This window comes from Adlercreutzia mucosicola DSM 19490 (assembly GCF_000422625.1).
Taxonomy (GTDB): domain Bacteria; phylum Actinomycetota; class Coriobacteriia; order Coriobacteriales; family Eggerthellaceae; genus Adlercreutzia; species Adlercreutzia mucosicola.
This window is the reverse complement of the sequence record NZ_AUGK01000012.1, coordinates 1-57671: the sequence shown is the minus strand read 5'-3', so window position 1 is coordinate 57671 and position 57671 is coordinate 1. Positions and strand designations below refer to the sequence as shown.

The following is a 57671-nucleotide window of genomic DNA, read 5'->3' as shown; positions in this document are numbered from 1 at the left end:
GTATGTGCGTCAGTTCACGAAAATCCTCCAAGGCGGCATTTGGTGCATCATGCGCATTCAGTACACCCATCCGGTAGACGACGGCTTCGCCGACATCTTCGACGAGCCGACGCCCAAAAAGAAAGAGAAGAGCCGCGGGTCGCAGGATTCGCCCTTCAGCGTCATCAGCCTGAACCCCATCCAAATGCCCAATCTCGATCTGAATTCGATGATAGACCAACGGCGCCACTTCACTACCGAGCAATGGCAGGGGCTGCTGCTGCGTTCGGCGGGCTATGAGCCTACGGCCCTTACCGAGAAAGAGCGCATGCACTTTCTCGAGCGCATGGTGCCCCTGATCGAGCGCAACTACAACCTCTGCGAGCTGGGGCCGCGCGGCACGGGCAAATCACATATCTACAAGGAGATTTCCCCCTATGCCATTCTGCTGTCCGGCGGCCAGACCACTACGGCGAACCTGTTCGGGCGCATGAACGCCCGCGGCGAGAGCCGGCTGGGGCTTGTAGGGCTCTGGGACTGCGTCACCTTCGACGAGGTGGCGGGTATGAACTTCAAGGACGCCAATGCCGTCCAGATCATGAAGGATTACATGGCCTCGGGCAGCTACGCCCGCGGGCGCGATACGCTCAACGCCGATGCCTCCATCGTCATGGAGGGCAACATCAACGATTCGGTGCAGAACGTGCTGAAGACCACGCATCTGTTCGATCCCTTTCCCCCGGAGTTCAACGACGACAGCGCCTTTTTCGATCGGATCCACTACTACCTGCCCGGCTGGGAGATTCCCAAGATGCGCTCGAACCTGCTGACGGAACATTACGGGCTGATCACCGACTGCCTAAGCGAGTTCTGCAAGGAGATGCGCCGCAAGGACTTCACGCATCTCATTGACCGCTACTTCCGGTTGAACTCCGACTTCAACAAGCGCGATGAGATAGCCGTGCGCAAGACCTTCAGCGGGCTGGCGAAGCTGCTGTTTCCCGACGGCGAGATGGCCAAAGACGACGTGCGCTGGATACTCGAGTACGCCATTGAGGGGCGGCGGCGCGTGAAGGAACAGCTGAAGATCATGGCCGGCGTGGAATTCATCGACGTGGCCCTGGGCTACTACGATGCGGACGATCCCACCGACGTGCGCGTGGTGCCGGTTCCCGAGCAGTCCGACGGCTCGCTCGTTCCCGACGCGCCCCTTCTGCCGGGCCATGTGTTCGCCATCGGCCATTCGGCGGTCACGGGAGAGTGCGCCGTCTACAAATTGGAGAACCGGGCGGTGGCCGGCGAGTTCAAACTGCAGACCGAGGGGTTGGGCCGCTCCAGGGCGGTGCAGGAGGCCTTCAAGGCGGCGTTCAACTACTTCGAAAACAATGCGCCTCGCGTGGCGCCGGGCATGCATATCGGTGTCAAGGACTATCTGCTGTTCTTCAACGATCTGCAAGGGAAGGGGCCTTCCGACGAGGTATCCCTGGCCGAGTTCGTCGGGCTGTGCTCGGCGGCGGCGAACCGACCTGTGGCGCCGGCACTTGTGATTCCGGGCGTGCTGCGCATGTCGGGCACCATGGGCGAGCTGCGCGATCTGGAGGACATTCTGCGCGTGGCCCGCAACGCCGGAGCGCGGCGCATCCTTCTGCCCATGAGCGCCATACGCGACCTGCAGGACATTTCCTCGGAGCTGATCGGCGCCGTGAGCCCCGATTTCTATCCAGATGGGGATGCGGTGTCCGCAGCCAAGAAGGCCTTGGAGCTTTAAGGAGACATTATGGCTGAGAACGAGCATATGGAGCGTGCGGTGGAGCCGGAGACGCTGGTGGAGGCCCTGGTCGAGCGTGATGCGGCGGCCCGGGAGGCCCGCGCGAGGCAAGACCTTCGGCAGCAGAGGGCCCGCGAGCTGATGACGGTGCTCGATGCGGTGAAGTCGCGGGCCCAGAATGAGCGGGAGCGGCGCGCTCGGCGGGCCGCTCGGGCTGTTGAATGCATGTGCCAAGATGTCGAGCAGGATGCCCTGGGGCGGCTCGCGCGCGACCCTCGAACGCCCCAGACCATCAACTATCGTCAGCGTTACCGGGCGTTTTTGCACATGGAAGATCGCGGCCAGCTATTCGCGCGCCTTGAGCAGACGCTTGATTTGGCCGATCGCATCCTCGGCCTTGTCCCGAAGCTTGATGTGGACGCGGCCTTCCGGGAGACCGCTCGGGCCATTGCTGCCTGCATCGAGCTGCGGGTGGGGAAGGCGCCCGTGCCGTCCTTGGAGGAAGAGCGGCCAGCTGCTTCGGAAGAGGGAGCCTTGGGCGGTATTTCGGAAGGTGGTGAAGATAGGGCGGCATTCCCGTCGGGTTGCGCCGCCGGAAGCGCGGGAGAGGGGTGCGGCTTGGATCGTCTGCTCGATCGGGCCTTCGCCGCCGCGTCCATCGCCGAGGACGGGGCGGCCGGGCTGCTCGCATCTGAGAGCGAGTTCGAAGATGCGAAGCGCGCCCTTGAGGAGGAGCTTGACGGAGTTGCCGCCGATGAGGAGATGCGCGGCGCTCAGCAGGCGGTGGGCGCTGTCATCGACGTGTCCGGGTTTCCTGCCTTCAACGGCTCCGCAACGCTGGAAGTCAAATACTCGCCGGATGAGTTATCCGCGCTCTCTTCGCTGGTGCGCGTCTCCTTCGAGACGTTCAAGCGCGTGGTGCAGGACCACGGCCTGTTTGCCGCCTTTGCCGCTGACGGTGCCTTCGGGAGCTGTTCCTACGACCCATGGTGGTCCACGGGCTGGCTCGACGACCAGCGTGTCGATCTGCTCTCCGTCCTGGGTAGAGACGAGGATGCCGGGCGGGATATTCCGGTGACCTTCGAGGAGGACAAGGGCGGTGACGCTCCGGCCCGCGCCATCGAGCGCATGAAAGAGTTCAACGCGAAGCCCTTCTACGGCATGCTCGACGACAATTTCGCCTTCCATACCGAGGCCTTCTGGTACGGCTTCCGCAAGCTCATGGAATACATCAACGATCTTTGCAAGGTGGATACGGGCGACTTCTGCGAGTACCTGGAGGACTTGAACGCGTTCATTGCCGGCGAGGCTGAGCAGCTGGGCCTGCGCATGAGCGATAAACAACTCGCCGAATGGTGTGAAGCTCTTCAAGATGCGTCTTAGGGATGGTGCGGAGTTTTTTCAAGGGGGCGTCTATGGCAACGATCGACGTTGACGCGTTGCGCGGATATTTGTGCGACTACTACGGCACGGCCATGATGGGCGGCCTGTGGCCTGCCGCGGCCGACTTGGGCGAGGTTGATGCGCTGGATGGCTACGAGCTGTGCGAGCTTGCCGAGGCGCTGGGTGTTGACTTGCGGCAGTTCGTTGTAGGGGATCGGGAGGGCTCGTAGGCGCCGTCTCGCGTCGTTCGCGGGGATTTGGCGAATCGCGGGGTGGGGCTTGCGTGCCCTCATAATGCCTTCGACTTGAACTGTACGGAAAAATTACGTACAATATAGAAGTTCCATTGGCGTTAGAAAACGGAGGCAAGCTATGGCGACGGCGACGAAGGCTAGCCGATTCGATATGAGGCTAACGAGCGAACAGCGCAGCGAGATTGAGCGGGCGGCCGCCATCCAGGGTAAGACACTGACCCAATGGGCGCTCGATCACCTGCTTGAGGCGGCTCGCCACGACGTCGAGCGCGAGACTACGACGCGCCTTGCGTCGGAGGCCTTCGATCAGTTTGCCGCTGCCCTCGACCAGCCGATGCCCGCTGCGGCCCAGGCACTTATGGAGCACAAGGCGGTTTGGGAGTAATGGGCGCGTTCGAAGCGCCCCGCAAGTTGACTGCCGATGACGATCTGGGTAATTTCTGCTGTGGCGTGGCCGTCGTGGACGAGTGGGCGCGCAACAGGGCCCACGGTGCCGAAAGAAACGGAACGGCGGTGGTGTACGTCGTGGGCTGCGACGGTGCAGTGGCGGGACTGTACTCCCTGTGCACCCATTCTGTTGTGCGCGATGACGTGGGCGGCGGATGGCTCCGGCGCAATACCCCCGAGGCCATTCCGGCGATCCTGCTGGGCATGCTCGGGGTCGACAAACGCTTCCAAGGCGAACGCCTAGGGGTCTCGCTGCTCGGCGATGCGCTGCGTCGCTCCCTGATGGTGGCCGACCAAGTTGGAGCGAAGGCGCTGCTGGTGGATCCGGTTGATGAGCAGGCGCGGGCCTTCTACGGGAAATATGGCTTCAAGGACATTCCGGGTATGGGTCGCATGTTCGTGCCTTTGAAGAGGTAGGCGCCGTCGAGACGTGTCGTACGTGCTGCTGCCGTGCGGAAAATGCGGCGCTGGCGGGTGCGCGAACTCGGGGGGTGGCGCGTTCGTATACAATAGGAAATGATTCGTACCTGATCGATTGAGGACACAAGTATTTCCATGACTAAATCTTCCGAATTGAACGAAGCCGCACCTGAAGCGGCGTGCGCGGCCGGTGCCCCTGCGGCTGCCGCGGCCCCCTTCGCCTCGGTGGCCGTTATCGGCCTCGGGCTCATCGGGGCCTCGCTGGCGGCCACGTTGGCGGCCAAGATGCCGGGCGTGCGCGTCTTCGGCGTGGACACCGACGCGGCCACTTGCGCCACGGCGGTGGAGCGCGGCTGGTGCGCCGAGGCGGCCGGCCCTAATGACGCGGCCTTCCGCGCCTTCATCGAGGGCGACTGCGAGCTGGTGGTCATCGCCACCCCCGTGGCGGCCGTGGACGACTACCTGGGCCGCCTGCGCGACTGGGGCTATACGGGGCTCGTCACCGACACCATCTCCACCAAGGGCCACATCCTGGCTGCCGCCGAAGAGCTCCTGCCCGCGCCTGCACGGTACGTGCCGGGACATCCCATGGCCGGCTCCGAGCAGAACGGCATCGCCGGGGCCCGGGCCGATCTGTTCGAGGGCGCGAACTGGATCCTCTGCCCCGACGAGCGCACGGCCCCCGAGGACTTCCAGCGCATGCACGAGCTCATCACGGGTCTCGATGCCCGCGTGGTGTCCCTGCGCCGCGAGGAGCACGATTCCGCCATCGCCATCGTGAGCCACGTGCCCCACATGGTGGCCTCGTCCCTCATGCAGCTGGCCAGCGCCCACGCCGACGATTCCCGATCGCTCATGCGCCTGGCCGCCGGCGGCTTCAAGGATTCCACGCGCATCGCCGCCGGGTCTCCGAAGCTGTGGTGCGGCATCGCCTTTGACAACGCGGCGGCCCTGCGCGACGGCCTGGCCGAGATGGCCGCCATCATCGGCTCGTTCGCCCAGGCCCTGGAAGAGGGCGACCGAGAGACCTTCACGCGGCTTCTGGCCGAGGCCGCCGAGGCCCGCCGCGCCCTGCCGGCCGCCTGGGTGCCCTCCACCGAGAAGCTCCTGGAGGTGCGCATCCCCATGGTGAACCGCACCGGCGTGGTGGCCGAGGTGTGCACCATCGCCTCGTCGGTGGGCTGCAATATACAATCCATCGACATCGACCACATCAGCGAGGGCAACGCCGTGCTCTCCCTCATCCTGACCGATGAGGGCGATATCGGCCAGCTGTCGCTGCAGCTGATCAATGCCGGTTTCTCCGTATCGTTCAGTCCCCTTATGCCGAAGGAGTACGCCCATGTCGACTGAGAACCTGCCTCCCTACACCACCATCGAGCCCTTGGGCGGCCCGCTTACGGGCGCCTGCCATGTGCCCGGTGACAAGTCCATCTCGCATCGGGCCGTGCTCTTCGCCGCCATGGCAGAAGGCACCTCGCACCTGACCGGCGTGTTGGATTCGGAAGACGTGCGCGCTTCCATCCGCGCCGTGGAGGCTCTGGGAGCTGTGGTGGCGCTCGACCGGCAGGCCGACGGGAAGCTGGCCGGCACGGTGACCGGCTGGGGCGCGGAAGGGCCGCAGCAGCCCGATGCCCCCATCGACTGCGGCAACTCCGGCACCACCGCCCGTCTGCTCATGGGCATCGTGGCGCCGTGGGACATCGCCGTTACCATCACCGGCGACGCCAGCCTGCAGAAGCGCCCCATGCGCCGCATTGTGGCCCCGCTCGCGAAGATGGGCGCTACCTTCGAGCCGGAATCCCCCGAGCACCTGCCCATCACGGTGCACGGCACCCGCCGTCTGCGGGCCATCGAGTACGCGAGCCCCATGGCCTCGGCCCAGCTGAAGACCGCCGTGCTTCTGGCCGGCACCTTCGCCGAGGGAGCCACCACGGTGACCGAGCCCGCGCCCTCGCGCAACCACACCGAGCTCATGCTGCCCGAGTTCAACGTGCCCACCACCGCCGGCACTCGCGTGGCCGGCGTGGAGGGCCCCGCCGAGATGCTCGCCTCCGACGTGGTGGTGCCCGGCGACCCCTCCTCGGCCGCCTTCATCGCCGCCGCGGCCCTGCTCACGCCCGGCAGCTCCGTCGCCATCGAGAACGTGTCGCTGAACCCGGCCCGCATCGGATTTGTGCGCACCCTGGAGCGCATGGGCGCCGACATCGAAGAGACCTACGGCGGCGCCGAGGGCAAGGAGCCCCGCGGCACTCTGCGCGTGCGATTCACCCCGACCCTGCGCGGCTGCGAGGTGCCCTCCCAGCACATCGCCTCGGTCATCGACGAGATTCCCGTGCTGGCCCTGGTGGCGGCCCATGCCCGGGGCATCACGGTGTTCCACGAGGTGGGCGAGTTGCGCGTGAAGGAATCCGACCGCTTGGCCGCCATCATCGAGGGCCTGGCCCAGCTGGGCGTGGACGCCTGGGAGGAGGGGGATGACCTGCTCATCGAGGGCAACCCCGACCTCACCGTGCCCGAGGGCCTCGTGTTCAACTCCCATGGCGACCACCGCCTGGCCATGACCTGGGCGCTTGTGGGCGCCTGCGGGTCGGTGCCCGTGGATGTGACCGATTTCACCTGCGTGGCCGTAAGCTACCCCGATTTCCTCGCCGACCTGAAGGAGCTGGTGCGTTAATGATCGTCGCCATCGATGGGCCCTCCGGGGCCGGCAAGTCCACCGTGGCCAAGGCCGTGGCCAAAGAGCTCGGCTTCTCCTGCCTGGATACGGGCGCGATGTACCGCGCCATCGCCTGGCAGGCGCTGCAGAACGGCGTCTCCCTCGACGACGAGGCGGCCCTGGGCGAGATCGCCCGCACCTACGAGATCGCCTTCGGCCACGTGGAGGGCGACCCCGTGCCCAAGCGCGTGTTCATCGGGGATGCGGAAGTGACCGACGCCATCCGCACGGCCGAGATCGACCGCGCCGTGAGCCCCACCTCGGCCGCCCCCTCCGTGCGCGCCGCCCTGCTCGACCAGCAGCGCCGCATCGGCAACGCCGGCGACTATGTGGTGGAGGGCCGCGACATCGGCACTGTGGTGTTCCCCGATGCGGCCGTGAAGGTGTTCCTCACCGCATCGGACGAGGAGCGGGCCCATCGCCGCGTGCGCCAGAACGTGGATCGCGGCATCGGCTCCATCGACTACGAGGAGGTGCTGGCCGACCTGCGCCGCCGTGATGCGGCCGACTCCTCCCGGGCCACCGCGCCTCTGCGCCCTGCCGAAGATGCCGTGCAGATCGACTCCACGAGCCACTACATCGAGGAAGTCATCGACCAGATCTGCGCCCTGGCACGGGAGGCCCGCTAGCGGCTCTGCCTGGTCGGGGCCACGGGGCATTCCGATTCGCTCTGCAGTCCTCGCTTTGGAGAACAGGACATGTAGTCCTGTTCTCGTCGCTGCGGAACTCGCTCGGTCGGAACGCTCCGTGTCCCCTCTACGCTTGTACTTTGCTGAGAAACGGAATGGAACCCTATGAGTCTCTTTCTGAAATACTCCGACATGTGGGACATGGACCTCGGTGGTCGCGACCGCGAGCGTGGGGAGATTCCCCATTGGTTCGGCAACCTGGCCTGGATCGTCATCGGGGGTCTGTGCAAGCTGCTGTTCCGCTACCGCGTGGACAACCGCCAAAAGCTGCGGGCGTTCCAAGGGGCCTCCGGAGCGCTCGTCATCTGCAACCACACGTCGTTCTTTGATGTGGTGTTCATGTACCTGGCCGCGCGGCCGAAGCAGTGGGTGCGCCTCATGGGCCGCGATACGCTGTTCGGCAACGCCGGCGGTCTGCTCGGCCAGATTCTCTCGCGGGTGGGCGCCTTCCCCGTGAAGCGCGATACGGCTGACATGGCTTCCATCAAGCGGGCCGTGCGCATGCTGAAGAACGACGAGCTCGTGGGCATTCTGCCCGAGGGCACCCGTCGCGGCAAGACCGATCGGGTGGCCTCCATCCACGCTGGGGTCTCAGTTATCGCCCGCATGGCGAAGGTGCCCATCTTGCCCATGACCGTGCGCGGCGTGGAGAAGATCAAGAACAAGGGCGAGCGCGTGCGCTTCCCGAAGGTGACCGTGGACTACGGCGACCCCATCCTGGTGTCGGACTTCGACTTCCTGCCCAAGGAGGAGCGCGTGGAGGCCTGCACCTGGTACGCCATGCGCGAGAGCTTCGCCCTGTTCTACCGCGTGCCTGCCGAAGACGTGGACATGGTGGCCCTGTTCCCTGAGACCCGCGACTACGCCCCGGTATTCGCCGAGCATCCCATCCCGCACCACACGAGCGACGAGCTGGCCTGCGCCGCCCGCGCTGCCCGCGCCGAGAAAGAGGCCAAGGCTGCTGCCAAGGCCGTGGGGTCCGCCGCTAAGGCCGAGGGTGTCGAGAAAGAGTAGATTTCTGGCTTGGAATCGACGGTTTCGGGGGAATTTCCTCTGGTTTTCTGTCGAAAAAGCAACATTTACCGTGCTGATGGCTTGAAAAGAACGGTTTGGTGGACAGAGAATACCCCAAACCGTCGATTCCAAGCCAATTTTGCCCAAGAAGGTCGGGCGGGGGCGGAAGCTCGCATCCGAGAAGGAGTAGCCATGGAAGTGATTCGCGCGAAACGGGCTGGGGCCTGCTACGGCGTGCAACGGGCCCTGGACATGGCCGCCGAGGTGATCGAGGCGGGCGGCCGCGCCTACACCCTGGGGCCGCTCATCCACAACCCCCAGGTGGTGGACGAGTTGGCGGCCCGGGGCGCTGCGGCCGTGGCGTCGGTGGAGGACATTCCCGCCGCGGCCAGAACCGACGCCGCAGCCGCTGACGAGGCACCGGCCGTGGTCATTCGCTCCCATGGGGTGACGCCCGAGGTACTGGGAGCCGTGGTGGAGCGCGGCTTTTCCGTGGTGGACGCCACCTGCCCCCATGTGTCCCGCGCCCAGGCCGCCGCGGCCGAGCTGGCCCGGGAGGGCTGCCGCGTGGTGGTGCTCGGCGAGGCGGGGCACCCCGAGGTGGAGGGGCTCACCGCCTGGGCCCGCCAGGCCGGCGGCAAGGTGGATGTGGTGGCCGGCCCCGGCGAGATTCCCGCGGGGCTCTACGATCCGGTGGGCGTGGTGGCCCAGACCACCCAGCGCAAGGAGAACCTGGAAGCGGTGGTGGCCGCCCTGCGCGAGCAGGGGCTCGATCCCATCGTGAAGAACACCATCTGCTCGGCCACGCGCCAGCGCCAGGAGGCCGCCGCCGATCTGGCCTCGGCGGTGGACGCCATGGTGGTCATCGGCGGCCGCAACTCGTCGAATACCACGCGCCTGGCCGAGGTCTGCGCCCTTACCTGCCCGCGCACCTTCCATATCGAGTCGGTCGACGAGTTGGAAGCGACGGCCTTCGCCGGCTGCCGCCGCATCGGCGTCACGGCCGGCGCCTCCACGCCCGAGAACCAGATCGCCTCCGTGGAGGCCTTCTTGAAGACTCTGTAGGCAGCCAATGGCCACCTATCCCGGCAAGGACATCGAGCGGGCAGCGCAGGCTGCTTGCGGCTCTGCCTCCGACGCAGGTGCCGGCGCCCCCGGTCCCAGCGCGTCCTGCGCCGGTTGCGGCGCTGCCGCCTTGACACCTGCCCAGGCGGCGGCCGCAGCCTGGGACGGTCCCGTGGCGCCCATCGCCGCCGTGGAGCCGGAGAGCCCCGCCGACGACGCGGGCTTTACGGCCGGCTGCTACCTCACGACCGTGGACGGCCATCCCCTGCGCGACATCATCGATTGGCGGTGGCTCGCGGCCGAGGATGCCATAGCGGTCGGCTACATCGACCAAGATGGCGAAGCGGGCGAAGTGGAACTGGAGCGCGAGGCGGGGGAGCGCTGGGGCTTCGAGTTCGACGGCGTGCTCTTCGATAAGGTGAAGCTCTGCCGCAACGCCTGCGTGTTCTGCTTCATGCGCCAGCTGCCCGAGGGCGTGCGCCCCTCGCTCGTGCTGCGCGACGACGACTTCCGCCTGAGCTTTTTGTCGGGCACCTTCGTCACGCTCACGAACCTGAGGCCCGAAGACGAGGCCCGCATCATCGAGCAGCACATCAGCCCCTTGCGGGTGAGCCTGCACGCGAGCAACCCCGAGCTGCGCCGCTCCATGATCGGCCGGCACGCCCAGCACGGGCTCGACGCCCTCGATCGCCTGCTCGCCGCCGGCATTAAGGCCCACGCGCAGATCGTGCTCATGCCGGGGGTGAACGACGGCGATGCCCTGCGCGAAACTTTGGAATGGGCCTGGGCGCGGCCGAACATCCAGAACGTGGGCATCGTGCCTTTGGGCTTCACGAAGCACCAGACGGCCCTGCACGAGAGCTTCACGGGTCCCGAGGCGGCCCTGAACGTCATCCGCACCATCGAGCCCTTCCAGGCCCGCGCCCGCACCGAGCGGGGCGGCCCGTGGGTATTCGCCGCCGACGAGTTCTACGTGAACGCCTTCGGTGCGGAAACCCCCGCCCATATTCCCCCGGCCAGCGATTACGGCGACTACGAGATGTTCGAGGACGGCATCGGCATCGTCCGCTCCTACGTGGACGAGTTCGCCGCCGCCTGCGAAAGCGGCCTGGCGGCCCGCGCCGCTGCCGTGCTGGACGGGAGCGGCGTGCGGGCCCGCTATATCGTCGGCGAGGCCATGCAGCCCTTCCTGGACGCCATGATCGCGGACAGCCCGCTGTCCGGCCGCCTCGTTCCCCTCACGGTAGAGAACGACTACTTCGGCGGCAACGTGAACGTCACCGGCCTTCTGTGCGGCTGCGACATCGCCGCCGCTATCAAGGCCGAGATAGGGAAAGAGCCCGCCCCCAGCGAGGAGGAGGACAACTTGCCCGAGGTTGAGCAGGGGACAGGTTCGGGGTGCTCCGACCGAGCGAGTTCCGCAGCGTCTGAAACAGCCCAGTGGGCTGTTTCACCAAGCGAGGACTGTCTGAGCGAATCGGGGTACCCCGAACCTGTCCCCGGACAAGTCCCTGCAGGCGAGCTGTTCCTCATCCCCAAGGTCATTTTGAACGACGACGGCGTCACGCTTGATGACATGACCGTGCAGGATATCGAAAACGCGGCGGGGGCGGCCGTTTGCGTGGTATCCTGTAATCCGCTCGACTACCTGCCGGAGATCATCGCCCTGGCTGACGGTCGTTTGTAGGAGCCAGTCGTCCGGCGCAGCCCCGCGCCCGGCCCAACCATAGATAAGAGGAACATCATGGCACTTCCCATCGTCGCCATCGTCGGCCGCCCCAACGTGGGCAAGTCGACGCTGGTCAACCGCATCGCCCAAACCGGCGAGGCCATCGTTCACGAGATGCGCGGCGTCACCCGCGACCGCAGCTACCACAAGGCCGACTGGAACGGCGTGGAGTTCATGCTCATCGACACCGGCGGCATCGAGATGGGCGGCGACGACGCCTTCCAAGGCTCCATCCGCTCCCAGGCCTTCGAGGGCGCCCGCGAGGCCGATGTCATCATCTTCCTCGTGGACGGCAAGACCGGCATCAACACCGACGACGAGGAGGTGGCCCGCATCCTGCAGAAGGCCAAAAAGCCCGTGTTTCTGGCCGTGAACAAGATGGACAACCCCGCCCGCATGGACGAGGTGTGGGAGTTCTACGCGCTCGGCCTGGGCGACCCGTGGCCCGTGAGCGCCCAGCACGGCAACGGCACGGGCGACTTGCTCGACGAGGTGGTGGCCGAGCTGCGCAAATGCGACCTCACCCCTGAGGAAGAGGTGGAGGCCATCAATGTGGCCATCATCGGTCGGCCGAACGCGGGGAAGAGCTCGCTGACCAACAAGCTCACCAACAACGACCGCTCCATCGTGAGCGACGTGGCTGGCACCACCCGCGACGCCATCGACACGCTGGTGGAACACGACGGCCAGATGTACCGTATCGTGGACACGGCGGGCCTGCGCCGCAAGAGCCAGATTGACGAGGACGTGGAGTACTACGGCTTCGTGCGGGCCATGCGCGCCATCGACCGGGCCGACGTGGCCCTGCTCGTCATCGACGGCACCCTGGGACTTACCAATGAGGACCAGCGCGTGGCGGGCTATGCCGCCGAGCGCGGCTGCGCCATGGTGATCGTGCTGAACAAGTGGGACATCGTGGAGGGCCCCGAGGCCAAGGAGAAGATCCGCGAGCGCATCGAGGACCGCATGACCTTTGTCGGCTACGCGCCCGTGGTGGCCATCTCGGCGCTCACGGGCAAGCGCGTCGACCGCATCTGGGACGCCATCGACACCGTGTACGCGAACTTCAGCCGCACCATTCCCACCAACCAGCTGAACAGCTGGCTCGCCGGCATCCGCGAGACGGGCCACACCGTGTCGAAGGGCAAGGCCGTGCTGCGCATGAAGTACCTCACCCAGACCGGTATCTGCCCGCCGTATTTCACCTTCTTCGTGAACCGCCCCGACGTGGTGGACGACAACTACGAGCGCTACCTGGAGAACCGCATGCGCGAGGCCTTCGACCTCACCGGCACCCCCATCCGCTTCAAGTTCAAGAAGAAGGACTAGGTCGTGGACACCGTCATCACCTACTTGACCCTGTCGTTTATCGTCTCGTTCCTGCTGGGGTCTATCCCCTGGGGCGTCATCGTCTCGAAGCTGGCCTTCCACAAGGACATCCGGGAGGAGGGAAGCGGCAACATCGGCACCACCAACGCCTTTCGCTCCATGGGGAAGACAGGCGGTGCGGTTGTGTTCCTGCTGGACTTCGGCAAGGGCGTGCTGTCGGGTTGGTTGGCGGCTTGGGTGTTCGCCCCGGCTATTGCCGGCGTGGCGGTCGATGGCACCGCGGCTGAGGGTCAGGCTCTGCTTGCCGTCTTCGGCCCAACGGGCGTGAACCCCGTCTCGCTGTGCCTGGCCCTGGCCTTCGCCGGCTGCACGCTCGGGCACATCTTCAGCCCGTGGCTCAAGTTCAAGGGCGGCAAGGGCATTGCCGTGGCCGCCGCCTGCCTGCTGTTCGTCTACGGTCCCGTGGGCTTCTTCATCGAGATCGCAGTGTTCGCCGGCGGCATTCTCATCACCCGCTGCGTGTCGGTGGGCTCCATCGCCGCGGCGGTGGTCTGCCCGCTTTTGGGCCTCTACTTCTACTGGGGCCATTGGGTGTCGTGGGCCATCATCGCCGCTACGGCGCTCGTGGTCATCTGGGCCCATCGCGCCAATATCCAGCGCTTGCGCGCCGGCACCGAGAACAAGATCGGCAGCAAGAAGAAGGAGCGTCCATGCGCGTAGCCGTTATCGGAGCGGGTAGTTGGGGAACGGCGCTGGCGCTCGTTTTGGCCGAGGCCGGGCACGAGGTGATGCTCTGGGCCCGCACGGCCGAGGTGGCCCGGGCCATCAACGCCGAGCATCGCAACCCGCGCTATCTGTCCGACTACCGCCTACCCTCGGCCATCTGCGCTACAGCCGACTACGCCGAGGCCGCAGACGGTGCCGAGGCCATGGTCATCGTGACCCCGTCGGCGGCCCTGCGCTCTGTGGCCCGCGATCTGGCTGCGCTGATCGCGCCCGATACGCCCATCGTCATCTGCTCGAAGGGCGTGGAGGAGCAGACGGGGCTGTTGCCCATCGACACCTTCGCCGCCGAGTTGGGAAACGCTGACCGGCTGGCGGTGCTGTCGGGCCCCACCCATGCCGAGGAGGTCATCTGCCGCAAGCCCTCGGCCGCTGTCGTGGCCTCGTCTTCGGAGGCCACGGCGCTGTTCTTCCGCGACTTGTTCGCCACCCGTTTCTTCCGCACCTACACCTCCGACGATCCCGTGGGCGTGGAGCTGTGCGCCGCCTTCAAGAACGTCATCGCCATTGCCGTGGGCATCAGCTACGGCATGGGTTTTGGCGACAACACGGCGGCCCTGCTCATTACCCGCGGCCTGGCCGAAATGAGCCGCATGGTGGTGGCCGCCGGCGGCGAGGCCCTCACCTGCATGGGTTTGGGGGGTGCTGGCGACATGGTGGTCACCTGCATGTCCCAGCACTCGCGCAACCGCCGCTTTGGCGAGCAGTACGTGGCCCGGGGCCTTACCCTGGACGACTTCACGGCCCAGACCCACATGGTGGTGGAAGGGGCCATCGCCTGCAAGACCCTGCGCACCTTAGAGGAGCGCTACGGGGTGGAGCTGCCCCTGACCGATACGGTGCGCAGCGTGGTGTGGGAGGGCGTGAATCCCCGCGAGGCCGCCGCCGTCCTCATCGACCGGCCCCTCAAGTCTGAGTTCTACTAGGTCGTTCGGGCCGTCCGGCTCTGGGTTCGGGGTAGGGGCGCCGTGCTCGGGCAGTCCTCGCTTGGGAGAACAGGACATTTAGTCCTGTTCTCGTCGCTGCGGAATCTGCGCGCGGACCCCCACCCCGAACCCAGAGCCTGCTTTGCCAACGCTGAATTGTTCACCTGCATTATCAGGTTTCGCCTGGTAAACGATGCGCATACGGAGGCGCAACCGACGGGCCTTCTCGCTGTCGTGGGAGCGAGAAGGCCTTATTGTTGTCATCAGCCGAGCGGGGAAGGCGCGAAAGCGAGCCCGATCCGCGCGGACCTTGACAACATTTCCAGAGCTTCCGTCGCACCGTCTCCTGCGTGAACCCTCCTCTCTCCTCTCTCTCAAAACCCTCGCGGCGGAAACCAAGTCCATGCGCACGTTTCCCCTTCTCCTCCGTGCGTACTGAGATGGCGGCCCTCCGGTTCCCCTGCCGGAGGGTCGTTTTTTATAGGGGAAAATAACCCATCACCAGGGGAGCGTCGGTTTGCCCTTGCAGTTTTCCCTCCGATACCGTACCGTTATCAGATGGTCAGATAAGGAGGAGACTGTGGTGCAAGGCGAAGCGAAGCACGGCGAGAAGAGAGCCTATGGGCGCTGGGTCATCGTCGTCCTCGTGATCTTTGCGGCCATGGGGACGTCCATCTACGGGGTGGCGCGGCAGACCTACGACGATATGTCCGACGCCGCCATCCGCAACCTCAACGAGAATCTGAATCTCATCGAGAACACCGTCGAGGCCATCATGCGCAGCGAGGCGGAGTTCCAAGAGCTCATCGCCGAAGAGATCGCCGCGGCGCCCGATCCCGAGGCCTATATTCTCAATTTGCGCAACAACGACACTACGGCCAAGCTGTCGGTGGTACTGGAAGGGCAAAGCGAGGGCATCTCCAACGACGGTGCGCCCTTCAGCCCCGCCGATCTGGACTTCACCGCCGGGGGCACGGTCATGGGGCTGCCCATTTCGCAGTCCTACGTGAACTACATGGGCACCTGGGCCTACACCATCGCGTGTCCCATCGAGCGCGACGGCCGCGCTATCGGCACGCTGTACGCCGAGTACGTCTACGATGCCATCGATCAATCGATGCCCGAGGGCTTTTACGACAAGCAGGCCGTGCTGTACCTCATGGATGCCGCGAGCGAGCGCTTCGTGCTGAAGCCCGAGGGCATGGGCGAGCGCAATGCGGGGCATTTGAACCTGGAGGACTTCTATCGTGCCAACAACGTGGTGGACGAGCAGACGCTGGCCATGGTGAGCCAGGGCATCGCCGATAAGGCCTCGGTGATGTTCGCCCACCAGGTAAAGGGGCGCGAATCGCTGTGCTATCTGTGGTCCATCAACGGGGGCACCACCTATCTGGTGGGATACGTGCCCATGGCCGCTATCCAGCAGGAGGCCCAGGCGGTCAATGTTGCCATCGCGCTCGTCATCGCCATCGCGGCGGCGGCCTTCGTCCTGTGCGTGGCCATCTACGCCTACAACCGCCGCAAGCAGCTGCAGATCCAGCGGGCGCGGGAGGCCGAGCGCGCCCGGCACAACGAGCAGCTGGCCCAGGCGCTGCGGGCGGCCGAGGTGGCCAACGAGTCGAAGTCGGCCTTCCTGGCCAACATGTCCCACGACATCCGCACGCCCATGAACGCCGTGCTCGGCTTCACGGCCATCATCGCGAAAGAGGCCGACGATCCGGCCAAGGTGCGCGACTGCGCCGGCAAGATCATGGCCTCGGGGCGCCACCTGCTCGATCTTATCAACGACGTGCTGGATATCTCGAAGATCGAGAGCGGTAAGGCCACCATGACGCTGGAGGAGTTCGACCTGGGCGATTCGCTCGTGGCCGTCGAGTCCATCATCGCCCCCATGGCCCGCCAGAAGCACCAGGTCTTCCGCACCGAGATCACGGGGGTGAACCACGAGCACGTGATCGGAGACGAGACCCATCTGAACCAGATCCTCATCAACCTCTTGTCCAACGCCGTGAAGTACACGCCGGAGGGCGGCCATATCCGGCTGCGCTTCATTGGCTTGCCGCAGCATTCGAGCCAGTTCGAGCGCATTCGCATCGAGGTGGAGGACGACGGCTACGGCATGACTCCCGAGTTTCTGGCCACCATCTTCGACTCGTTCACGCGGGCCGAGAACAGCACCACCAACAAGGTGCAGGGCACGGGTTTGGGTATGTCCATCACCAAGAGCCTCGTGGAGCTTATGGGCGGTACCATCGAAGCCGAGAGCACCGAGGGGGTCGGCTCGCTGTTCCGAGTCGATCTGGAGTTGCGCATTCCCGATGAGCAGGCCCAGGGCTTCTTCTGGCGACAGCAGGGCATTCAGTCCATGCTCGTAGTGGATCCCACGGCGGCCGGCCGCGAGATCGCCCAGGCCCAGATGGAGGGCACGGGCGTGCGCGTGGATGTTACGGCAGGGGTGCGGGAAGCCTTCGCTCTCGCCGAGACCGCGGCGGGGACGGGCGGCTACCAGGTGCTGCTGCTCTGCTGCGATCGACTGGACGAGGGCGCTGCGGCCACGGCCGAGGCCCTGCGGGCGGCGGCAGCCCCCGGCGCGGAGGTGCCGCTTCCGGTGGTATTCGTGGTGGACCACCACTTCGATATCGAGGAAGACGTGACGCTGCCGGCGCGCACAGGCGTGCTGGCGCGGCCCTTTTTCCTGTCCACTTTGAAGCGCAAGATCGAGGAAGTCGCCGGGGTCGGGGAGGCGGCCGAGGCCGCGGCCTACGATGCGGTACTGCAGGGCAAGCGCTTCCTGGCCGCCGAGGATAACTTCCTGAACGCCGGCATCCTAACCGAGCTGCTGGAGCTGGAAGGCGCCACGGTGGAGATCGTGGAGAACGGACAGCTCGCCGTAGAGCGTTTCGAGGCCTGCGAGCCCGGGGAGTTCGACGCCATCCTCATGGATGTGCAGATGCCGGTGATGAACGGCCATGCCGCGACCCGCGCCATCCGCGCCCTTGAGCGCCCCGATGCCCTTACCATCCCCATCATCGCCATGACCGCCGATGCCTTTGTAGAGGACGAGAAGGCGGCCCTTGCCGCCGGCATGAACGCCCATGTGGCGAAACCCCTGGAGATCGCCGACCTGAAGCGGGCCGTCGATCGCCTTGTCGAGAAAGGACGCCCATGAGCGCGCGTTTCCCCGTTCGCCTCCGTCGCACGGCTGCTCTGGCCGCCGTGGCCCTGCTGTGCGCGGCCCTGACGGCCTGCGCCTCCGGCGAGGGGGCTCGGAACTTGGCTGTGCAGGACAGCGACGCGGCCGCGGCCGTGGTCAATTTCTTCAGCCCCATGGAGAAGGCCAGCCCCGATGCCGACAACACGGCCCGCACTGCCAGCGATCTGACCATGGCTATGGCCGAGGAGCAGCTGGGCTTGACCATGGCCTACCGCACCTACACGGCCGAGGACTACCAGGATAAGACCTACGACGAGGTCTGCTTGGAACGGGTGCGCAGCGCCAAGGACGATCTGTACCTGCTGAATGCCGACGTCATCGTGGCCTTAGGGGCAGAGGGCAAGCTGGCCGACCTGTCGGAGCTCGCCTGCGCCCAGAACCTGCGCGAGGAGGTGCGTGCCGCCAACACCGTGGACGGCAAGTTGGTGGCCATTCCTCAGGAGGTGGTGGCCTACGGCCTGTTCGTGAACAAGGACATCTTCAAGGAGTGCGGCCTCGCCGTGCCGAGCACCCCCGAGGAATTCCTTGAGGCATGCCGCGTGCTGAAGGAGAAGGGCTACGACACTCCGGTGGGCGCCAACCGCTGGTGGCTGGAGACCTTCGTGTTCGCCCAGGCCTACGCCGATTTGTACAACGGGGGCGACATCGAGGCTGAGGTGGCGGCCCTGAACGCCGGCGAGGCGCGCTACAGCGACTACATGCGCCCGGGCTTCGAGTTCTTGAAGGCGTTGATAGATCGCGGCTATATCGATGCGGAGGACGCGCTTAAGAGCGAGGCCTTCGAAGGGGCCGGCGAGGGCGACGACTTCATGGCGGGGAAGTGCCCCATGGTCGTGGCCTACTGGGGCGCGGCGAACACCGACACTGCCTACGGTAATCCCTCCTTCACCATGGAGGTGGTCGGCTTTCCGAGCGAGCGCGGGCCGATGCCCGTGCTGTCCATGACCGGTTACGGGGTGAGCGCGGAGGCCGAGCATCGCGATGACGCGCTGGCGGTGATGGATGTGATCTTGTCCGATGAGGCGCTGCAGCTGTACGCCGAGACCAACCGCGTCATCTCGCCGTCGAAGAACGTGGCCGTAGATTGCGTGGAGCCGCTGCGGCCCCTGAACGATCTGGTGCAGGCCGACACCTACGTGCTGGCCTCCAACGCCGGCATGGACGTGGAGCAGTGGGGCAGCGTGTGCCTCATCGTGCGCGACCTTTTGGCCGGCGCATCGGTGGACGAGTGCATGGCGAAGCTGGACGCGCTGCAGGATGAGGCGACGGGGAAGTAGGGCGCTACCGCGTGTTTTGCTGCTCCAAGTTCAGCAGGGCGCTCTCCACGGGGCCGGCGGCCTTGCCCGTGGCGCTGACGATACGGTGAGCGGGGATGAGGATGGCCAGCGGGCTCTTCCTCACGGCGGCGCCCACGGCGCGGTAGGCGTCTGCCGCGCCGATGGTCGCGGCGATCTCGCGGGTGGTGCGCGTCTGACCGTAGGGGATGTTCGCCAGGGCCTTCCATACCTCGTGCTGGAAATCGGTGCCCGCTGGGGAGATGGCCACGGTGAAGGCGGTGCGCTTGCCGGCGAGGTACTCCATGACCTGGTTGGCCGCCTCGGTGGTGGTCGCGGTGGCACGGCCCGTGCCGGGCAGTGCGGCCTCGCCGAGAACGACAGCGGTGACGGCCTGCCCGTCGGCGCCGATGGTCACCGGGCCGAAGGCGGTAGGATAGGTGAAGAAGGTGCGCTCATCGCGGGCCAAGGGTGCTCCTCGCTCTTGGGATGCAGGTTTGCCGCTGGAGGCCATTATACGCTGCCGCGCGGGGCCCCGTGCGCTAAAATAGCGTCACTGGAACTTCGCGAGATGAGGATGCGCATCATGTACCAACCAGTGAAAATCGCCCCGTCCATCTTGTCGGCCGACTTCATGCACTTGGCCGACGACATCGCCATGATCGAGCAGGCCGGCGCGGCCTTCGTCCATATCGACGTCATGGACGGCCACTTCGTTCCCAACCTGACCATGGGGGTGCCGCTGCTGAAGCAGCTCAAGGCCGCCACCTCGCTCGTCTGCGACGTGCATCTCATGATCGACAACCCCCTGACCGAGATCCCCTGGTTCATCGAGGCCGGGGCCGATCTGGTGAACGTGCACGCCGAAGTGCTCACCGAAGAGGAGCTCGTGCGCGCCGTGGCCATGATCCACGAGGCCGGATGCAAGGCCGCCGTGGCCCTTAAGCCCAAGACCCCGGTGTCTGCCTTGGCGCCGGTCGTCGCCGACTTGGATATGGCGCTCGTCATGTCCGTGGAGCCGGGCTTCTCGGGACAGAGCTATATCGCCGGCAGCGACCGGAAGGTGGCCGAGGCGGCCGCGCTCGCGCGGGCGGCGGGCAACGAGGCCATGCTCATCCAGGTGGACGGCGGCATCGGCGAGGTTACCGCCCCGCTCGTGGCCGCCGCCGGGGCCGATGTGCTCGTCTGCGGCAACGCCGTGTTCAAGGCCGCCGACCCGGCTGCCGCCCTGCAAACGGTGCAGGCGGCGGCCGATGTTGCGCGCCTGACCGCCCTGGCCGGCGGCGCGGAGGCGTAGGGCCATGGACAACGCCACCGAGTTCCCCGTCTATCTGGATTACGCCGCCACGGCCCCTCTCTGCGAGGAGGCGGCCCGGGCCATGGAACCCTTCGGGGTGCCCGGCCCCGCCAACCTGGCCGTGAACGCCAACGCCAACGGGCTCTACGGCCTGGGCCGGGCGGCCTTCGACGAGCTGGAGGGAGCCCGACGCCGCGTAGCCCGCGCCCTGGGCGCGCGGCGGCCCGACGAGATCGTGTTCACCTCCGGGGCCACCGAGGCCGACGACGCGGCCGTGATCGGCCTGGCGGCCGCAGCCCGGGAGCGCCGCCGCCTGGCAGGCCAGGGCGGTCGCCCCGTCCACGTGATCACCACCGCCATCGAGCACGACGCTGTGCTGGCGCCCTGTCGGCGCCTGGAGGCCGAGGGGGTTTCAGTCACTTACCTGCGCCCCGACCGCCAGGGCTTCATCGAGGCCCGCGTCCTGGAAGAGGCTCTCACTCCCGACACCGTGCTCGTGTCGGTGCAGGCCGCCAACTCCGAGGTGGGCTCCATCCAGCCCGTCGCCGAGCTGGCGGCTCTGGCCCACGGGGCCGGGGCGCTCTTCCACACCGATGCCGTGCAGGCAGTGGGAAAGATGCCCGTGAACCTGGAGGCGCTGGGGGTCGACGCCGCTTCGGTATCGGCCCACAAGGTGGGCGGCCCGAAGGGGGTCGGCGCCCTGTACCTGCGCTCCCGCACCCCCTTTGCCCCCTTCCTGCTCGGGGGCGGTCAGGAGGGCGGCCGGCGCAGCGGCACCCAGAACGTCGCCGGGGTCGTGGGCTTCGCCGCGGCCTTGGAGGCGGCCGTGGCTCGCGAGGAGGACGAGTCCGAGCGCTTGCGCCGCCTGCGCGATCGGCTGTACGCGGCCCTGGCCACGGCGTCGGGCGTGCAGGCTACCGTGGAGGTGGACGCCGGCAGCCGCGACTTCCTGCCCAACATCGTGCACCTGCTTGCCGATGACTGGGAGAGCGAGACTATGGTGCTGCGCTTCGATCAGCTCGGCTTCTGCGTGGCCGGGGGCAGCGCCTGCTCGTCCCATTCCCTCGAGCCGAGCCATGTGCTCAAGGCCATGGGCATCGGCGGCGACATCGCTTTCAACGCCCTGCGCGTGTCCATGGGCCGCTACACCACCGAGACGGATGTCGACGGGTTCCTGGCGGCCTTGGGATCCGTGCTGAACTGGTAGGAGGTTACTATGGAGTTGGTGAACACTCATTGTCACTGCGTCTATTCCGGCCACGGGGCGGGCTCGGTTGCGGAATATGCCGATGCCGCAGCTGCTGCCGGCCTGACCACGCTGGCCTTCACCGAGCACTTTCCGCTGTCGGCGGCCTTCGATCCCGACGAGTACCTGTCGATGGCGGCGGCGAACTTGCCGCGCTACCTGGAAGAGATCGAGGCGGCCCGCGCCGCCCACCCCTCCATCGAGTTCGTCACGGGCACTGAGATGGATTACCTGGGAGATTTGGAGGACCGCGCCATCGACGAGGCGGCCCTGGCCCCCTTCGCCTTCAGGCTGGGCAGCGTGCACTTCATCGATGGCTGGGCCTTCGACGATCCGGCCCAGCGCGCCCGTTGGGAAGAGCCCGGCGCCCCCGATGCCATCTGGAGGCGCTACGGCGAGCTGTGGTGCGAGGCGGCCGCGAACCGAGCGAACCCCTACGATGCCATGAGCCACCCGGACTTGGCGAAGAAGTTCGGCTACTACCCGACCTTCGACCTGGCGCCCTTCTACGAGGCCATGGCCGAGGCGGCCCGGGCCGGCGAGCGCATGGTGGAGGTGAACACGTCGGGGGCCTACTACGCCTGCGCCGAGATGTTCCCGGCCCCGGCCCTGCTGGCGGCGTTTCGCCGGGCGGGGGTGCCCTGTACCGTGGGATGCGATTCCCACGACCCGGCCAACGTGGCCCGCGACATCCGCCGGGCCTACGACCTCATGTACGAGGCGGGCTATAGAAGCGTTACCGTTCCGACAGCCACAGGGGACCGTCGAAGCATTACCATCGAGTAGGTGCCTGCGGCCCGCTGCACGGCCGTGCCCGTGCCGGGCCAGAGGGTCCGGGGCACCGAAATGAAGACCACAGGCCGGCCGAGGCGGCCGGCGAACGTAATCGAAGGAAGCTGATCGCTATGGGTCTGTTCAACAAGCAAGAGCGCGCCGGCGCTCCGACGAAGCGGGACGCGCTGTCGCGGCGCGGTTCGGCCGAGCTGGCGACGAAGACGTTTTCGGTGACCATCGGTGCTCTGGAGACGGCGCTGCTCAAGGAGTTTCCCGCCGCCGACGCCGAGCCCTGGGACCGCACGGGGCTTTTGGTGGGCGAGCGCGCGCTGCCGGTGACCAAGGTGGCCGTGGCCCTGGATGCCACGGTGGAGGCCATCGCCGAGGCTCACGCCATCGGCGCCAACCTGCTGGTGACGCATCATCCCGCCTATCTGGACGCGCCCGGCACCTTCGCTCCCGAGGCCTCTGCGGCGGCATGCCCCGGCGCCGAGGTGTGGGCCGCCATCCGCCATCAGGTGGCGCTCATGGACTTCCACACGGCCCTGGACGTGAGCCCGCGGGCCGCCCGCGTGCTGCCCGGCATGCTGGGGCTGAAGTTCACGGGGAAGTTCGCCGAGCCGCTGGCCACGTCGCGCCGCAAGGGCTACGGCCAGCTGTGCGAGGTGCCCGCCAACGGCGAGGCCCCCGAGACCTTGAGCCGCCTGGCGGCCCGGGCGACGGCCGTGTTCGGCCGCGCCCCGCGGGTGTGGGGCGACCCTGAGGCCCCGGTGCGCCGCGCGGTCACCTGCACCGGGTCGGCCGGTGATACCGGCAAAGCGGCTCTGGCGGCCGGCGCCGACGTCATCATCTGCGGCGAGATGAAGTACCACAGCGCGCTGGAGCTGTCCCAGGCAGGACTTGCCGTCATCGAGCTGGGCCACGATGTGAGCGAGCTGCCGCTGGCGGCGGTTCTCGCCGAGGCCCTCATGGGCGCCGGGGTTCCCGATGAGCGCATCGTCATGATCGACCAGTCCGAGAACTGGTGGTATCCCGAGGCCGTGCGCGTGTAGGTGTCTCTGCCTTTTGCGCGCATCTTAGAAAGCCGCCAGCGCCTCTTGCAGGCAATCCCGCCAACGCCCCCGCTTCCGGGGGCGTTTTCCTGTGCGCCCCTTTCCCCGCGGCAAAAAAGTTTTTTTCCGACCCGCTGTTTCAGCGGCGGTGTTTTCGCCTATCATGGGGACGAGGAAATCTCAGAGCAAAAGGAGAGGTGCCCATGGACGCAACGCGCGAAGATATCGAGAGCCTGTTCGAGATGCAGGGCATCGACCTGGAGATCAAGCGCCTTGCCAAGGAACTCGACGAGCTGCCCCAGCGCGGCATCATCATGGCGGCCCGCGAGAAGAAGGCCGCCATCGCCGCTCAGCAGGAGAAGGTGGTCGAGGTGAAGCGCGCCACCACGCGCAAGCTGACCCGCATCGACGATGAGGACGCCTCGCTGGCCAAGAAGGAAGCCGGGGTGCAGGCGGCCATCGATGCGGCCCACGGCGACTTCCGCAACGTGGAGGCCCGCACCAAGGAGCTGGCCGGCATCGTGCGCCGCCGCGGCACCATCGCCGAGGACCGTGCCGTGGTCGCCGCCGAGCTGGACAAGGTGGCCGCCATCGAGGCCCAGATCAGCCAGGCCCTCGACGAGATCGCCGCGAAAGAGCAGCAGGCCATCGACTCCTTCCAGAAGCAGGGGGGCGATCTGAAGCTGGCCATCGCCAAGCTGGAGGCCCAGCGCGGCCAGGTGGAAGCCCGGGTGGATGCCGATCTGGCCCGTGCCTACGACCGCATCGTCGAGCGCGCCGGCGGCGTGGCCATCGGCGTTCTGGACGGCAGCCGCTGCGGCGTGTGCCGCGCGCCCATCGACGGTGGCCGCCTTATCGACCTGCGCAGCCAGGCACCGCTCGGCACCTGCCCCGCATGCAAGCGCCTTCTGGTAATCGCGTAAATTCTTCTTGTAAGGTACAGGGGTCCTGTGCTATAGTAGGCAGGCTTTTGTCATAGACAGTGGTAATTGGTATTAATGGAGTGATAAGAAATGTCCAAGGTTTGCGAAGTTTGCGGTAAGCACCCCGTCGCTGGTCGTAGCATCAGCCACTCTCATCGTGTGAGCAACCGTATGTTCCGTCCCAACATCCAGAAGGTCACCATCCGCGACGCGAAGGGCCATGTCCGCCGCGCCAACGTGTGCACCTCCTGCATGAAGGCCGGGAAGGTGGAAAGGGCCTAGCTCCTTTCCTTTGGTGCTGAAGCTCAAAAGCCCGCGTTGCGGGCTTTTCTGCGTTTCGCGGCAGGACGCGAGGTTTGTGGAATATGACCGACGGTCAACCGCGGGTAACCTTGCCGCCACCTTCCTTGCGCTATACTTTCCCCTATACGTACGCTATAACTCAGAGGAAAGGACGCCTCCCATGAGTTCTACGATTTCCGGCAATCTGCACGTTGCCAACGACGTGCTGGCCGACTTGGTCGGCAATGCGGCCATGGAGTGCTACGGCGTGGTGGGCGTGTGCGCCCCCAACGCCGCCGACGGCATCGCGAAGATCCTGCCCGCCAGCCGCCTGCGCCGCGGCGTGGTGGTGAACAGCCTCGACGAGGGGGTCCATGTGGACCTCTACATCATCGTGGAGTACGGCACCAACATCGCCACGGTCTCGCGCAACCTGATCGACCAGGTCAGCTTCGCGCTGAAGGAGTACGCACGGGTGCCGCTGGCCGGCGTGGACGTGCACGTCATGGATGTCAAGGTGCGCCGCTAGGCTCCCGTGAGTCGGGCGCCGGCGGATTCTCCCCGCGCCCTTGAAGGAGAAACAATCCCTCATGTCTACTACCTATTCTTCCAACAACATCTTGAACGCCGTGGCTGCCGCCGCCAAGTCCCTCGACGAGCGCAAAGAGGAGGTCAACCGCCTCAACGTGTTCCCCGTGCCCGACGGCGACACCGGCACCAATATGTCGCTTACCATCCAGAGTGTGGTGGGCAACGTGGCCGGTCTGCCCATCGGGGCCACGGCCGCCGAGGTGCGCAAGGCCGTCACCACCGGTGCGCTCATGGGCGCCCGCGGCAATTCCGGCGTCATCACCTCCCAGATCCTGCGCGGTCTGTGCGAGGGCAGCCAGCCCTTCGACACCTTCGACACCGAATCGGTGACCGCCGCCTTCGCCAAGGCCGTGGAGGTGGCCTTCCAGGCCGTGCGCAAGCCGGTGGAGGGCACTATCCTCACGGTGCTGCGCGACGCGGCCGCCGCGGCGAAGAACGCCGCCGAGGCCGGGCTGGACACGCCCGAGGCCCTGGACGCCATCGTGGCTGAGGCCTACGCCTCGGTGCAGCGCACCCCCGACCTTCTGCCGGTGCTGAAGGAGCACGGCGTGGTGGATGCCGGCGGCTTCGGCCTCGCCATCATCTTCGACGCCTTCACCGCTGCCCTGCTGGGGCGGGCGGGCACCATGGTCGATGAGCTGTCCTTCGCCCGCGGGGCGCACCCGAAGGTGGAGATCGAGCAGGTGAACGACTGGGAGGGCTCCCAGTTCCGCTACTGCAACGAGTTCCTCGTGGATTCCGACAGCCTCGACCGCGAGGAGGCGCTGAACTTCCTGTCCACCATGGGCGACTGCGAGCTGTGCGTGGGCGAGGTGCCGAAGTTCAAGGTGCACGTGCACTCCGACCACCCCGACAAGGTGCTGGCCTACTTCCTCGATCACGGCCAGGTGTCCGAGGTGTTCATCCACAACATGCAGATCCAGTCCGCCGAGCGCACCGAGAAGCTGGCCGCCGAGGAAGCGGCCGAGCGCAAGCCCCTGGGCTTTGTGGCCGTGGCCGCGGGCGAGGGCAACGCCGCCATCCTGAAGAGCCTCGGGGTGGATGTGGTCGTCTCCGGCGGCCAGACCATGAACCCCTCCACGAAGGATTTGCTGGATGCCGTCGGCTCGGTGAACGCCGATGCCGTCATCATCCTGCCGAACAACTCGAACATCATCATGGCCGCCAATTCCGCCGCCGAGCTGTCCGAGACTCCGTGCGCCGTGGTGCCCACCAAATCGGTGCCCCAGGCGTTTTCGGCCCTGTTCTGCATCGATGAGGACGCGTCTCTTCAGACCAACGTGGAGGAGATGACCGAGGCGGCCCGCGCGGTGAAGACCGGCGAGGTCACCTGGGCCACCCGCGATTCCAAGGACGCCGCGGGCAACCCCATTGCCGAAGGCGACGTCATCGGCATCGCCGACGGCTCCATCGAGGCGGTGGATGCCACCATCGAGGGCGCAGTGCTCACGCTGCTGGAAAAGATGGAGGCCGATGAGGCCGATACCTGCACCATCCTGGCCGGCGAGGGCTATTCCGATGATGACTTGGAGGCCCTGGTCGCGTCGGTGGAGGAGGCCTTCGAGGACCTGGAGGTGGACGCCCAGCGCGGCGAGCAGCCGCTCTACCCGATCATTTTCTCGGTCGAGTAGTGGCCATCGATCGCGAAAAGGCAACTTTGGCATTGGACGGACCCGTTTCACGGGTCCGTTTGGTTAGTCCCGCCCGCGCGCGGGCCCTCGAGAAGCTCGGCGTGCGCACGGTGCGCGATTTGGTGACCCACTTCCCGCGCTCCTACATCGACCTGTCGCAGGTGGAGACCTGCGCCACGGCCCGTATCGGCGAGATGTGCACCATCCGCGGCACGGTGCACGAGATCAAGCTGAAGAAGCCCCGCTACAACCTGAAGCTCGTGGAGATCGCTCTGGTGGACGAGACGGGCATCCTCATGGTGACGGCCTTTCGCCAGCCCTGGCTCATGGATCAGATCAAGGCGGGGGACGGCGTGGCAGTGTCGGGCAAGGTGACCTTCGACTACGGCTACAAGCGCATGACCAACCCCTTCATCGAGGTGATCGGGGAAGGGGAGGGGCCGGCCCTGGCCGGCTCGGTGGTGCCGGTGCACCCGGCCACCGAGAAGCTGACGGCCGCTTGGGTGCGCCGCATCGTGGCCAACGGCTTGGAAGAGGTGGAGGGCGCCTTCGACCCGCTGCCCTTGGGGCTGCGCCTGCGCTACCGCCTGATGAGCCGCAGCGCCGCCCTGCGCGCCATCCACTTTCCCACTACCATGGCCGAGGCGGCCGAGGCACGGCGCCGGCTCGTCTACGAGGAGCTGCTGTACCTGGAGCTGTTCCTCATGCAGGAGGGGGCCGAGCGTGCCGCCGGCGCGGCCCCGTGCGAGCACGTGACCGATGGCGAGCGCGTGGGCGCCTTCGCCGGGGCGCTGCCCTTCGCGCTCACCGGCGAGCAGGAGCGGGCCCGCGATGACATCTTGGAGGCCATGGCGGCCCCCGCGGTGATGAACCACATGCTGCTCGGGGATGTGGGCACGGGCAAGACCGTCGTGGCCGGCTTCGCCCTGGCCGCTGCCGCCGACAGCGGTTGCCAGGCCCTGCTTTTGGCCCCCACCGAGGTGTTGGCCCGTCAGCACGCCGAGGGCCTGGGGTCCCTCTTGGAGGCCGCCGGGGTGCGCAGCGCCCTGCTGACCGGATCTACGGCCGCTGCCGAGCGCGCCCAGATCACCGAGGCCTTCGCCGCCGGGGATATCGACGTGCTCATCGGCACCCATGCCCTGCTCTCCGACGACGTGCGCCCGGCGCGGCTGTCGCTAGCCATCATAGACGAGCAGCAGCGCTTCGGCGTGGACCAGCGCGCCAAGCTGCTGGCCAAAGGCGAGGCCCCCGACGCGCTCTACCTCACGGCCACGCCCATTCCCCGCACCCTGGCCCTGGCCCTGTACGGGAACCTCACGCTGTCCTACATCAAGCACCGCCCCCACGACGCCGTGCCGCGCACCACGCGCGTGCTGCCCAAGGAGCGCCAGGGCGAGGCCTTCGACGGCGCGCGGGCGGCCCTGGCCCGCGGCGAGCAGGTGTACGTGGTCTGCCCGCTCGTGGGCAAGGGCGCCGAGGAGCGCGACGCCAAGGCCGCGGGCAGGGCCGGCGCGGCCGACGCGGCGGGGGAGGAGTACCATCCCGCCGTGGCCATCGAGGACGCGGACGACTTCGACGACGACGTGACCGCCGCCACCAAGGAAGCGGAGATATTGCGCTCCACCACCTTCGCCGATTACACCGTGGAGCTGTTGCACGGCGGCATGGGCACCGAGGCCAAGCGCGCCGTGATGGAACGCTTCAGCACGGGCGAGGCCCAGGTGCTCGTGGCCACCACGGTCATCGAGGTGGGCGTGGACGTGCCCAACGCCACGGTGATGATCGTGCAGGACGCCGACCGCTTCGGCCTGGCCCAGCTGCACCAGCTGCGGGGCCGCGTGGGCCGCGGCACGAAGGCAGCCGAGGTGTATTTGGTGTCGGCGTCGCACCGCGAGGAGTCCCTGGCGCGCCTGGCGGCCATGGAGACCACCGACGACGGCTTCGAGCTGGCTGCCTTCGACCTGTCGCTGCGCCGCGAGGGCGACATCCTCGGCAACCGCCAGCACGGGGCGAGCGGATTGAAATTGGTGAACATCATGCGGGACGGGGCGGTCATCGAGGCCGCCCACGGCGACGCCCAGGCGCTGCTGGACGTGGACCCGCTTCTGCAAGAGCCCGATCATCGGGCCATGGCCCGCGAAGTGCGCCTCGCCTTCGCCGGCGAGGGAATCGTAGGAGGTTAGCCATGCGCATCATTGCGGGAGAATACCGCGGGCGCCGTTTGGACGCCCCCAAGGGCCAGGGCACTCGGCCCACGACCGATCGGGTGCGCGAGTCGCTCATGAGCGCCCTGCACTCGGCCCGCGGCGGCTTTGCGGGAGCCGTGGTGCTGGACGCTTTCGCCGGGTCGGGGGCGCTGGCGCTGGAGGCGCTCTCGCGCGGGGCGGACCGCGCGGTGCTCTGCGAGCGCGACCGCGAGGCCGTCGGTGCCATCGAGCGCAACCTGCGCACATTGGGGCTTTCCTCCGATCGGGCGCGCCTTATGCGCACCGATGTGGTGAAGCGGCCCCCGGCGGCCGGGGGCGCCCCCTTCGATCTGGTGTTCCTCGATCCGCCCTACGCCCTGGGGGCGACCGAGGTCTTCGATCTCATCGGGCGCCTCGATAGGGCCGGTTCTCTGGCCGCCGACGTGATCATCAGTTACGAGCACGACGGTGCCGACAACGACGCTGTGGACGCCCGGGCCGCGGCCGACGGGTGGGCCCTCGCATCGCGGCGCGCCTTCGGCGACACGGTGATCGACCTGTTGGCGCGGGCGGCCGAGCCCGAGGCGTCCGCCGCCGAGGGAGGGGCGCAGGAGTGCTTCCCGGTCATCATGGAGCGTTTGTGCATGGGGTAACCGTCGTATTACATAGCTTCTCCATCATGGTAGAATAGTAAAGCTCATCATGGATGCATTGCGTGCTGAGGCTTGCGGAGTCAATCAGCGCAGCGCGATAGTCAGGAAGGAACATCAATGGACGAAACCGGAGTGTTGGGGCTGCTCGAAGAGCTCTCGATCCTGCTCGAGGACTCGAAGCCCGTCTTCGGCAAGAGCAACCTGCGCCAGGTGGATATCGCCGCTGCCTTCGACATCATGGACGAGATTCGCGACCTGTTCCCCGCTGAGTTCTCCCAGGCCCGCCAGATCGTGCGCGAGCGCCAGAGCCTTCTGGACGACGCCGAGGTGGAGGCCAACCGCATGATCGAGGATGCCCGCAGCCAGGCCATCACCATCGCCAGCGAGCAGGAGATCGTGCGCATCTCCCAGCAGCAGGCCGATACCATCCTGGCCGACGCCCGCGAGCTGGAGCGCCAGACTCGCGCCGGCGCGGAAGACTACGCCGACGAGGTGTTCGGCCACATCGAGCAGAGCCTCGACACGCTGCTGAACAACACGCGCCGCTGCCGCGACCGCCTGAACGCCACGTCCATCAACGTGCGCTAGGCCCGCGCAACAACCAACCTGTCGGCGCGCCCCATTAAGAGGCGCGCCTTTTTATTTGAGAGGAAGATTGCCATGGTCAAGAACGACCCGAACCTGATCCACGTTCCCGAAGAGCTCTTCGAGACCGCCGAGAGCCGTCGCTTCGAGGGAGAGACCGTCTTGGGCGAGCTGGCGGCCGGCCCCGACACCTACCGCTTCGCCGCACCCGTGGCCTGGTCGGTGGACATCACGAATACCGGCGACGCCCTGTTGGTGATGGGCACGGCCCGGGCCCGTGCCGCCTGCGGCTGCGCCCGCTGCCTGGAGGAGGTGACCTACGACCTGGAGGGCGACATCGAGGGCTACTTCATCATCGGCGGCGCCGATGCGGTCACCCCCGATGATCTGGAGGGCGACGAGTTCTCCCGCCTGCCCGACAACCACGTCATCGACATGGTGCCCCTTATCGTGAGCGCCCTGCTGCTGGAGCTGCCCCTGGTGCCTCTGTGCGACGACGCGTGCCAGGGCCTGTGCCCCCAATGCGGCGCGAACCTGAACGAGGGCCCCTGCGCCTGCGCGTCGGACGGCGGCGCGGCGGCGGGCGGCCCCTTTGCGGCGTTGAAGGACTTCGACTTCGGGGTCTAGGGCGCGCCTGTTCTGCGATCGGTGATTTCATTTCCCTTTCACTTGGCAATGTCGCGCCGCACCGGCCCAAGGTGGGCTATGATGGACGCTGCGCCCTCCGCGGCGCCTTAGCGAGCTCCAACGGAAAGAGAGGCCCATGGAACAGTTCTTCGAGCGCACCTTCAAGCTGAAGGAGCACGGGACCACCGTGAAAACGGAGGTCATGGCCGGTACCATCACGTTTCTGGCCATGGTGTACATCCTGGCGGTGAACCCGTCCATCCTGTCCGCCTCGGGTATGGAGCCGGGCGCCGTGTTCACGGCCACGGCCATCTCCGCGGCCTTTGGCACCTTGTTCATGGCCTTCTACGCGAACTACCCCATCGCGCTGGCCAGCGGCATGGGCCTCAACGCCTACTTCGCCTACTCGGTCTGCGTGCCCATGGCCCAGCAGGGCATCCAGGATCCCTGGACCATCGCCCTTGCGGCGGTGCTCGTGGAGGGCGTCATCTTCATCCTGCTCACGCTGTGCAAGTTCCGCGAGGCCCTCGTGAACGACGTGCCGCAGAACCTGAAGCTGGGCATCGCCGCGGGCATCGGCCTGTTCATCGCCCTGGTGGGCCTGGCGAATGCCGGGGTCGTGGTGGACAACCCCTCCACGCTCATCGATCTCGGGTCGTTTGCAACGCCCCAGGTGGCGCTGTCGGTCATCGGCCTTGTCGCCGTGGCCGTGATGTACCACTACAACGTGCCCGGCTATATTTTGTGGGGCATCCTGGGCACCTGGCTGCTCGGCATCGGCGCCGAGCTTCTCGGCTGGTACCAGGTCGATCCGGAGGCCGGCGTCTACTCGCTCATTCCCAGCCTGGCCGCGGGCATCAACCTGCAGGCGCCCTATCTGTTCGCCTTCAACTTCGACTTCGCCCTGAACCACCTGGTGGACTTCGCGGTCATCGTGTTCGCCTTCCTATTCGTCGATCTGTTCGACACCGCCGGCACGCTCATCGGCGTGGCCAGCAAGGGCGGCCTGCTGGACAAGCAGGGCCGCCTGCCTCGGGCCAAGGAGGCGCTCATGGCCGACGCCGTGGGCACCGTGGTGGGCGCCTGCGTGGGCACCTCCACCACGACGAGCTACGTGGAGAGCAGCGCGGGTGTGGCCGCGGGCGGCCGCACGGGACTGACGGCCCTGACCACGGGCCTGCTGTTCGTGATGGCGCTGGTGTTCTCGCCCATCTTCTTGGCCATCCCCAGCTTCGCCACCATGCCGGCGCTCGTGTGGGTGGGCCTGCTCATGATGTCCTCGGTGACCAAGATGGACTTCTCCGAGGATGCCGCCGGCGCCGTGGGCGGTTTTCTGGCCATCATCATGATGCCGTTTACCTACTCCATCGCCAACGGCATCATGTTCGGCATCCTGGCCTTCGTGATCGTGCGCATCTGCCAGGGCCGCGCCAAGGACATTCATTGGGTCATGTGGATCGCCGCCGCCCTGTTCCTTTTGCGCATCGCGACCTTGGTGATGTAGCGCTTCGCAGAGAGGAAGGGGAGGAAGGGGCGGCGTGCCCTGCGCGCAGATTCCGCAGACCGGGAAAGGAGGGGTACTGTTCTTGCCTCTCTTTTTGCCAAAGCGCGGACTTGTTTGAGCACGGGGCTCTCCGCCCCTTCCCCCCCCGGAGGGAGATGAAGAGGGAATCTGGAAAACCCGTGCCGTTGGCGAAATCGGGATATATTCCCTCTTGCGACGGGGGTACGGGTTTGATAACATACCAGATCGTGCGTTTACAGAAGAAGTTGTGAGCGGCACCCGTCGTTCCAGCTATAGAAGGAGTAATCGAGATGGCAGTACCTAAGCGCAAAATGGGCCGTGCCCGCACCCATGCCCGTCGCAGCACCAACGACAAGATCTCCATGCCCGCCCGTTCCGTGTGCCCGCAGTGTGGCGAAGTGAAGCTTCCCCACCGCGTGTGCGGTAACTGCGGTTACTATCGCGACCGTGAGGTCATCGAGACGGAGTAGTCCCCAGGTGTTGACGGTCACGGAAGGTTCAGGTGCCTTCCGTGATGTCGGCAAAGCCTCCTCGCATTCCAAGCTGGTAGAGCCTGGTTTGCCAGGGGGCTTTTTGGCTATAGGCCGTCGCGCCTCCGATCGTGCCCACGCTGCGCGCAGGTAGGGTCGGGGACGCATCGTCCGCTTTTCGCAAGGAGTATATTCGTGGCTGAATCAGTAACTATCGCCGTCGACGTCATGGGGGGCGATCTCGGTCCCGCCGTAGTGCTGGGCGGCGTCTCCCAGGCGCTTCAGGCCGATCCCGACCTGCACGTGATGCTCGTGGGCGCCGCCGAGGCCGTGGAGCCCTTCGCGGCGTCCCATGATCGGGCCCGGGCCCAGGCGACCACCGAGGTCATCGAGATGGCCGAGCACCCGGCCAACGCCGTGCGCACCAAGAAGGACTCGTCCATCGTGGTGGGCTGCCGCCTGGTGAAGGAGGGCACGGCCCAGGGATTCTTCTCCGCGGGCTCCACGGGGGCCTGCCTGGCCGCCGCCACCCTGGTCGTGGGCCGCGTGAAGGGCGTGAAGCGCCCGGCCCTGGGTCAGGTGCTGCCAGCCTACGCGCGCCCCTGCCTGCTCATCGATGTGGGGGCCAACGCCGACTGCAAGCCCGAGTACCTGGTGCAATTCGCCCAGATGGGTGCCGTGTACATGGAATCCATCATGGGGGTGGAAAACCCGCGGGTGGGTCTTTTGAACATCGGCTCGGAGGATACCAAGGGCGACGAGTTCGCCCAGAGGGCCCACGGTCTTCTGGCTGATTCGGTGCCCCAGTTCGCGGGCAACTGCGAGGGCGGCAACCTTATGGCCGGCGACTTCGACGTGGTGGTTTGCGACGGATTTACGGGCAATGTCTGCCTGAAGACCATCGAGGGCACCGCGAAAACGCTGTTCAAGTACGTGAAGGACGCGCTTATGGGCTCGCTGGCCTCGAAGCTGGGGGCGCTGCTCGTGAAGGGCGACCTGTCCGCCCTGAAGGCGAAGCTGTCGCCGGAGACCTACGGCGGCACGCCGCTGCTCGGCGTGAAGGGCGCCGTCATCGTGGGCCACGGCTCGTCCAATGAGGTGGCCATCGCCAACGGCATCGCCGTGGCCGCTACCACCGTGCGCGCGAACGTGGCCGGCGTGATCGCCGAGACCGTGGCCCGCACGGCCGCTGCCAAGGGCGCCAGCGGGGAAGGGGAAGCCGCGGCTTCGGATGCCCGATGAGCATGACGCCCGAGCAGGAGACGAAGCTGGCCCGCGCCCAAGAGATCGTGGGGCACACCTTCGAGAACACCCAGTATCTGCTGTCGGCCATTACCCACCCCTCGGCCACCGAGGGGCGCGCGGTGAAGTTCTCCTACGAGCGCCTGGAATTTCTGGGCGACTCCATCTTGGGGGCGCTTGTGGCCTCCACGGCCTTCCATCGCTTTCCCGATTTGGACGAGGGGGGTCTCACCCGTATCAAGGTGGCCCTCGTGTCCGGGGCGAGCCTGTCGGAGGTGGCCGATAAACTGGGCTTCGCCGACGTGATCGTGTTCGGCTCCTCGGAGACCGGCACCGGACGGCGCGGCCTGCATTCTGCCTTGGAGAACGTGTACGAGGCCGTGGTGGCCGCCCTGTATCTGGACGGCGGTGTGGAAGCGGCCGGCGCATTTGTCGATCGCACGCTGATTCCGAAGATGTCGCTCGATTTGGCCCGCGAGCCCGAGAACCCGAAGAGCGCCCTGCAGGAGAAGCTGCAAGAGGGCGGCATCACGCCCACCTACAAGTTGGTGGAGACCCAGGGACCGCCCCACGACCGCACCTTCGTCGCCCAGGTGTACGCCGGCGACAAGGGGCTGGCCCAGGGCGTGGGCCGCACGAAGAAGGAGGCCGAGAGCCAGGCGGCGAAGTCCACCCTGGCGCGCCTGTCCGAGTTCTTCGGCATCGGCCTGACAGGCGAGCAGCAGGCCGAGCGCGCCGAGAAGGCCGCGGCCGAAAAGGCGGCCCGCGCCGAGGAGAAGGCGGCGAAGGTGGCCGCTCGCGCCGCCGAGAAGGCAGCCCGGGCCGAGGAAAAGGCCGCTCGGGCGGCCAAGAGGAAGCAGGACTAGGCGCCCATGTACCTGAAATCTCTCGTTCTGAAGGGCTTCAAATCCTTCGCCGACCGCAGTGTGATGTCCATGGAGCCGGGCATCACGGCCATCGTGGGCCCGAACGGCTCGGGCAAGTCGAACATCTCGGACGCGGTTTTGTGGGTGCTCGGCGAGCGCAATGCCAAGAACCTGCGCGGCCAGGCCATGGAGGACGTCATCTTCGCCGGCTCGTCGGCCCGCAAGGCCACGGGTCTGGCCGAGGTCGATCTGGTGCTGGACAACTCCGACGGCACGCTGCCGGTGGACTACGATGAGGTGGCCATCACCCGCCGCATGTACCGCAACGGCGAGAGCGAGTACCTCATCAACGGCACCGTGGCCCGGCGCATGGACGTGCTGGACATCCTGCACGACTCGGGCCTGGGCACCGGCACCCACTCCATCATCTCCCAGGGATCCCTGGATTCCATCTTGCAGAGCAAGCCGGAGGACCGGCGCGCCCTCATCGAGGAGGCCGCCGGCGTGCTGAAGCACAAGCAGCGCAAGGCCAAGAGCGAGCGCAAGCTGGCGAACATGGACCAGCACCTGCTGCGCGCCCGCGACGTGGTGGGAGAGGTGGCCCGCCAGCTGGGGCCCTTGGAGCGCAAGGCGAAGAAGGCCCGCACCTACCAGGAGCTGGCGGCCCGGCAATCCGAGCTGAGCCTCATGATCGCCGTGGACGATCTGCGGGTGCTGCAAGGGGAGTGGGACGCCTCCCAAAAGCGGGAGGCCCAGCTGGTGGCCGAGTTGGAAGAGCGCCGAGGGGCCATCGAGGCCGCCGAGGCTGCCGTGGAGGCCCTTCAGGAGCGCATCCGCCAGGAGACGCTGGACGCCGGTGACCTGTCGCGGCGCCATCGGGCCGCTGCCACCGCCGTTGAGCGCTTCGAGTCCGGCATGATGATGATGCGCGAGCGCCGCCGCGCGGCCCGGGCCCGGGCCGGCGAGCTGGAGCTGGCCCTGGAGGCCAACCGCGTGAAGGCCGCCGAGGCCACGGCCGAGCTGGAGCGGGCCCGGGCTTTGTTCGACGAGGCCGCCGCCGAGCGGGCCGCCGCCGAGAAGAAGGTGTCCGATCTGGATTGCATCTACCGCGATCTGGGCGTGAAGCGCGGCACCTTAGAGCGCGAGCTGTCGGCTTTGGGCAAGGACGCCCAGTCGCTGACGACCCAGATGGAGGTCGCGCGCCGCAAGCACGCCGAGAACACTGAGGCCCTCACCCACGGCCTGGCTCACGTGCAGGTGATCGAGAGCCACGCCGCCGAGCTGTCGCTGGAGCTGTCCCGCGCCCAGGCCGAGGCCGAGGAGGCCGCCGCGACGGCCGCCGAGGCCGCAGGGGCCCTGGCGGCCCTGGCCGCCGACGAGTCGGCGGCGCGCCAGGCCGTTGGCACGGCGCTGCAGTCCCGCGACGCCGCCCGCGCCGCCCTGGACGAGGCCCGCGACACCCATCGCGCCCTCACCGTGGAGATCGCCACGTTGGAAGAGGTGGAGCGCACGAGTGCTGCGGCCAACGGCGAGGCGCGGGCGTGGCTCGTGGAGCACGGCGACGAGGTGGTCGGCTTGGGCGAGCCCCTGTCTCACGTGATCTGCGCCCGCCCCGGCTTCGAGGCGCTGGTGGAGACCCTGCTCGGGGCCGATGTGGCCACCCTGCTCGTGGAGGACGCCACCGTGGTGCGCGCCGTGGCCGAGCAGCTGGCCGCGGCCGATGCGGCCGGTGAGGTGTCCTTCCTGCTGCGCGACGACAGCGCGGCGCGCGGGGGCGCCCGCGCCCTGGAATGGGAAGCGCCCCTGGGCGTGGAGGGCACCGCGCTCATCGGCGAGATCGAGTTTTCCGACGAGGCCCGCGACGCCGTCGCGGCCCTGGTGGGCGATGTGGTGGTGTGCCCCGCCCTGGACGATGCCCTCGCGGCCCACGGCACCGACGAGCTGGGCCTGCGCTTCGTGACCCCCGACGGCTCGGTGGTCTGGCCCTCGGGCAAGGTGTCCGTGGGCGCCACGGTCATCGATGAGGGCACCGGCGCCCTGGCGCGCCACCGGCGCCTGGAGGCCCTGCGCTCGCAATTGACGGCGGCCGAGGAAGCCGTGGCCAAGGCCGAGGAGGCCCATCGCCTGGCCGAGGAGGCCCTGCGCCACGCCCAAGCCACCAGTTTGGAGCTGTCCCAGTCGCTGGCCGCGCTGAAGGGCCGCTCGGAAGCAGCACGGGTCGCCGCCGATGCGGCGGCGGAGAAACTGGCTGCCAGCCGTCGCGAGCTGGAGAATATCGAGCGCCAGCGCGCCGAGGCCGAGGCCATCATCTCCGAGGCCCGTCCCAACGTGGAGTCCTTCGAGGCGCGCCTGGCCGAGCTGGACGAGCAGCTGGTCGAGACCAAGCGCAAGCAGGATGAGGCCCAGAGGCAGTTGCAGCCTATCCGCCGCGAGGCCCATCAGGTATCGGACAATCTGGCCGAGGCGAAGCTGGCCGCCGCCACCTTGGTAGAGCGCACCACCTACGCCGAGCGCGTGCGCGACGCCCGCGCCCGCGACTTGGAATCGCTGGCCGGCGCCAGCGCCGAGGCCGCCGAGCAGCTGCGGGTGAAGACCGTGTCGGCGGCGCGCATCGAGCCTCTGCTCGCCCTGTTCGAGGAGTTGGTGCGCTCGGCCCAGCGCTGGACCCAATCCCTCGAGGAGCAGGCCACGGCCGCCCAGAACTCCTCCACGGGCCTGCACGCCTCGGTGACCGAGGCCCGCGGCCGGGCCCACGAGGCCCACGCCCTGTTCGATGGGGTCAGTGAACGCCTCAGCGAGGCCCGCGTGCAGAAGGGGCGCCTGGAATTGCAAGTGGAGGCCGCGGTGAACCATATCGTACAGGACTGCAAGGCGCCGCTGGAGGCCGCTCTTACCGCACCGGTCCTGGAGGGTCGTGCTGAGGTAGAGGACGAGCTGTTCCGCATCAACCGCCGCATCGCCAATCTGGGCACCATCAATCCCGATGCCGCCGAGGAGTACGACGAGCTGAAGGTGCGCTACGACTACCTGGCCGGCCAGCTGGACGACCTGGATCAGGCGCGCAAGTCCCTCGCGAAGATCAACCGCGTCATCGACCAGCGCATGAAGGACGACTTCATCCGCACCTACGAGACCGTGGACGGCAACTTCCGGGAGATCTTCGCCACGCTGTTCCCGGGCGGTGAGGCCCATCTGTCGCTGGTGGATCCCGACGATCTGGAGAACACCGGCGTGGAGGTGAACGCCCAGCCCAAGGGCAAGCGCATCGCGAAGATGATGCTGCTGTCGGGCGGCGAGAAGTCGCTGACGGCCCTGGCGCTGCTGTTCGCCGTGTACCGCACCCGGTCCACCCCGTTCTACATCCTGGACGAGGTGGAGGCGGCCCTGGACGATTCGAACCTGCGCCGACTGGCCGCCTACATCAACAGCCTGCGCGAGGAGACCCAGCTCATCATGATCACGCACCAGCGCCGCACCATGGAGATGGCCGACGTGTTGTTCGGCGTGTCCATGCAGGGCGACGGCGTCACCAAGGTGATCAGCCAGAAGCTCGACCGCGCCTTGGAGTACGCGGAATAGCCTCCTCGGAATCCCGTAGGGGCGGCCTTCAGGCCGCCCGCACAACCCGGGGCGTCGTCGCTTCGCTCCTACGCCGCCTCCACGGTGACGGCGGTGCCGGAGGCCGTTACCATGAGCATGTTGCCCTGCCCCAGCACCTCGTAGTCCATGTCCACCCCGACGATGGCGTGGGCGCCCAGGGCGCCGGCCCGCTGCTGCAGTTCTTCCAGGGCTTGGGTGCGGGCCGCCATGAGCTCTTCCTCGTAGCCGGCCGACCGGCCGCCCACCAGGTTGCGGATGCCCGCGCCGAAGTCTTTCAAAAAGTTGATACCGGTGATGACCTCACCGAACACGATGCCGTAATAGCCCGTGATACGGTACCCGTCGATAGTTGGCGTCGTCGTGGTGATCATAAGGCTCCCTTCTGCGTTGTTGGTGAGAGAAAGTGTATCCTTTTTCACGATGGACTGTCGAAGGCTATAATGGGGCCGTTCGGGGAGGGGGGTCTCATGAAGTCCAGCGATATGATCGATCGCACGCGTTACGAGGCGCTGCATTGTCCTGTGCGCCAGTTCTGCCCGCTCGCGTTTCTCTGCGCCAAGCGGCTCCATGACGGGCGCCATCTGCTGCCCGCCATCGCCGAGGTGGGTTACCACGAGATGGTGTGGACCGATCTGACAGTTCGGCGGCGGGTCTACGTCGTACGCCGCGGCCTGCTGGTCAACAAGTGCTTCGTCAACAACGGGGTCGAGGTGCCCCAGGCGCTTTTCGCTCCGGGGTCGGTCGCCGGCATCCCCGACATCTACGTGCCCTACGTGGCCTCCGACTTCTATTTCTTCGTCGGACTGGTGCCCGGCCAGCTGTGCGATTTCGATGGGGAAGTGGTGAGGAGCCAGATCGACGCTTTGGGGGTGCCCGAGGCGCAGATGGTGCTCTCGCGCATCTCCCTGAACTGCACGACATCGATGTACGGCCAATCGCTCACCTTCGCCCATCCGCGGGCGCGCGAGAAGGTGGTCTCGGTGCTGCTGCGCCTGGAGAGCGCCTTCGCCCGTTGCGCCGACTTTACCGGAGAGGTGCCCATCGCCCACGACGATGTGGCCTTCCTCGCCGGGCTCGAGCGGGCCACGGCGAGCCGCGAGTTGAAGGCGCTGGCTAAAGAGGGCCTGATCGGATTGGGATACCGCCGCATCGACGTGCTGCCGGGCCTGCGGGCGGCCTATGGCGGTCTGATCGAGGCCAGCCTGCCCTTTTACGGTAACGATTGGAGCGCCGTTTCTGCCTAGGTTCGGGCAAACATTGTGCGGGACGACACAATTGCGGGTGCCATCTTTGTCGCCGCGCTCACGTTCTTCCCCTTTCGCCCCTGTCATACTTCCTTCCATCCGAGGGGCTCTTCAGAGGGCTCTTCGGCCATGACGAAGGGGTCGTCTGTCCACGGGACGGGCCTCAAACCAGAGAGAAGGGGGTACACCATGAGCGAGAGCGGCCTGAATATCAGCCGTCGAGGGTTCGTGGCGGGGGCCGGCGCTGCGGCCCTGACGGCGGGACTGGCCGGCTGCGCGTCCGGCACCGCGGAGAAGGAGGGCACCGATCTGGCGAGCACGTCGCCGGAGAAGATGGCCTACGACCCGAACGAGGGGGAGTGGATTCCCACCACCTGCAACATGTGCTTCAACAACTGCTCCATCAAGGCCCATGTGGTCGACGGCGTGGTGGTGGAACTGACGGGCAACTCCGACAGTTCCATCGGGCGCGGGCATATTTGCGGCAAGGGCGCTGCGGGCATCATGATGCTGTACGATCCCAACCGTATCACCAAGCCCATGAAGCGCACCAATCCCAAGAAGGGCTTCGACGAGGATCCGGGCTGGGAGGAGATCTCCTGGGACGAGGCCTACGAGCTTGTGGATACCAACGTGAAGGCGGCCATCGAGCGATCCGGCCCCCATGCGGTAACCGGCATGTCCATGGTGGCCAGCCAGATCGGCTCGCTCGTGCGCCACACCGCACTCGGCGTGATCTACGGCAATGCCGAGGGCAGCTGCTCGGACATCTGCGGTGCCGGCGTGCATCAGCTTGAATACCTCCTCACGGGCACGGGCAACGCCCGTCCCGACTACCTGAACTGCAACTACGTGGTGCAGTTCGGCACTAACGCCGGCACGGCCACGCGCCATGGCTTCAACATGACCGCGGAGATCTTCGCCGATCGTCGCCGCGAGGGCCTGCGCCATGTGGTGTTCGATCCGCATATGGGGGCGGCCGGCGAGAAGGCCGATTTGTGGGTGCCCATCCGCCCCGGCACCGACGCGGCGGCGGCCCTGGCCATCGCCAACGTGCTCGTGGAAGAGGGGCTCATCGACGTCGAGTTCCTGAAGACGCGCACCAATTCCCCCTCGCTGGTGGATGTGGCCACGGGTCGCATCCTGTTCGACGAGGCCACCGGCAAGTCGCTGTACATGGATGCCGACGGCACGCCGAAGACCTACGACGTGTGCGCCGATCCGCAGCTGGAAGGCGCCTTCGAGGTGAACGGCAAGCAGTGCAAGACCGGATTCACCCTGTACAAAGAGCATGTCGCGAAGTACACCCCCGAGTACCAAGAGGAAATCACCACGGTGCCGGCGGCCACCATCCGCCGTATTGCGAAGGAGCTGGGCGAGGCGGCCTGCATCGGCCAGACGACCACCGTCGATGGCGTCGAGCTGCCCTATCGCCCCGCTGCGGTGGACGGCTTCTCGGGCATCACGCGCCACAAGCACGCCTTCCATGCCTGCTGGGCCGTGTTCACGCTGAACAACCTTATCGGGTCCACCAACGCCGTGGGCGGCTTCTGCGGCTTCGATCCCATCTGCAACGGCTGGGCCGACGGCAACCCGAACATGGCCTGGAAGCCCGGCATCTGGGAGCCCGAGGGCCTCATCGACTGCGCCGGTCTGCTGCTGGCCTTCCCCAACTCCTACTATAAGAAGGTCTATGAGAGCGACTACACGCCCACGACCATGGGTATGCTGGAGATCCAGCCCATCTCGGAGGACAACCACTTCGAGCATGTGGCCCAGGCCCATCCCGACTTGTACCACACCCAGGCCGCCGAGGTTGCGTTCTGCTACGCTTGCAATCCCATCAAGTGGTGGGGCAACTACGACGAGCAGGCCGAGATCTTCAAGAACTACACCTACGTGGTGGGCATCGATATGTTCCTGAACGAGTCGTCCTACTTCTACGACGTCATCCTGCCCGAGTGCTGCTATCTGGAGCGCACCGAGCCTTTGCCCCACGCCTCGGGCAACCACCGCGTTATCGGCGGCTTGCACAACCCCTGGACCGTGCCGGTGTGGCAGAAGGTCGTAGAGCCGCGCGACGGCGCTCCTTCCAGCTGGGAGCTGTTCGGCGAGCTGGCCAACCGCGCCGGCAAGAACGCCGAGTTCATCTCCACGCTGAACATGATGTTCCGCGTGAAGGAGGAGTACTCGGTGCCGCTGGACCAGAAGTTGGACGTGGAGGCCTTCGCCGATTCGGTGCTGAAGTCGAACATCGACGAGGAGCACGATTTTGCCTGGCTGAAGGAGCATGGCGTGTACGACCATCCGCGCACGGTGGACGAGGTGTACATCTGGGCCAACGGCGAGCCGGGGCGCGTGCCCATGTACTTCGACTTCATGTTGGAGGCCAAGGGCAAGGTGGAGGCCAAGGCGGCCGAGCTGGACATTCCCTGGGAGACCGACGATTACCAGGCGCTGCCCGACTGGAAGCCCGGCTGCGGCCACGAGATCACCGATCCCGACTACGACATCCTGCCCGTGTACCACACCGATGCCATCAACACCGATTCGTGGCTCATGGAGAACCCCTATGTCAACGAGATCAACGAGGAGAACCCCTACGGCTACACCATCGAGATGAACGCCGCCACCGCTGCGACCAAGGGCCTGGCCACCGGCGATAAGGTGCGCCTGTCCACTCAGGAGGGCGTGTCGGTGGAAGGCGTGCTGGCCACGTCCGAGGGCGTGCACACCGAGTGCGTGTCGGTGATCGGCGGCCACTGGGGGTCGAAGTCGAAGTACATGCCCCATGCTCTGGACAAGGGCGTGCCGGTGGTGCACCTGGTGCCCGGTCAGACTCCCGAGCGCATGGATCACATCTGCTCGGCCTTCGACCAGTGCATCCGCGTCAAAATCGAGAAGATCGCTTAGGAGGGGATGAGCCATGACTTACGGAATGCTCATTGACTTGAAGAAGTGCATCGGCTGCCACGCCTGCTCGGTGGCCTGCAAGGAGGCCCACGGCACGCGCCCGGGCGTGCGCCGCAGCCGCGTGGACCGCGTATTCGAGGGGACCTACCCCGACGTGCGCAAGACCGCGGTGCCTATGCTGTGTATGCACTGCGAGACGGCCCCCTGCGTGGAGATCTGCCCCCAGGAGGCCACCTGGAAGCGCGACGACGGCATCGTCGTCATCGACAAGGAGAAGTGCATCGGTTGCGGCAGCTGCCAGACCGTGTGCCCCTACGACGCGCGCCACCTGGCGGCCTCCGAGGACGGCTACTTCGGCCCGGAGCTCAACGAGTACGAGGCCGTCATGTACGAGGCGATGCCCCCGGCCACCATGGACAAGTGCACCTTCTGCGCCGAGCGCGTCGACGCCGGAGACGGGCGGGCCCAGGCCTGCGTGGCCGCCTGCCCGGCCGGCGCCCGCGCCTTCGGCGACCTCGGGGAGCTCAAGGCCCAGGCTGAGGCGGCCGGCGGCTACCAGCTGAAGCCCGAGGAGGGCACGAACCCCTCGGTGTGGTACCTGCCGTTCAACGTGAACGAGTAGCGACATCCCCCGGCCCCGGCCCGCGCGGCCGGGGATCCCTCCCCCGAGCGGCGGCCCCTTGGCGGGCCGCCGCTGCGGTTTCGGGCGGTCGTCCATCTCTCGTGTAAAAAGCCCGTGCAGGTTTTCTTGCGCCCCGCGTGGGGGCGCTTCTTCGTTAGAATGGTTGGCGGCACAATGGGCGATCAAGGGCGGCTGCTTATGGACGACGCTACTACGATGCTCTCGCCAGCTTCGTGAAAGATGTGGGCCGACGGGACGGGGCGGCGCTTCTGCGGCTGGTGATCGAACTGGAGGATCGTGGGCTGGGCCGTCGTCTGGCCCAGCTGGATCATCGCCCGAGCTCGCGGTAGAGGGCGCCTCTCCTTCACGGGCGGCTTTCGCCTACGATGCTGCGCGGCGGCCCGGCAGCGGTATAATGGCCCTGTTTTCTGGGGAAGGGGAGGGCTATGAAAGTTTGCACCCAGGTGGAGCGGCAGCGGTCGGAGGCGCTGGCCTGCCCGAACCGGGGCCGGTGCCCGCTCACGTTTCTGTGCGGTGCGCGCCTCGATGACGACAAGTACCTGCTTCCCTCGTTCACCGATGTGGAGGTGGGCGAGATGGTGTGGACCGATCTGGCGGCCCGACCGCGGGTGCTGGTGGTGCGCAGCGGTCTGTTCGTGTCGAAGGTGTACGGCAACGACGATGTGATGATTCCGATGTCGCTGTACGGACAGGGCGTGGTCATCGGCATCCCCGATGTCTACGTGCCCTACGGGGCGTCGGATTTCTATTTCCTGACAGCGCTCGTGCCCACGCGCCTGTGCGCTTTGGACGCGGGCTTCGTGAAAGACCTTATGGCGCGCCTGACTATCGACGAGGCGCAGCAACTGAACGGCTGCCTCACGCTGAATTGCAACACCGGTATGTACGGACAGGCCCTGACCCTTGCCCATCGCCGGGCGCGCGAGAAGGTGGTGTCGGTGCTGTTGCGCCTGAGCAACCAGCTCTCGCGCCAGATCGGCTTCGAGGGCGTGCTGCCCGTGGCCCAGGAGGACATCGCGTTTCTGGCCGGCGTCGAGCGGCCTACGGTGAGCCGCGAGCTGAAGAAGCTCGTTCGCGAGGGGCTCATCGATTTGGGCTATCGCCACGTGCGTCTGCTGCCGCCCCTGCACGAGGCGTACGGCCATCTCATCGAGACCCGGCTGCGTCTTTACGACCTGAGGGACAGCGACGTGTCCTGGTAGGCGCTCGAGATGTTCGCGCGGTGGCCATGTGCCCAACGCGCGCTTGCTCACGCTGGATGCGATCAATGCCGAGACAGCGGCCACGGCAGTTCCCGGCAAGGGGGGCCGGTGCTGGCGTACTGCCGCAGCGGCGTGTGCTCGGCCGAGGCGGCCTTGCCGCTGCCGCCGGCGATCCCCGCAACCAAGAAAGGGTCCGCATTGCACGGACCCTTTCTTGGTTGCGGAGCGCTAAAAGGCGCAGGGCTAGAACTTCCAGCTGTTCATGTAGGCGATCTGCTCCTCGGTGAGCTCGTCGATCTCGATGCCGAGGGTCTCCAGCTTCACGCGGGCCACGCCGTCGTCGATGGCGGCCGGCACGTCGTACACCTTGTTCTGGAGCTCGTCGGCGTGCTGGTAGAGGTACTCGGCGGCCAGGGCCTGGTTGGCGAAGCTCATGTCCATGACCGAGGCGGGGTGCCCCTCGGCACAGGCGAGGTTCACCAGACGGCCCTGGGCCAGCACGATGATGGTGCGGCCGTCGGGCAGGGTGTACTCCTCCACGAGCGGTTTGAGCTCCTCCACCTTCACGGCGTGCTCACGCAGCCACTCCAGGTTGATCTCGGAGTCGAAGTGGCCGGAGTTGCACACGATGGCGCCGTCCTTCATGGTCTCGAAGGCCGGGGCGTCGATGACGTTGCAGTCGCCGGTGACGGTCACCCACACGTCGGCGAAGCGGGCGGCCTCGGCGGCCTTCATCACGCGGTAGCCCTCCATGTGGGCCTCGAGCGCTTTCAGCGGATCCACCTCGCAGACGATGACGTCCATGCCCATGCCGCGGGCCCGCTGGGCCAGGCCGCTGCCGCAGAAGCCGTAGCCGGACACCACCATGGTGCGGCCGCACAGAAGGCGATTCGTGGCGCGCACGATGCCGTCCAAGGTGGACTGGCCCGTGCCGTAGTGGTTGTCGAAGCAGTGCTTGGTGTTGGCGTCGTTGATGTTGAACACCGGGTAGGCCAGGGCGCCCTCGGCGGCCATGGCGGCCAGGCGCACCACGCCGGTGGTGGTCTCCTCGGTGCCGCCGATCACGCCGGCCAGCTTGTCGGTGAACTTGGTGTGCAGGGCGGTGTCCAGATCGGCGCCGTCGTCCATGATGATCTGCGGGTTGGTGGCCACTACCTCGGCGATGTGGCGCTGGTAGGTGTCGCCGTCCTCGCCGGCGATGGCGAACACCGACACGCCGTAGTCGCGCACGAGGGAGGCGGCGGTGTCGTCCTGGGTGGAAAGCGGGTTCGAGGCGCAGAGTGTGACCTTAGCGCCGGCGGCTACGAGCGCGCGCATGAGGTTGGCCGTCTCGGTGGTCACGTGCATGCAGGCGCCGATGCGCACGCCCTCCAAGGGGCGCTCTTCGGCGAAGCGCTCGCGGATGCGGGCGAGCACCGGCATGTCGCGGTCGGCCCACTCGATGCGGGCGCGACCCTCGTCGGCCAGGCTGATGTCCTTGATGTCGCAGGCTTTGCTCACAGGGAACTTCCTTTCTGAATGGTTCGGAGCTCTGCTCACAGGGTAGCATAGGGTGCCCCGCCGGCGCGCTGGCGCATCGGCAGCCCACGGGAATCTTACGCTTTCCTTACAGGTGTGGAGGCGGTGTGTCCCAAATGCGGAGAGGCGGGGCTCTTTGCGACTAAAAAGTACCAAAACGTCCTCTTAGTCCCAAAATGTCCCCACGGCGGAATTTCCAAGGCTATAATTCAGTCGTTTGCGTAGTCGCGCCCTGGCGGGTGCAAGACCGAGGAGTCATCGAGTTGTTCGATACCGTAGCATCGCAAGTGTCGGCCCTTTCCTTCGTCGACATCTTCAACTTCTGCGTGTTTCTGACCTTTACCGTCTGCTACACCTACCAGCTCTACTACGTCTTAGTCGTGCTGACCCGCAAGGCTCCCAAGAAGGTGGCGGCGAGGAACCACCGCTACGCCGTGATGGTGGCCGCCCGCAACGAGGAGGCGGTCATCGCCGATCTCATCCATTCCATCAAGGTGCAGAACTACCCGGCCGAGCTCATCGACGTATTCGTGATCGCTGACAACTGCACCGACGATACGGCGGCGGTGGCCCGCGAGGCCGGCGCCATCGTGTTCCCGCGCCGCAACGACAAGCAGGTGGGGAAGGGCTATGCCCTGGACTGGGGCCTGAAGGCCATCTGGGAGCAGTACGCCGATCGCGACTACGAGGCCTATTTCGTGTTCGATGCCGACAATGTGCTCGACGTGAACTATTTCCGCGAGATGAACGCTACCTTCGATGCCGGCGCCAAGGCCTCCACCTCGTACCGCAACTCCAAGAACTTCGGCAGCAACTGGATCTCCGCCGGCTACGGCGTGTGGTTCTTGCGCGAGGCCAAGTTTCTGAACCAGGCGCGCCTGACCCTGAACACCTCGTGCGCGGTGTCGGGCACGGGCTTCTTCATCGCGGCCGACATCCTGAAGAAGGCCGGCGGCTGGAAGTGGCACCTGCTGACCGAGGACATCGAGTTCTCGGCCTCTTCCATCATCGACGGCGTGCGCATCGCCTACTGCCCCACGGCCGTGCTCTACGACGAGCAGCCCATCACCTTCCGCGACTCGTGGAACCAGCGCTTCCGCTGGGCCAAGGGCTTCTACCAGGTGTTCGCCCACTATGCCGGCGGCCTGGTGAAGGGCGCGGTGACCAACCCTCGCGGCTATCGCTTCGCCTGCTACGACATGCTCATGACCATTGCTCCGGGTATGCTGTTGTCCATTATCTCCATCATCTTCAACACTATCATCATCGTGCTGGCCGCCACGGGCATCATGTCCACGGGCGTGGCCATCGCCTCCTCGCTCACCTCCATCGTGTTCTGCCTCTGCAACTACCTGATGTTCATGTTCGTGTTCGGCGTGCTCACCACCTTCGTCGAATGGGATTCCATCCGCACCACCACGGCCAAGAAGGTGCGCTATATGTTCACCTTCCCGCTGTTCATGCTCACCTACATCCCCATCGCGCTCATCGCCCTGGTGAAGAAGGCCGCCTGGAAGCCGATCCGCCATTCCATTTCCGTGGATGTGGCCGAGTTCTCCGAGGCCGAGGGCGTGCGCCTATCGAAGTAGGGGAGCCGAGCACCGTCGTCTGGCAACTTCAAGTTACTGGGAAGGCGCGCCGGCCTCGGCGCGCCTTCTTCTTTCTCTGCGATCACCTCCTCTAGGCGCGGGCGAAGGTAAGGGCGTGGATCGTTCGGGCGCCCTGGGCCTTCAGGGCCTCGGTGGCGGCGAACAGGGTGGAGCCGGTGGTGCACACGTCGTCGACGAGGATGACGGCGTCGGGTACCGTGGCGCCGGGAAGCACTCGCAGAGCCTCCCGCATGTTCTGGATGCGCTCTGCGCGGCCCAGCCGGCGCTGGTCGAGGCGGCGCGGCGTGGCCAGCAGGGGAGCGAAGTCCACATCCAAAAGCCACGACAGCTCCCGGGCCAAGTGCTCGGCGTGATCGAAGCCGCGCCGGCGTCGGGCCGCGGCCGTGGCGGGCACGAAGGCCACGGCGTCGTCGTCCAGCCACGGCGGCGGGGTCGCGCGGGCCATGAGCGATGCCATGGGCCGCGCCAGGGACCGCTCGCCCTGATCCTTGTACACCGTTACGATGCGCCGCACTTTCTCGGTGAGCACGAGGGGGCTTGTGGCCTGACGGTAGGGCGGCTCCTCGTAACCGAAGGCGGCCAGCAGCACCCGGTTGCACTCGGTGCACTGGACGCGCCCGAAGGGAGCGCCGCAGCGGGGGCAGGCCAGCAGGCTGTCGATGTAGGGGAGCGAGGCGATGCAGTCGGGGCACAGCGGCGTGCCCGGCCGATCGCAGACGGCACAGCGCGTGGGCCACAGGGTCTCGGCCACCACCTCGAAGGCGCGCTCCCGCCAGCGTCGCTCGCTCGGACGAGGGCACGCAGGAGAGCGGGGCCGTGCGCCGCTCGATGCGCCCGGCCGCGATTGTCGGCTGCGGGCAGGTGCGGGGGCGCTGTCCGCGAGGGCAGGGCCGTCGGCGATGCCGGTGGCGGGGTCGAAGAGGGGGAGTTGTTCGCTGCGGGTAGCCATGGGGCCATCATAGCGGGCCGCGGCCGCGGTTCTGTCGCGGGAATCGCCGCCGCAGAGCCGTTCGCGCAGCGTCTCTGCGGCGTCTCGCAACCGTGCCCCAGTCGTGCGATCTTCATGCCGCCAGCCGTTTGGGGGACGTTCGTCAACCAGAGGTTCTCTGGGCTTTTCTTGGAAGGGGGCCCGATCTGCTACACTTAGCGGTGCTTCTTTCGAGTCTGTAGTTGCGGAGGCGGCATGCCCGCTTCCAAGTCCAAGGCAGATGCGGTCGAAAGGATCCACGTAAGCGCGCGGGCCCGCCCGCCGTGAGCATGGCGTATCCTAGAGGTAAGTCGCACCGTCCGCACCCATTTCGCAGCCAGAGCCTGCGACGGACGAGAGGGCCGGTAGCGCAAGCAAAAGCCCCGGTGCGCGAGTGTGGGGTCAAAGACTAGGTCAGTCGGAAGAGGCATGCTCGAACGTATTGAGACGGAGGACGAAGTGAGAAGACGCATACTCGTCATGGCCGCCGCGGTGGCGCTCGCCTGCATGGCGCTCGCGCTGTGCGGGTGCAACGGCTCGAACAACTACCAGCCCCCGCTGAAGGAGGCCACGGTGGCGCCGCCCGTGATCGGCGAGGAGGGCACGCTGCGCGTGGGCGTGAACACTGAGAATCCTCCGCTGGCCGGCATGGGAAGCGGCAAGATCATCGGCATCGACGTGGATATCGCCTCGGCCATCGCCGATGAGCTGGGCCTGAAGGTGTCCATTGTGGATGTGGGCAGCGACCCGGCCTCGTTCATCGCCGAGGGCAAGGTGGACATCGTGCTGGGCATCGATGCCGCCAACGCCGAGAGCGACTACTGGGTCTCGTCGTCCTACCTGCCCACGGGCATCGCGCTGTTCGCCCTGAGCCCCGATGCCGGCGTGCCCGCGGCCGATTCGGGCGCCACCTTCGCCGCCCAGGTGTCCTCTAAGAGCGCATGGGCCGTGTCCAACGAGTTCGGCCAGGATTCCCTGACCTCCACGAACAGCCTGAGCGACGCCTTCGCCGCCCTTCAGGCCGGCACGGTGCAGTACGTGGCCGCCGATGCCATCATCGGTCTGTACGCGGCCCACGGCCAGGGTCTGGACGTGTCGGTGGTGGCTATGCTCATGAAACCGAGCGGCTACTGCATGGCCGCCTCCGCCGAGAACCTCGATCTGCAGCAGGCCGCCGGCGATGTGCTGACGAACCTGGTGAGCAACGGCACCATCGACGTTATCGAGCGCAAGTGGCTCGGCGCCAGCGTGGCCCTCGACGGCCTCACTGTCATCGGCGACGGCAGCGCCCCGGCCGGCGATACCGGCAGCGACCAGGCAACTGCCGACGACAACAGCGGCAGCGCCTCCGACGGGGATAACGGCGGCGATACTGGCACCGACGGCGACAACAGCGGCGACGGGGATTCCGGCAATGGCGATTCGGGGAACGATAGCTCCGACGGCCCCGACGAGGAAGGCGAGTAGAAGCCCTGCGCTTCCTCTCGCAGACATCACTGCAAACGGCCCGCAAGCGTGTACTTGCGGGCCGTTTCTATATTCCGTTGCCTATGGGTTTCGCGCCTAAGAGTGATAGGTTTGGGATCAGTGTCGGGCGGGGCAGTGCGCTACCATGGGAGAGGAGCGGGGCTGCGCGCGGTGCGCCGACGGGGCGGCCTTACCGGCGTCGATGAAAGGACGGACCTCATGAGAACCGCACTCTGTGACATTTTAGGCATCGAGCATCCCATCATCCAAGGGGGCATGGCCCACATCTCCGACGGCGCCTTCGCGGCCACGGTGAGCGAGGGCGGCGGCCTGGGCGTGATCCAGTCGGGCTTCGACGCGCCCGAGGTGGTGCGAGAGCAGATTCGCATCGCCCGCAGCATGACCGAGCGGCCCTTCGCCGTGAATCTCATCATGGAGTCGAAGTGCGTCGAGGGGGTGACCCGGGTGGTCATCGAGGAACGGGTGCCCGCAGTGACGGTGAGCGCCGGCAACCCGGCCCGCATCATCCCGCTGCTCGTGGAGGCCGGTATCATCACCATGTGCCTGGTGCCCCACGCTCGCGCGGCGAAGAAGATGCAGGATTTGGGGGCGGCGGTGATCATCGCCGAGGGCATGGAGGGCGGCGGACACATCGGCCGCCAGACCACGCTGCCCATGGTGCGCCAGATCGTAGAGGCCGTGGACATTCCCGTGGTGGCTGCCGGCGGCATCGCCGACGGCGCGGGCTTCGTGGCGGCTTTGGCCCTGGGGGCCGTGGGCGTGCAGATGGGCACGGCCTTCCTCGTGGCCGAGGAGTGCCCCGTGGACATCCACTACAAGCAGCTCATCATCGAGGCCGACGACACGTCCACCACGCTGACCGGCGAACCGGGCAAGAAGCAGGTGCGCTGCCTGCAGAACCCCTTCACCCGCGGCTACTGGGAGCTCTACGACAACGGCGCCACGAGCGAGGAATTGGACGCCTACTGCACCGGCTCCATCAGCCGTGCCCAGGCCGGCGACGTGGAGCGCGGCGCCTTCTCGGCGGGCATGATCTCGGGGCTCATCAAGGAAGTGAAGCCCGCGGCCGCCATCATCCGCGATGTGATGACCGAGGCCGATGAGGCCTATGCGCAGTTGAAGCGGCTGTACGGGTAGAAGGTTGGGGCGTGAACGACCTGAAGGTCGCTCGCGCGGAAGAACGGCGGAAGGGCGGGGCGACGTTGCTGCGAACGACCTGAAGCCCGTCCCTACGGAAGAGTCCCGACAACGAGGAGGGGCCCCGCACTGGCGGTGCTGGGCCCCTTGCATTCCCAATGGGAGGCGGCGCTTAGCTCAAGAAGTCGTCCAAGATCTCGGCCTCGGCCTCTTCCTCGGTCAGCCCCAACGTCATGAGCTTCACGATCTGGTCGCCGGCGATCTTGCCGATGGCGGCCTCGTGCACGAGCATGGCGTCCTCGCTGGCCGCCTCGATGCCGGGGATGGCCTTCACCTTGGCGTTGCCCATGATGATGGCGTCGCACTGCACGTGCCCGCGGCAGGCACACTCGCCGATGACGAGCGGGTTGAACACCTGCACGGAATCGTCCTGGGCCACCGAGCGGGAGATCACCTGCACGGAAGACCCCTCGCCCTTCAATTCCACCTTCATGTTGGAGATGGCGGTCTGGTTGCCGTGGGTGAGCAGCTTCTCGGTGAGCACGAGCTTCGCGTTCGCGCCCAGCTCGGCATTGGTGTCGCGCACAGTGCTCGTCACGCCGCGCAGCTGCACCATCTCCATCTCGCAGGAGGCGCCCTCCTCCATGTACACGTTGGTGGTGGGGTTCAAGATGCGCTCGCCTGTGCCCTCGCCCTCGCCGTAGTGCTTCTCGACGTAGCGGATGCGGGCGTTCTTGCCGATATAGAAGCTGTGGATGCCGTCGTGCTCGGAGGCATCGTGGGAGTCGTTGTGGATGCCGCAGCCGGCGATGATGGTGACGTCGCAGTCCTCGCCCACGTAGAAGGTGTTGTACACCACGTCCTTCAGGCCCGACTTCGTCACGATGACGGGGATGTACACCGTCTCGCCCTTGGTGCCCGGCGCGATGCGGATGTCGATGCCGGGGTTGTCGGTCTTGGTCTCGATGTCGATGTAGGCGGAAGAATGGCGCTCCACAAGCTCGCCGTCCTTGCGCACGTTGAAGGCGCCCTTCGGCATGCCGTGCATGTTGGCGATCTCGGCGAGCAGGTTCTCGTCGATGGGGGAAAGGTCTACGGCCATGTCAGTCTCCTTGGTTTTCGCTTCTGGCTCTTCGCCGGTCGGGGTCGCTGGGTACCTCGATTCGCTCGGGCAGTCCTCGCTTGGTGGAAATGTCCACTGGACATTTCCAGTCGCTGCGGAACTCGCTCGGTCGAGGCACCCGGCGACCCCTCTACGCGTTTACTCGGTTGATCGAAAGCGTTAGCAGGTGGTGGGGATCTCGGTCAGGTGCAGCTCGGTGGGAACCGACAGCGGGCAGCCGTGGTCGTCCAGGCTGCGGGCGGCGAATCCCAGCTGCGGCATGAGCTCGGCCGGGCTGCCCGTGGCGGCCACGCGACCGGCTTGCAGAAGCACGATCTCGTCGGCGAGCGAGATGATGCGCTCCTGGTGCGAGATGATCACGATGGAGCGGCCGTCGCGGGCCTCGTGGATGTCGCGGAAGGTCTCCGTGAGGCGATCGAAGCTCCACAGGTCGATGCCGGCCTCGGGCTCGTCGTAGATGGCCAGCTTCGGGTCGCGGGCCAGAATGGTGGCGATCTCGATGCGCTTCACCTCGCCGCCCGACAGCGACTTGTCTACCTCGCGGGTGAGATAGCTCGCCGAGCACAGGCCCACCTTCGAGAGGTACTCGTTGCAGGCGAGCATCGGCAGCTTCTTGCCGGCGGCGATGTCCAGAAGCTTCTTCACCTTCATGCCGCGAAAACGCGCCGGCTGCTGGAAGCCGTAGCCGATGCCCAGCTTGGCGCGGTCGGTGATGGACATCCCTGTGATGTCTTGGCCGTCGAAGAGGATGGCGCCGCTCGTGGGCTCCTCGATGCCCATGATGAGCTTGGCCAGGGTGGACTTGCCGCCGCCGTTGGGGCCGGTGATCACGGTGAAGCGGTCGTCGGGAATGGTCAGCGACAGATCGTCGATGATGCGCTTGGTGCCCCCGTCGTCGGCTGGCACCTCGAACACCAGGTTCTTCAGTTCAAGCATGGATCGCTCCGTCTCTCGTCTCGGGATCAGGCTGTCTTTTCTGTCGCCGATTATAGCGAAATTGTCCCCATCCGAGGAGAAATAATAACAACGCCATGAAGGATGCGGGGGATAGCGGGCAGTTTGGGTAGAATACGGGGCGGAAAACACCGAGAAAGGGAGCGTTTGTGACCAACGTGAAAGATATTGCGGCGCGCCACGGTTTCGCGTGGCAGCGCACCGAGACCCTGCCCGAGATCGAGGGCGTCGCCCACCTGCTCGCCCACGAGGCCTCGGGCGCGCGGCTCATGTACCTTCAGAACGACGACGCGAACAAGGCGTTCTCGATCACCTTCAAGACCCCGGCCGCCGACGACACGGGCGTGTTCCATATCCTGGAGCACTCGGTGCTGTGCGGGTCGGAGAAGTTTCCCGTGAAGGAGCCCTTCGTCAATCTGCTGAAGACCTCCATGCAGACCTTCCTGAACGCCATGACCTTCCCGGATAAGACCATGTACCCGGTGGCCTCCACCAACGAGCGCGATCTTTTGAACCTCATGGACGTGTACCTGGACGCGGTCTTTCGCCCGAACATCTACCGCCGCGAGGCCATCTTCCAACAGGAGGGCTGGCACTGGGAGCTGGAAGGGGAGGGGGACGAGCGGGAGCTCGTCTACAACGGCGTGGTGTACAACGAGATGAAGGGCGCTCTCTCCGAGCCCGACTCGGTGCTCTACGACACCCTGAGCGCCGCCCTATTCCCCGACACCACCTACCGTTTCGAGTCCGGCGGCACGCCGGCGGCCATCCCTACGCTGACCTACGAGGCCTTCCTGGACAGCCACCGCCGCCATTACCGCCCCGACAACAGCTACATCATCCTGTACGGCGACTTGGACTTAGGCCGCTTCCTTGCCTTCATCGACGAGGGCTACCTGGCGCCGCTGGCCGCCGAGGAGCGCGGGCCCTTGGCGGTGAACCCCTTGGGGCTGCAGGCGCCCGTGGTGGCCGCGCCCGCGAGCGTGACCATGGACACGGCCCCGGAGAACGCCTGCGCCGCCGTGGGCTCGGTCATCGGGCGGGCCGCCGACCGCGAGCGCGTCATCGCCGCGGACATCCTGCTGGACGCCATCGCCGGCTCCAACGAGGCGCCCCTGAAGCGGGCGCTGCTGGACGCGGGCATCGCCGACGACGTGGCCGCCTACGTGGCCGATTCCGTGGCCCAGCCCTTCGCTGTGGTGTCGCTGCGCGGGGCCCGGCCCGATGCCGCCGCGCGACTGGAGGAGATCGTGCGCGCCGAGGCCGCCCGCCTGGCCGCGGGCGGCCTGGACCGCGACCTGGTGCGCGCGGCCCTGTCCCACGCCGAGTTCGTCATGCGCGAGCGCAACTTCGGCTACGCCGACGGCGTGGTGCTGGCCATGACGGCGCTGAGCGGATGGCTGTACTCCGACGAGGACCCCATGGCCTACCTGCGCTTCAACGACGCCTTCGCGTCGTTGGCGGCCAAGGTGGACGAGGGCTATTTCGAAGGGCTGCTGCGCGAGCTGTTCTGCGAGAGTGCCCATTGGGCCCGGGTGGAAGTGGCGCCCGGCGACGAGGGCGCCGAGGAGCGCGCCTTCGAGGCGGCCCGGGCGCGGGCCGCGGCCCTGAGCCCCGATGAGGCGGCGGCCATCGACGAGGCCGTGGCCGCTCTGCGCGCGGCCCAGGAGGCCCCCGACGATCCGGCCGCCGTGGCCGCCCTGCCCCAGCTCACCCGCGCCGACATCGGGGAGGCTCCGGCCGAGGCGCCCTGGGAGGTGTCGGCCCACGGCGCGGCGACCTTGGTGCGTCACCGCATCGCCACCCACGGCATCGCCTATGCCTACCGCTACTTCGATCTGCAGAGCCTCGCCTTCGAGGAGCTGCCCTACGCCACGGTGCTGGCCTTCGTGCTGGGCAAACTGGACACGGCGCGCCACAGCGCCGCCGAGCTGGACACCTTGTCCCAGGCCCATCTCGGCAATATGGGGTTTTCCTGCGAGGTGCACGAGTCGGTGGGCGACGCCGAGTGCATCCGCCCGGTGCTGGTGGCCGGCTCCTCGGGCCTGGCCGCCAACGTGCCCTGGATGGCGACGCTCGTGGACGAGGTGCTCACCGAGACCGACTTCTCCGATACGGCCCGCATCCGCGACATCCTGGCCCAGTGGCGCATCGCCCTGGAGCAGTCCTTCGCGTCGAACGGCCACAGCTGCGCCATGGCGCGGGCCGCGTCGTACTACCTGCCCGCGGGCGTGGTGCGCGAGGCGCTGTCGGGCGTGGACTTCTACCGCTTCTTGAAAGATGTGCTAGAGCACTACGACGAGCGCGCCGAGGCTCTGGCCGCCAAGCTGGCCGCTCTGGCGAAGCGCCTGTTCGTCGATGGGAACTGCACGGTGTCCTTCGCCGGCACCGATGAGGAGCTGGCGGCCTTCTGGGAGGCGGGGGCCTCTCTGGGCGGCGATACGGCCCCGGCGGCCTTGGTGGTGCCGGCTCCGGTGAACCGCCGCGAGGCCTTCGTGGTGCCCACCGATGTGACCTACACGGCCTGCGGCTGGGACCGCCGCCGGGTGGGCGCGCCCTACACGGGGGCGTGGCTTTTAGCCGCGCGCATCCTCACTTTCGACTATCTGTGGGGCGAGGTGCGCGTGAAGGGTGGCGCCTACGGCACCGGCTTCCAGGCCACCCGCGCCGGCTCCTGCCGCTTCTACTCCTACCGCGACCCGCGCATCGACGAGACCCGGGCCCGCTTCATCGAGGCCGGCTCGTGGCTTGCGGGCGCCTTCGACCCCACCGAGGCCGAGATGGACGGCTACGTGGTGTCGGCGGCCGCGTCCATGGACGCCCCGGAGAAGGCCCGTGCCCTGTTGCGCCGCCAGGACGGCATGTTCTTCGCCGGCTACGACATCGCCGACCGCGCCCGGGTGCGCGGGGAGGTGGTGGCCGCCGAGGTCGATGCGGTGCGCGATCTGGGGCCGGCTGTGGACGCCATCGCCCGGGCCGATTGCATCTGCGTCTTCGGCAATCGCGAGATCATCGAGGCCTCCTCTGGTGGACTTACCGTGATCGACCTCCTCAACGAGTGAGGTATTCCGCTATAATTTGCCAGTCGATGAGAAAGGATGCCGTCCATGGCCGACAAATTGGGCTTCTCGCATATCACGGTCACCGCCGATGAGGACGAGGACATCGTCATTCAGGCGGGCGTCGTGGACGAGCCGTCCGCCAAGGAGCCGAGCGTGAGCGCCCCGGCCCCAGAAGCGGCGCCGGCAGCCGATGGGGGCGCCGAGGCCGCCGAGGTCGCGCCCGCCGCCGACATCGCGCCCGAGCCGCCCGCCCGCTCGCGCCCTGCGGCCCCCGACGACGGCTACCGCGAGACCACCCTGGAGGACATCGAGAGCGCGAAGATGTCCGGCACCCAGAAGGCGGTCATCCTCGTGGCAATGCTCGGCATCGCCGCCTTCGTCCTCTGGTACCTCCTCGCGGGCTAGGCCCGCGCCCCACCCATTCTTTTTGAACGCAGCCCCAAACGAAGAAGGAAAGAGCATGGTGAAGAACAACGCGAACGAGCCCGGCCGCCGTCCGAGCGAGGATGCCGACGGCAATGCCATGGGCCTGACCGAGGCCTTCCATCCTGTCGCCTCCGACGGGTTCACCACGGTGATGAAGCCCGCGGGGGAGGCCGGTTCTGTGGAGAGCGAGGAGGTGACCGCCGGTCCTGCGGGCACTTTCGAGGAAGTGGACCTGGGCGATGGCGAGCCTCTGGACGACGAGGGCCTGGCCGCCGGCGAGTCCTTCGGCAACGAGGAGGCCTTCGACGACTTCTACGCCGGCCGCCCCGCCCACGGCCGCGGCGAAGGCGAGCTGTCCGCCGCCACGCCGCTGCCCACCATCTCCCACGGTGCCACTACCAAGCCCGCCTCCAAGGCCAAGGGCGAGGGTCCGCGCCACGGTCGCCATGCCCACGTGGCCACCGACAATCAGGGCAAGCCCGCAGTGCCCGAGTACATGCGCAAGTCGCGCCGCATGCGCCGCATCCTCATCGCGGTGATCGCCGTTCTCGTGCTGCTCTTGGGGGGCCTGTCCTACTTCGGCGTGCAGCTGTACAAGGAGAACAGCTCCACGGCCGTGCAGCAGGCCCAGAACACCGAGCATGAGCCGGGGACCATCCAAAGCGACCAGGCAAACGACGCCTCTACCGAGACCGCCAAGACCACCACGGTGCCCAACCTGGTGGGCCTTCTGGGTCTCACCCAGCAGGAGGCCGTGGACAAGCTGCAGCACGGCGCCCAGGTGTCCAGTTCCCGCGAGGTGAACGAGGAGGGCAACCCCATCAAGACCGAGGCCCGCGTG

The 57671-nt window shown here is 66.8% G+C and carries 48 protein-coding genes and 1 pseudogene (1 of these 49 running past the window's edge); 43 read left to right on the top strand and 6 right to left on the bottom strand.

Annotated elements, in window-relative coordinates; translation table 11 throughout:
* The 16 genes from brxL to G503_RS0107925 form a co-directional block, all read left to right on the top strand.
* Window positions 1-1747, top strand: partial view of a protease Lon-related BREX system protein BrxL gene (gene brxL, locus G503_RS0108005; protein WP_202805172.1) — the 3' portion only. The gene continues 602 nt to the left of window position 1, outside the view; the window shows 1747 of its 2349 coding nt (coding positions 603-2349); the start codon falls outside the window, past its left edge; its stop codon occupies window positions 1745-1747.
* A 9-nt stretch (window positions 1748-1756) separates the two neighbouring features.
* On the top strand, window positions 1757-3130 hold the full coding sequence (locus G503_RS0108000; protein ID WP_028027172.1) for a hypothetical protein: 1374 nt from the start codon (window positions 1757-1759) through the stop codon (window positions 3128-3130).
* 32 nt (window positions 3131-3162) lie between these two features.
* Window positions 3163-3360: a hypothetical protein gene (locus tag G503_RS0107995; RefSeq protein WP_028027171.1), complete on the top strand. Its 198-nt coding sequence runs from the start codon at window positions 3163-3165 to the stop codon at window positions 3358-3360.
* 175 nt (window positions 3361-3535) lie between these two features.
* Window positions 3536-3769, top strand: a complete 234-nt coding sequence (locus G503_RS0107990) for a type II toxin-antitoxin system TacA family antitoxin (RefSeq protein ID WP_136435261.1) — start codon at window positions 3536-3538, stop codon at window positions 3767-3769.
* Entirely contained in the window at window positions 3769-4248 is a 480-nt protein-coding gene (locus G503_RS0107985) for an N-acetyltransferase (protein WP_051191056.1), read from the top strand. The genes G503_RS0107990 and G503_RS0107985 overlap by 1 nt, the downstream gene beginning before the upstream one ends.
* A gap of 138 nt (window positions 4249-4386) precedes the next feature.
* Entirely contained in the window at window positions 4387-5604 is a 1218-nt protein-coding gene (locus tag G503_RS0107980) for a prephenate dehydrogenase (RefSeq protein ID WP_084636421.1), read from the top strand.
* The gene (aroA, locus tag G503_RS0107975; protein ID WP_028027167.1) at window positions 5594-6928 is read left to right on the top strand and encodes a 3-phosphoshikimate 1-carboxyvinyltransferase; all 1335 of its coding nucleotides are present in this window, start codon (window positions 5594-5596) and stop codon (window positions 6926-6928) included. The genes G503_RS0107980 and aroA overlap by 11 nt, the downstream gene beginning before the upstream one ends.
* Window positions 6928-7599 (top strand): (d)CMP kinase, encoded by a 672-nt coding sequence (gene cmk, locus G503_RS0107970; protein ID WP_028027166.1) that lies wholly within the window; start codon window positions 6928-6930, stop codon window positions 7597-7599. Before aroA ends, cmk begins: the two co-directional genes overlap by 1 nt.
* Before the next feature lie 165 nt (window positions 7600-7764).
* A complete protein-coding gene (locus tag G503_RS0107965; RefSeq protein ID WP_028027165.1) occupies window positions 7765-8673 on the top strand; it encodes a lysophospholipid acyltransferase family protein in 909 nt (302 codons plus the stop codon).
* 192 nt (window positions 8674-8865) lie between these two features.
* Window positions 8866-9738: a 4-hydroxy-3-methylbut-2-enyl diphosphate reductase gene (gene ispH / locus G503_RS0107960; RefSeq protein WP_028027164.1), complete on the top strand. Its 873-nt coding sequence runs from the start codon at window positions 8866-8868 to the stop codon at window positions 9736-9738.
* 7 nt (window positions 9739-9745) lie between these two features.
* Window positions 9746-11425, top strand: a complete 1680-nt coding sequence (locus G503_RS14395) for a DUF512 domain-containing protein (RefSeq protein ID WP_084636419.1) — start codon at window positions 9746-9748, stop codon at window positions 11423-11425.
* A gap of 57 nt (window positions 11426-11482) precedes the next feature.
* Window positions 11483-12796, top strand: a complete 1314-nt coding sequence (gene der, locus G503_RS0107950) for a ribosome biogenesis GTPase Der (protein WP_028027163.1) — start codon at window positions 11483-11485, stop codon at window positions 12794-12796.
* Between the two features lie 3 nt (window positions 12797-12799).
* Complete coding sequence (plsY, locus tag G503_RS0107945; protein ID WP_235715525.1) at window positions 12800-13516, top strand: glycerol-3-phosphate 1-O-acyltransferase PlsY; 717 nt, start codon at window positions 12800-12802, stop codon at window positions 13514-13516.
* A complete protein-coding gene (locus G503_RS0107940; RefSeq protein ID WP_028027161.1) occupies window positions 13507-14505 on the top strand; it encodes an NAD(P)H-dependent glycerol-3-phosphate dehydrogenase in 999 nt (332 codons plus the stop codon). Before plsY ends, G503_RS0107940 begins: the two co-directional genes overlap by 10 nt.
* 580 nt (window positions 14506-15085) lie before the next feature.
* Window positions 15086-17674 carry an ATP-binding response regulator gene (locus G503_RS0107930; RefSeq protein WP_028027160.1) on the top strand — a complete coding sequence of 863 codons (2589 nt, stop codon included), beginning with the start codon at window positions 15086-15088 and terminating at the stop codon, window positions 17672-17674.
* Window positions 17671-18996, top strand: coding sequence for an ABC transporter substrate-binding protein (locus G503_RS0107925; protein WP_028027159.1), 1326 nt, complete (start codon window positions 17671-17673; stop codon window positions 18994-18996). Before G503_RS0107930 ends, G503_RS0107925 begins: the two co-directional genes overlap by 4 nt.
* 4 nt (window positions 18997-19000) lie before the next feature.
* Here G503_RS0107925 and G503_RS0107920 read toward each other — a convergent pair whose 3' ends face one another.
* The gene (locus tag G503_RS0107920; protein ID WP_028027158.1) at window positions 19001-19462 is read right to left on the bottom strand and encodes a methylated-DNA--[protein]-cysteine S-methyltransferase; all 462 of its coding nucleotides are present in this window, start codon (window positions 19460-19462) and stop codon (window positions 19001-19003) included.
* 117 nt (window positions 19463-19579) lie between these two features.
* On the opposite strand from G503_RS0107920, the gene rpe reads away from it, so the two are divergent.
* The 17 genes from rpe (at window position 19580) to smc (ending at window position 38522) form a co-directional block, all read left to right on the top strand.
* The gene (gene rpe, locus G503_RS0107915) at window positions 19580-20290 is read left to right on the top strand and encodes a ribulose-phosphate 3-epimerase (protein ID WP_028027157.1); all 711 of its coding nucleotides are present in this window, start codon (window positions 19580-19582) and stop codon (window positions 20288-20290) included.
* Window positions 20291-20294: 4 nt separating this feature from the next.
* On the top strand, window positions 20295-21497 hold the full coding sequence (locus tag G503_RS0107910; RefSeq protein ID WP_028027156.1) for a cysteine desulfurase family protein: 1203 nt from the start codon (window positions 20295-20297) through the stop codon (window positions 21495-21497).
* Between the two features lie 9 nt (window positions 21498-21506).
* Window positions 21507-22322 (top strand): histidinol-phosphatase HisJ family protein, encoded by an 816-nt coding sequence (locus tag G503_RS0107905; RefSeq protein WP_028027155.1) that lies wholly within the window; start codon window positions 21507-21509, stop codon window positions 22320-22322.
* 119 nt (window positions 22323-22441) lie between these two features.
* Window positions 22442-23362, top strand: a complete 921-nt coding sequence (locus tag G503_RS0107900) for a Nif3-like dinuclear metal center hexameric protein (protein ID WP_051191055.1) — start codon at window positions 22442-22444, stop codon at window positions 23360-23362.
* Window positions 23363-23565: 203 nt separating this feature from the next.
* Window positions 23566-24285: a zinc ribbon domain-containing protein gene (locus G503_RS0107895; RefSeq protein WP_028027153.1), complete on the top strand. Its 720-nt coding sequence runs from the start codon at window positions 23566-23568 to the stop codon at window positions 24283-24285.
* Between the two features lie 90 nt (window positions 24286-24375).
* Window positions 24376-24567 (top strand): 50S ribosomal protein L28, encoded by a 192-nt coding sequence (gene rpmB / locus G503_RS0107890; protein WP_028027152.1) that lies wholly within the window; start codon window positions 24376-24378, stop codon window positions 24565-24567.
* Window positions 24568-24748: 181 nt separating this feature from the next.
* Window positions 24749-25096, top strand: coding sequence for an Asp23/Gls24 family envelope stress response protein (locus G503_RS0107885; RefSeq protein ID WP_028027151.1), 348 nt, complete (start codon window positions 24749-24751; stop codon window positions 25094-25096).
* Between the two features lie 61 nt (window positions 25097-25157).
* Window positions 25158-26789 (top strand): DAK2 domain-containing protein, encoded by a 1632-nt coding sequence (locus G503_RS0107880; protein ID WP_028027150.1) that lies wholly within the window; start codon window positions 25158-25160, stop codon window positions 26787-26789.
* Window positions 26790-26848: 59 nt separating this feature from the next.
* Window positions 26849-28972 carry an ATP-dependent DNA helicase RecG gene (locus G503_RS0107875; RefSeq protein ID WP_235715524.1) on the top strand — a complete coding sequence of 708 codons (2124 nt, stop codon included), beginning with the start codon at window positions 26849-26851 and terminating at the stop codon, window positions 28970-28972.
* A gap of 2 nt (window positions 28973-28974) precedes the next feature.
* Window positions 28975-29628, top strand: a complete 654-nt coding sequence (gene rsmD, locus G503_RS14385; RefSeq protein ID WP_084636415.1) for a 16S rRNA (guanine(966)-N(2))-methyltransferase RsmD — start codon at window positions 28975-28977, stop codon at window positions 29626-29628.
* A 117-nt stretch (window positions 29629-29745) separates the two neighbouring features.
* Window positions 29746-30216, top strand: a complete 471-nt coding sequence (locus tag G503_RS0107865; RefSeq protein WP_028027148.1) for an ATP synthase subunit B family protein — start codon at window positions 29746-29748, stop codon at window positions 30214-30216.
* 72 nt (window positions 30217-30288) lie between these two features.
* The gene (locus tag G503_RS0107860) at window positions 30289-30840 is read left to right on the top strand and encodes a YceD family protein (RefSeq protein ID WP_035022430.1); all 552 of its coding nucleotides are present in this window, start codon (window positions 30289-30291) and stop codon (window positions 30838-30840) included.
* Between the two features lie 136 nt (window positions 30841-30976).
* Entirely contained in the window at window positions 30977-32344 is a 1368-nt protein-coding gene (locus G503_RS0107855) for an NCS2 family permease (RefSeq protein ID WP_028027146.1), read from the top strand.
* Between the two features lie 311 nt (window positions 32345-32655).
* A complete protein-coding gene (gene rpmF, locus G503_RS0107850; RefSeq protein ID WP_028027145.1) occupies window positions 32656-32835 on the top strand; it encodes a 50S ribosomal protein L32 in 180 nt (59 codons plus the stop codon).
* A 195-nt stretch (window positions 32836-33030) separates the two neighbouring features.
* Window positions 33031-34077, top strand: coding sequence for a phosphate acyltransferase PlsX (plsX, locus tag G503_RS0107845; protein WP_028027144.1), 1047 nt, complete (start codon window positions 33031-33033; stop codon window positions 34075-34077).
* The gene (rnc, locus tag G503_RS0107840) at window positions 34074-34943 is read left to right on the top strand and encodes a ribonuclease III (protein WP_028027143.1); all 870 of its coding nucleotides are present in this window, start codon (window positions 34074-34076) and stop codon (window positions 34941-34943) included. Before plsX ends, rnc begins: the two co-directional genes overlap by 4 nt.
* Before the next feature lie 6 nt (window positions 34944-34949).
* On the top strand, window positions 34950-38522 hold the full coding sequence (smc, locus tag G503_RS0107835; RefSeq protein WP_028027142.1) for a chromosome segregation protein SMC: 3573 nt from the start codon (window positions 34950-34952) through the stop codon (window positions 38520-38522).
* Between the two features lie 68 nt (window positions 38523-38590).
* Here the strand turns inward: smc and G503_RS0107830 are convergent, their stop codons facing one another.
* On the bottom strand, window positions 38591-38914 hold the full coding sequence (locus G503_RS0107830; protein ID WP_028027141.1) for a heavy metal-binding domain-containing protein: 324 nt from the start codon (window positions 38912-38914) through the stop codon (window positions 38591-38593).
* Window positions 38915-39010: 96 nt separating this feature from the next.
* On the opposite strand from G503_RS0107830, the gene G503_RS0107825 reads away from it, so the two are divergent.
* The 4 genes from G503_RS0107825 (at window position 39011) to G503_RS0107805 (ending at window position 44545) form a co-directional block, all read left to right on the top strand.
* Complete coding sequence (locus tag G503_RS0107825) at window positions 39011-39787, top strand: Crp/Fnr family transcriptional regulator (protein WP_028027140.1); 777 nt, start codon at window positions 39011-39013, stop codon at window positions 39785-39787.
* A gap of 189 nt (window positions 39788-39976) precedes the next feature.
* Window positions 39977-42700, top strand: coding sequence for a molybdopterin-dependent oxidoreductase (locus tag G503_RS0107820; RefSeq protein ID WP_028027139.1), 2724 nt, complete (start codon window positions 39977-39979; stop codon window positions 42698-42700).
* 13 nt (window positions 42701-42713) lie between these two features.
* The gene (locus G503_RS0107815; RefSeq protein WP_028027138.1) at window positions 42714-43322 is read left to right on the top strand and encodes a 4Fe-4S dicluster domain-containing protein; all 609 of its coding nucleotides are present in this window, start codon (window positions 42714-42716) and stop codon (window positions 43320-43322) included.
* Window positions 43323-43768: 446 nt separating this feature from the next.
* The gene (locus tag G503_RS0107805) at window positions 43769-44545 is read left to right on the top strand and encodes a Crp/Fnr family transcriptional regulator (protein WP_028027137.1); all 777 of its coding nucleotides are present in this window, start codon (window positions 43769-43771) and stop codon (window positions 44543-44545) included.
* Window positions 44546-44788: 243 nt separating this feature from the next.
* Here the strand turns inward: G503_RS0107805 and ahcY are convergent, their stop codons facing one another.
* Window positions 44789-46045, bottom strand: coding sequence for an adenosylhomocysteinase (gene ahcY, locus G503_RS0107800; protein WP_028027136.1), 1257 nt, complete (start codon window positions 46043-46045; stop codon window positions 44789-44791).
* A 281-nt stretch (window positions 46046-46326) separates the two neighbouring features.
* Here ahcY and G503_RS0107795 point away from each other — a divergent pair, with 281 nt between their 5' ends.
* Window positions 46327-47652 (top strand): glycosyltransferase family 2 protein, encoded by a 1326-nt coding sequence (locus G503_RS0107795; RefSeq protein ID WP_035022425.1) that lies wholly within the window; start codon window positions 46327-46329, stop codon window positions 47650-47652.
* Window positions 47653-47743: 91 nt separating this feature from the next.
* Here G503_RS0107795 and G503_RS14380 read toward each other — a convergent pair whose 3' ends face one another.
* Window positions 47744-48622: a ComF family protein gene (locus G503_RS14380; protein ID WP_156891966.1), complete on the bottom strand. Its 879-nt coding sequence runs from the start codon at window positions 48620-48622 to the stop codon at window positions 47744-47746.
* Between the two features lie 477 nt (window positions 48623-49099).
* Here G503_RS14380 and G503_RS14375 point away from each other — a divergent pair, with 477 nt between their 5' ends.
* Window positions 49100-50107: a substrate-binding periplasmic protein gene (locus G503_RS14375; protein ID WP_169628155.1), complete on the top strand. Its 1008-nt coding sequence runs from the start codon at window positions 49100-49102 to the stop codon at window positions 50105-50107.
* Between the two features lie 219 nt (window positions 50108-50326).
* The gene (locus G503_RS0107780) at window positions 50327-51265 is read left to right on the top strand and encodes a nitronate monooxygenase (RefSeq protein ID WP_028027134.1); all 939 of its coding nucleotides are present in this window, start codon (window positions 50327-50329) and stop codon (window positions 51263-51265) included.
* Between the two features lie 172 nt (window positions 51266-51437).
* Here G503_RS0107780 and G503_RS0107775 read toward each other — a convergent pair whose 3' ends face one another.
* Together G503_RS0107775 and G503_RS0107770 are read right to left on the bottom strand one after the other, a co-directional pair.
* Window positions 51438-52367, bottom strand: a complete 930-nt coding sequence (locus G503_RS0107775; RefSeq protein ID WP_028027133.1) for a SufB/SufD family protein — start codon at window positions 52365-52367, stop codon at window positions 51438-51440.
* A gap of 180 nt (window positions 52368-52547) precedes the next feature.
* Window positions 52548-53324 carry an ABC transporter ATP-binding protein gene (locus G503_RS0107770; protein WP_028027132.1) on the bottom strand — a complete coding sequence of 259 codons (777 nt, stop codon included), beginning with the start codon at window positions 53322-53324 and terminating at the stop codon, window positions 52548-52550.
* 167 nt (window positions 53325-53491) lie between these two features.
* Here G503_RS0107770 and G503_RS0107765 point away from each other — a divergent pair, with 167 nt between their 5' ends.
* The 3 genes and pseudogenes from G503_RS0107765 to G503_RS15650 all read left to right on the top strand — a co-directional run.
* Window positions 53492-56404, top strand: coding sequence for an insulinase family protein (locus G503_RS0107765; RefSeq protein ID WP_235715523.1), 2913 nt, complete (start codon window positions 53492-53494; stop codon window positions 56402-56404).
* Window positions 56405-56449: 45 nt separating this feature from the next.
* On the top strand, window positions 56450-56809 hold the full coding sequence (locus G503_RS0107760; protein ID WP_035022421.1) for a hypothetical protein: 360 nt from the start codon (window positions 56450-56452) through the stop codon (window positions 56807-56809).
* A gap of 55 nt (window positions 56810-56864) precedes the next feature.
* Window positions 56865-57671, top strand: a pseudogene (locus tag G503_RS15650) (hypothetical protein); the annotation flags it as partial.

Excerpts from the sequence above, each read along its gene's own strand:
- G503_RS0108000 (WP_028027172.1), top strand. The coding sequence starts at position 1,757 with ATGGCTGAGAACGAGCATATGGAGCGTGCGGTGGAGCCGGAGACGCTG.
- G503_RS0107995 (WP_028027171.1), top strand. The coding sequence starts at position 3,163 with ATGGCAACGATCGACGTTGACGCGTTGCGCGGATATTTGTGCGACTAC.
- G503_RS0107990 (WP_136435261.1), top strand. The coding sequence starts at position 3,536 with ATGAGGCTAACGAGCGAACAGCGCAGCGAGATTGAGCGGGCGGCCGCC.
- G503_RS0107985 (WP_051191056.1), top strand. The coding sequence starts at position 3,769 with ATGGGCGCGTTCGAAGCGCCCCGCAAGTTGACTGCCGATGACGATCTG.
- G503_RS0107980 (WP_084636421.1), top strand. The coding sequence starts at position 4,387 with ATGACTAAATCTTCCGAATTGAACGAAGCCGCACCTGAAGCGGCGTGC.
- aroA (WP_028027167.1), top strand. The coding sequence starts at position 5,594 with ATGTCGACTGAGAACCTGCCTCCCTACACCACCATCGAGCCCTTGGGC.
- cmk (WP_028027166.1), top strand. The coding sequence starts at position 6,928 with ATGATCGTCGCCATCGATGGGCCCTCCGGGGCCGGCAAGTCCACCGTG.
- G503_RS0107965 (WP_028027165.1), top strand. The coding sequence starts at position 7,765 with ATGAGTCTCTTTCTGAAATACTCCGACATGTGGGACATGGACCTCGGT.
- ispH (WP_028027164.1), top strand. The coding sequence starts at position 8,866 with ATGGAAGTGATTCGCGCGAAACGGGCTGGGGCCTGCTACGGCGTGCAA.
- G503_RS14395 (WP_084636419.1), top strand. The coding sequence starts at position 9,746 with ATGGCCACCTATCCCGGCAAGGACATCGAGCGGGCAGCGCAGGCTGCT.
- der (WP_028027163.1), top strand. The coding sequence starts at position 11,483 with ATGGCACTTCCCATCGTCGCCATCGTCGGCCGCCCCAACGTGGGCAAG.
- G503_RS0107940 (WP_028027161.1), top strand. The coding sequence starts at position 13,507 with ATGCGCGTAGCCGTTATCGGAGCGGGTAGTTGGGGAACGGCGCTGGCG.
- G503_RS0107925 (WP_028027159.1), top strand. The coding sequence starts at position 17,671 with ATGAGCGCGCGTTTCCCCGTTCGCCTCCGTCGCACGGCTGCTCTGGCC.
- rpe (WP_028027157.1), top strand. The coding sequence starts at position 19,580 with ATGTACCAACCAGTGAAAATCGCCCCGTCCATCTTGTCGGCCGACTTC.
- G503_RS0107910 (WP_028027156.1), top strand. The coding sequence starts at position 20,295 with ATGGACAACGCCACCGAGTTCCCCGTCTATCTGGATTACGCCGCCACG.
- G503_RS0107905 (WP_028027155.1), top strand. The coding sequence starts at position 21,507 with ATGGAGTTGGTGAACACTCATTGTCACTGCGTCTATTCCGGCCACGGG.
- G503_RS0107900 (WP_051191055.1), top strand. The coding sequence starts at position 22,442 with ATGGGTCTGTTCAACAAGCAAGAGCGCGCCGGCGCTCCGACGAAGCGG.
- G503_RS0107895 (WP_028027153.1), top strand. The coding sequence starts at position 23,566 with ATGGACGCAACGCGCGAAGATATCGAGAGCCTGTTCGAGATGCAGGGC.
- rpmB (WP_028027152.1), top strand. The coding sequence starts at position 24,376 with ATGTCCAAGGTTTGCGAAGTTTGCGGTAAGCACCCCGTCGCTGGTCGT.
- G503_RS0107885 (WP_028027151.1), top strand. The coding sequence starts at position 24,749 with ATGAGTTCTACGATTTCCGGCAATCTGCACGTTGCCAACGACGTGCTG.
- G503_RS0107880 (WP_028027150.1), top strand. The coding sequence starts at position 25,158 with ATGTCTACTACCTATTCTTCCAACAACATCTTGAACGCCGTGGCTGCC.
- rsmD (WP_084636415.1), top strand. The coding sequence starts at position 28,975 with ATGCGCATCATTGCGGGAGAATACCGCGGGCGCCGTTTGGACGCCCCC.
- G503_RS0107865 (WP_028027148.1), top strand. The coding sequence starts at position 29,746 with ATGGACGAAACCGGAGTGTTGGGGCTGCTCGAAGAGCTCTCGATCCTG.
- G503_RS0107860 (WP_035022430.1), top strand. The coding sequence starts at position 30,289 with ATGGTCAAGAACGACCCGAACCTGATCCACGTTCCCGAAGAGCTCTTC.
- G503_RS0107855 (WP_028027146.1), top strand. The coding sequence starts at position 30,977 with ATGGAACAGTTCTTCGAGCGCACCTTCAAGCTGAAGGAGCACGGGACC.
- rpmF (WP_028027145.1), top strand. The coding sequence starts at position 32,656 with ATGGCAGTACCTAAGCGCAAAATGGGCCGTGCCCGCACCCATGCCCGT.
- rnc (WP_028027143.1), top strand. The coding sequence starts at position 34,074 with ATGAGCATGACGCCCGAGCAGGAGACGAAGCTGGCCCGCGCCCAAGAG.
- smc (WP_028027142.1), top strand. The coding sequence starts at position 34,950 with ATGTACCTGAAATCTCTCGTTCTGAAGGGCTTCAAATCCTTCGCCGAC.
- G503_RS0107830 (WP_028027141.1), bottom strand. The coding sequence starts at position 38,914 with ATGATCACCACGACGACGCCAACTATCGACGGGTACCGTATCACGGGC.
- G503_RS0107825 (WP_028027140.1), top strand. The coding sequence starts at position 39,011 with ATGAAGTCCAGCGATATGATCGATCGCACGCGTTACGAGGCGCTGCAT.
- G503_RS0107820 (WP_028027139.1), top strand. The coding sequence starts at position 39,977 with ATGAGCGAGAGCGGCCTGAATATCAGCCGTCGAGGGTTCGTGGCGGGG.
- G503_RS0107815 (WP_028027138.1), top strand. The coding sequence starts at position 42,714 with ATGACTTACGGAATGCTCATTGACTTGAAGAAGTGCATCGGCTGCCAC.
- G503_RS0107805 (WP_028027137.1), top strand. The coding sequence starts at position 43,769 with ATGAAAGTTTGCACCCAGGTGGAGCGGCAGCGGTCGGAGGCGCTGGCC.
- G503_RS14380 (WP_156891966.1), bottom strand. The coding sequence starts at position 48,622 with ATGGCTACCCGCAGCGAACAACTCCCCCTCTTCGACCCCGCCACCGGC.
- G503_RS0107780 (WP_028027134.1), top strand. The coding sequence starts at position 50,327 with ATGAGAACCGCACTCTGTGACATTTTAGGCATCGAGCATCCCATCATC.
- G503_RS0107775 (WP_028027133.1), bottom strand. The coding sequence starts at position 52,367 with ATGGCCGTAGACCTTTCCCCCATCGACGAGAACCTGCTCGCCGAGATC.
- G503_RS0107770 (WP_028027132.1), bottom strand. The coding sequence starts at position 53,324 with ATGCTTGAACTGAAGAACCTGGTGTTCGAGGTGCCAGCCGACGACGGG.
- G503_RS0107760 (WP_035022421.1), top strand. The coding sequence starts at position 56,450 with ATGGCCGACAAATTGGGCTTCTCGCATATCACGGTCACCGCCGATGAG.